50 protein-coding genes (1 of these 50 cut by a window edge) are annotated in these 56,746 nt (G+C 60.5%); 28 read left to right on the top strand and 22 right to left on the bottom strand.

What is annotated here, in order from left to right; all coding sequences use genetic code 11:
• The 7 genes from H9C73_RS12940 to spoT form a co-directional block, all read left to right on the top strand.
• Positions 1–381, top strand: the end of a protein-coding gene (locus H9C73_RS12940; RefSeq protein WP_209288318.1) for a TRAP transporter substrate-binding protein. It extends 639 nt beyond the left edge of the window; only the last 381 of its 1,020 coding nucleotides appear in the window; its start codon lies off the left edge, out of view; its stop codon occupies positions 379–381.
• 50 nt (positions 382–431) lie between these two features.
• Positions 432–1,007: a TRAP transporter small permease gene (locus tag H9C73_RS12935; RefSeq protein WP_209288317.1), complete on the top strand. Its 576-nt coding sequence runs from the start codon at positions 432–434 to the stop codon at positions 1,005–1,007.
• A 30-nt stretch (positions 1,008–1,037) separates the two neighbouring features.
• The gene (locus H9C73_RS12930; protein WP_209288316.1) at positions 1,038–2,321 is read left to right on the top strand and encodes a TRAP transporter large permease; all 1,284 of its coding nucleotides are present in this window, start codon (positions 1,038–1,040) and stop codon (positions 2,319–2,321) included.
• A gap of 29 nt (positions 2,322–2,350) precedes the next feature.
• Positions 2,351–2,791 (top strand): universal stress protein, encoded by a 441-nt coding sequence (locus H9C73_RS12925; RefSeq protein ID WP_209288315.1) that lies wholly within the window; start codon positions 2,351–2,353, stop codon positions 2,789–2,791.
• A gap of 57 nt (positions 2,792–2,848) precedes the next feature.
• Complete coding sequence (gene gmk, locus H9C73_RS12920) at positions 2,849–3,475, top strand: guanylate kinase (RefSeq protein ID WP_209288314.1); 627 nt, start codon at positions 2,849–2,851, stop codon at positions 3,473–3,475.
• A 55-nt stretch (positions 3,476–3,530) separates the two neighbouring features.
• A complete protein-coding gene (rpoZ, locus tag H9C73_RS12915; RefSeq protein WP_209288313.1) occupies positions 3,531–3,743 on the top strand; it encodes a DNA-directed RNA polymerase subunit omega in 213 nt (70 codons plus the stop codon).
• Positions 3,744–3,825: 82 nt separating this feature from the next.
• Positions 3,826–5,949 carry a bifunctional GTP diphosphokinase/guanosine-3',5'-bis pyrophosphate 3'-pyrophosphohydrolase gene (spoT, locus tag H9C73_RS12910; RefSeq protein ID WP_209288312.1) on the top strand — a complete coding sequence of 708 codons (2,124 nt, stop codon included), beginning with the start codon at positions 3,826–3,828 and terminating at the stop codon, positions 5,947–5,949.
• A gap of 4 nt (positions 5,950–5,953) precedes the next feature.
• On the opposite strand, the gene ggt is transcribed toward spoT, so the two are convergent.
• Complete coding sequence (ggt, locus tag H9C73_RS12905) at positions 5,954–7,699, bottom strand: gamma-glutamyltransferase (RefSeq protein WP_209288311.1); 1,746 nt, start codon at positions 7,697–7,699, stop codon at positions 5,954–5,956.
• Between the two features lie 248 nt (positions 7,700–7,947).
• On the opposite strand from ggt, the gene H9C73_RS12900 reads away from it, so the two are divergent.
• Positions 7,948–9,264 (top strand): HDOD domain-containing protein, encoded by a 1,317-nt coding sequence (locus tag H9C73_RS12900; protein WP_236014271.1) that lies wholly within the window; start codon positions 7,948–7,950, stop codon positions 9,262–9,264.
• A gap of 2 nt (positions 9,265–9,266) precedes the next feature.
• Here H9C73_RS12900 and H9C73_RS12895 read toward each other — a convergent pair whose 3' ends face one another.
• A complete protein-coding gene (locus H9C73_RS12895) occupies positions 9,267–11,192 on the bottom strand; it encodes an ATP-binding cassette domain-containing protein (protein WP_209288310.1) in 1,926 nt (641 codons plus the stop codon).
• Between the two features lie 19 nt (positions 11,193–11,211).
• On the opposite strand from H9C73_RS12895, the gene H9C73_RS12890 reads away from it, so the two are divergent.
• Together H9C73_RS12890 and H9C73_RS12885 are read left to right on the top strand one after the other, a co-directional pair.
• Positions 11,212–11,709 carry a TIGR02444 family protein gene (locus tag H9C73_RS12890; RefSeq protein WP_209288309.1) on the top strand — a complete coding sequence of 166 codons (498 nt, stop codon included), beginning with the start codon at positions 11,212–11,214 and terminating at the stop codon, positions 11,707–11,709.
• 70 nt (positions 11,710–11,779) lie between these two features.
• Complete coding sequence (locus H9C73_RS12885) at positions 11,780–12,490, top strand: FKBP-type peptidyl-prolyl cis-trans isomerase (RefSeq protein WP_209288322.1); 711 nt, start codon at positions 11,780–11,782, stop codon at positions 12,488–12,490.
• Positions 12,491–12,539: 49 nt separating this feature from the next.
• On the opposite strand, the gene H9C73_RS12880 is transcribed toward H9C73_RS12885, so the two are convergent.
• Positions 12,540–13,520, bottom strand: a complete 981-nt coding sequence (locus tag H9C73_RS12880) for a WD40 repeat domain-containing protein (protein WP_236014270.1) — start codon at positions 13,518–13,520, stop codon at positions 12,540–12,542.
• 2 nt (positions 13,521–13,522) lie between these two features.
• Positions 13,523–13,996, bottom strand: a complete 474-nt coding sequence (gene rsd / locus H9C73_RS12875) for a sigma D regulator (protein ID WP_209288307.1) — start codon at positions 13,994–13,996, stop codon at positions 13,523–13,525.
• Positions 13,997–14,129: 133 nt separating this feature from the next.
• On the opposite strand from rsd, the gene H9C73_RS12870 reads away from it, so the two are divergent.
• Positions 14,130–14,531, top strand: coding sequence for a flagellar basal body-associated FliL family protein (locus tag H9C73_RS12870; protein ID WP_209288306.1), 402 nt, complete (start codon positions 14,130–14,132; stop codon positions 14,529–14,531).
• Positions 14,532–14,534: 3 nt separating this feature from the next.
• On the opposite strand, the gene gshA is transcribed toward H9C73_RS12870, so the two are convergent.
• The 3 genes from gshA to pyk all read right to left on the bottom strand — a co-directional run bounded on the left by gshA (position 14,535) and on the right by pyk (position 19,894).
• Positions 14,535–16,097, bottom strand: a complete 1,563-nt coding sequence (gshA, locus tag H9C73_RS12865) for a glutamate--cysteine ligase (protein ID WP_209288305.1) — start codon at positions 16,095–16,097, stop codon at positions 14,535–14,537.
• 70 nt (positions 16,098–16,167) lie between these two features.
• On the bottom strand, positions 16,168–18,441 hold the full coding sequence (locus H9C73_RS12860) for a Tex family protein (protein ID WP_209288304.1): 2,274 nt from the start codon (positions 18,439–18,441) through the stop codon (positions 16,168–16,170).
• 16 nt (positions 18,442–18,457) lie between these two features.
• Positions 18,458–19,894, bottom strand: coding sequence for a pyruvate kinase (gene pyk / locus H9C73_RS12855; protein WP_209288303.1), 1,437 nt, complete (start codon positions 19,892–19,894; stop codon positions 18,458–18,460).
• A gap of 104 nt (positions 19,895–19,998) precedes the next feature.
• Here pyk and H9C73_RS12850 point away from each other — a divergent pair, with 104 nt between their 5' ends.
• Positions 19,999–22,248 (top strand): ATP-binding protein, encoded by a 2,250-nt coding sequence (locus H9C73_RS12850; RefSeq protein ID WP_209288302.1) that lies wholly within the window; start codon positions 19,999–20,001, stop codon positions 22,246–22,248.
• Complete coding sequence (locus tag H9C73_RS12845) at positions 22,245–23,612, top strand: sigma-54-dependent transcriptional regulator (protein WP_209288301.1); 1,368 nt, start codon at positions 22,245–22,247, stop codon at positions 23,610–23,612. The genes H9C73_RS12850 and H9C73_RS12845 overlap by 4 nt, the downstream gene beginning before the upstream one ends.
• A gap of 73 nt (positions 23,613–23,685) precedes the next feature.
• Here H9C73_RS12845 and H9C73_RS12840 read toward each other — a convergent pair whose 3' ends face one another.
• A complete protein-coding gene (locus H9C73_RS12840) occupies positions 23,686–25,293 on the bottom strand; it encodes a methyl-accepting chemotaxis protein (RefSeq protein WP_209288300.1) in 1,608 nt (535 codons plus the stop codon).
• A 383-nt stretch (positions 25,294–25,676) separates the two neighbouring features.
• Here H9C73_RS12840 and H9C73_RS12835 point away from each other — a divergent pair, with 383 nt between their 5' ends.
• From H9C73_RS12835 to H9C73_RS12820, 4 genes are all read left to right on the top strand, one after another.
• Positions 25,677–26,660 (top strand): TRAP transporter substrate-binding protein, encoded by a 984-nt coding sequence (locus H9C73_RS12835; protein WP_209288299.1) that lies wholly within the window; start codon positions 25,677–25,679, stop codon positions 26,658–26,660.
• A gap of 92 nt (positions 26,661–26,752) precedes the next feature.
• Complete coding sequence (locus H9C73_RS12830; RefSeq protein WP_209288298.1) at positions 26,753–27,307, top strand: TRAP transporter small permease; 555 nt, start codon at positions 26,753–26,755, stop codon at positions 27,305–27,307.
• Entirely contained in the window at positions 27,304–28,701 is a 1,398-nt protein-coding gene (locus H9C73_RS12825) for a TRAP transporter large permease (RefSeq protein WP_209288297.1), read from the top strand. The genes H9C73_RS12830 and H9C73_RS12825 overlap by 4 nt, the downstream gene beginning before the upstream one ends.
• A 137-nt stretch (positions 28,702–28,838) precedes the next feature.
• Positions 28,839–29,351 (top strand): hypothetical protein, encoded by a 513-nt coding sequence (locus H9C73_RS12820; protein ID WP_209288296.1) that lies wholly within the window; start codon positions 28,839–28,841, stop codon positions 29,349–29,351.
• 51 nt (positions 29,352–29,402) lie between these two features.
• Here the strand turns inward: H9C73_RS12820 and ilvA are convergent, their stop codons facing one another.
• Positions 29,403–30,920, bottom strand: a complete 1,518-nt coding sequence (gene ilvA, locus H9C73_RS12815) for a threonine ammonia-lyase, biosynthetic (RefSeq protein ID WP_209288295.1) — start codon at positions 30,918–30,920, stop codon at positions 29,403–29,405.
• Positions 30,921–31,061: 141 nt separating this feature from the next.
• On the opposite strand from ilvA, the gene rpiA reads away from it, so the two are divergent.
• The gene (rpiA, locus tag H9C73_RS12810; protein WP_209288294.1) at positions 31,062–31,736 is read left to right on the top strand and encodes a ribose-5-phosphate isomerase RpiA; all 675 of its coding nucleotides are present in this window, start codon (positions 31,062–31,064) and stop codon (positions 31,734–31,736) included.
• A gap of 239 nt (positions 31,737–31,975) precedes the next feature.
• On the opposite strand, the gene H9C73_RS16280 is transcribed toward rpiA, so the two are convergent.
• The 3 genes from H9C73_RS16280 to H9C73_RS12800 all read right to left on the bottom strand — a co-directional run bounded on the left by H9C73_RS16280 (position 31,976) and on the right by H9C73_RS12800 (position 35,382).
• Positions 31,976–32,101, bottom strand: coding sequence for a hypothetical protein (locus H9C73_RS16280; protein WP_268927244.1), 126 nt, complete (start codon positions 32,099–32,101; stop codon positions 31,976–31,978).
• Positions 32,102–32,227: 126 nt separating this feature from the next.
• Positions 32,228–34,690, bottom strand: coding sequence for an ABC transporter permease (locus tag H9C73_RS12805; protein WP_209288293.1), 2,463 nt, complete (start codon positions 34,688–34,690; stop codon positions 32,228–32,230).
• Positions 34,687–35,382 carry an ABC transporter ATP-binding protein gene (locus tag H9C73_RS12800; RefSeq protein ID WP_236014269.1) on the bottom strand — a complete coding sequence of 232 codons (696 nt, stop codon included), beginning with the start codon at positions 35,380–35,382 and terminating at the stop codon, positions 34,687–34,689. The genes H9C73_RS12805 and H9C73_RS12800 overlap by 4 nt, the downstream gene beginning before the upstream one ends.
• Between H9C73_RS12800 and H9C73_RS12795 the strand changes: the two genes are divergently transcribed.
• Complete coding sequence (locus H9C73_RS12795) at positions 35,381–35,998, top strand: arylesterase (RefSeq protein ID WP_209288291.1); 618 nt, start codon at positions 35,381–35,383, stop codon at positions 35,996–35,998. The genes H9C73_RS12800 and H9C73_RS12795 overlap by 2 nt on opposite strands.
• On the opposite strand, the gene H9C73_RS12790 is transcribed toward H9C73_RS12795, so the two are convergent.
• From H9C73_RS12790 to nudE, 3 genes are all read right to left on the bottom strand, one after another.
• Positions 35,895–37,649: an ATP-binding protein gene (locus tag H9C73_RS12790; protein ID WP_209288290.1), complete on the bottom strand. Its 1,755-nt coding sequence runs from the start codon at positions 37,647–37,649 to the stop codon at positions 35,895–35,897. The genes H9C73_RS12795 and H9C73_RS12790 overlap by 104 nt on opposite strands.
• Positions 37,650–37,736: 87 nt before the next feature.
• Entirely contained in the window at positions 37,737–38,321 is a 585-nt protein-coding gene (locus tag H9C73_RS12785) for a superoxide dismutase (RefSeq protein WP_209288273.1), read from the bottom strand.
• 193 nt (positions 38,322–38,514) lie between these two features.
• Complete coding sequence (gene nudE / locus H9C73_RS12780) at positions 38,515–39,063, bottom strand: ADP compounds hydrolase NudE (RefSeq protein ID WP_209288271.1); 549 nt, start codon at positions 39,061–39,063, stop codon at positions 38,515–38,517.
• Between the two features lie 48 nt (positions 39,064–39,111).
• On the opposite strand from nudE, the gene yrfG reads away from it, so the two are divergent.
• Together yrfG and hslR are read left to right on the top strand one after the other, a co-directional pair.
• Positions 39,112–39,768 (top strand): GMP/IMP nucleotidase, encoded by a 657-nt coding sequence (yrfG, locus tag H9C73_RS12775; protein WP_209288269.1) that lies wholly within the window; start codon positions 39,112–39,114, stop codon positions 39,766–39,768.
• The gene (gene hslR / locus H9C73_RS12770) at positions 39,765–40,178 is read left to right on the top strand and encodes a ribosome-associated heat shock protein Hsp15 (RefSeq protein WP_209288267.1); all 414 of its coding nucleotides are present in this window, start codon (positions 39,765–39,767) and stop codon (positions 40,176–40,178) included. Before yrfG ends, hslR begins: the two co-directional genes overlap by 4 nt.
• 4 nt (positions 40,179–40,182) lie before the next feature.
• Here the strand turns inward: hslR and H9C73_RS12765 are convergent, their stop codons facing one another.
• Complete coding sequence (locus tag H9C73_RS12765; RefSeq protein ID WP_209288265.1) at positions 40,183–40,968, bottom strand: phosphatase PAP2 family protein; 786 nt, start codon at positions 40,966–40,968, stop codon at positions 40,183–40,185.
• Positions 40,969–41,065: 97 nt separating this feature from the next.
• Between H9C73_RS12765 and hslO the strand changes: the two genes are divergently transcribed.
• Together hslO and H9C73_RS12755 are read left to right on the top strand one after the other, a co-directional pair.
• Positions 41,066–41,941 (top strand): Hsp33 family molecular chaperone HslO, encoded by an 876-nt coding sequence (gene hslO / locus H9C73_RS12760; protein WP_209288263.1) that lies wholly within the window; start codon positions 41,066–41,068, stop codon positions 41,939–41,941.
• 192 nt (positions 41,942–42,133) lie between these two features.
• Positions 42,134–43,681, top strand: a complete 1,548-nt coding sequence (locus tag H9C73_RS12755; RefSeq protein ID WP_209288261.1) for a phosphoenolpyruvate carboxykinase — start codon at positions 42,134–42,136, stop codon at positions 43,679–43,681.
• A gap of 59 nt (positions 43,682–43,740) precedes the next feature.
• Here the strand turns inward: H9C73_RS12755 and H9C73_RS12750 are convergent, their stop codons facing one another.
• Together H9C73_RS12750 and ppx are read right to left on the bottom strand one after the other, a co-directional pair.
• Positions 43,741–44,706, bottom strand: a complete 966-nt coding sequence (locus H9C73_RS12750; RefSeq protein WP_209288259.1) for a hypothetical protein — start codon at positions 44,704–44,706, stop codon at positions 43,741–43,743.
• Positions 44,706–46,226 (bottom strand): exopolyphosphatase, encoded by a 1,521-nt coding sequence (gene ppx, locus H9C73_RS12745; RefSeq protein ID WP_209288257.1) that lies wholly within the window; start codon positions 46,224–46,226, stop codon positions 44,706–44,708. Before ppx ends, H9C73_RS12750 begins: the two co-directional genes overlap by 1 nt.
• Positions 46,227–46,418: 192 nt before the next feature.
• On the opposite strand from ppx, the gene trxA reads away from it, so the two are divergent.
• The 4 genes from trxA (at position 46,419) to H9C73_RS12725 (ending at position 50,688) form a co-directional block, all read left to right on the top strand.
• Entirely contained in the window at positions 46,419–46,745 is a 327-nt protein-coding gene (gene trxA / locus H9C73_RS12740) for a thioredoxin TrxA (protein ID WP_010321553.1), read from the top strand.
• 215 nt (positions 46,746–46,960) lie between these two features.
• On the top strand, positions 46,961–48,220 hold the full coding sequence (rho, locus tag H9C73_RS12735; RefSeq protein WP_209288256.1) for a transcription termination factor Rho: 1,260 nt from the start codon (positions 46,961–46,963) through the stop codon (positions 48,218–48,220).
• Between the two features lie 186 nt (positions 48,221–48,406).
• A complete protein-coding gene (gene ubiD / locus H9C73_RS12730) occupies positions 48,407–49,882 on the top strand; it encodes a 4-hydroxy-3-polyprenylbenzoate decarboxylase (RefSeq protein ID WP_209288254.1) in 1,476 nt (491 codons plus the stop codon).
• A 47-nt stretch (positions 49,883–49,929) separates the two neighbouring features.
• Positions 49,930–50,688 carry an NAD(P)H-flavin reductase gene (locus H9C73_RS12725; RefSeq protein WP_328797979.1) on the top strand — a complete coding sequence of 253 codons (759 nt, stop codon included), beginning with the start codon at positions 49,930–49,932 and terminating at the stop codon, positions 50,686–50,688.
• A 57-nt stretch (positions 50,689–50,745) separates the two neighbouring features.
• On the opposite strand, the gene H9C73_RS12720 is transcribed toward H9C73_RS12725, so the two are convergent.
• Genes H9C73_RS12720 through hemC form a run of 4 tightly spaced genes read right to left on the bottom strand, consistent with a single transcriptional unit; the run spans position 50,746 to position 55,037 of the window.
• Complete coding sequence (locus tag H9C73_RS12720; RefSeq protein WP_209288252.1) at positions 50,746–52,020, bottom strand: heme biosynthesis HemY N-terminal domain-containing protein; 1,275 nt, start codon at positions 52,018–52,020, stop codon at positions 50,746–50,748.
• A gap of 4 nt (positions 52,021–52,024) precedes the next feature.
• A complete protein-coding gene (locus tag H9C73_RS12715) occupies positions 52,025–53,314 on the bottom strand; it encodes a uroporphyrinogen-III C-methyltransferase (RefSeq protein ID WP_209288249.1) in 1,290 nt (429 codons plus the stop codon).
• Positions 53,315–53,329: 15 nt separating this feature from the next.
• On the bottom strand, positions 53,330–54,106 hold the full coding sequence (locus H9C73_RS12710; RefSeq protein WP_209288247.1) for a uroporphyrinogen-III synthase: 777 nt from the start codon (positions 54,104–54,106) through the stop codon (positions 53,330–53,332).
• Positions 54,099–55,037 carry a hydroxymethylbilane synthase gene (gene hemC, locus H9C73_RS12705; protein WP_209288245.1) on the bottom strand — a complete coding sequence of 313 codons (939 nt, stop codon included), beginning with the start codon at positions 55,035–55,037 and terminating at the stop codon, positions 54,099–54,101. The genes H9C73_RS12710 and hemC overlap by 8 nt, the downstream gene beginning before the upstream one ends.
• A 178-nt stretch (positions 55,038–55,215) precedes the next feature.
• On the opposite strand from hemC, the gene argH reads away from it, so the two are divergent.
• A complete protein-coding gene (gene argH, locus H9C73_RS12700; protein WP_209288243.1) occupies positions 55,216–56,613 on the top strand; it encodes an argininosuccinate lyase in 1,398 nt (465 codons plus the stop codon).
• Positions 56,614–56,746 lie beyond the last annotated feature (133 nt).

Genomic DNA, 56,746 nt, shown 5'->3' with positions numbered 1-56,746 from the left:
TGGGTTGAGTCAGCCAAGATGTATGAGGTGACCGACGTCATCACATTCACCGGCCACAACAACTTCACTACAGCCGTCATGGCGAACAAGAACTTCTATGATGGCCTGCCGGCAGAAGATCAGAAGCTGGTGCAGGACGCGATGGATAGCGCCTTCAACTACATCATGGAATACCAGAAAGGTCTGGGTGAACGCTCGCTGGAGAAAATCCTGGAGCAGAAGCCTGAAATGGAAGTCGTACGCTTGACTGAAGAGCAGCGTCAGCCGTTCCGTGATGCTGCACAGGAAGTTGAGAAGAAGTTTATCGAAATGACCGGCGACAGCGGCCAGGCGCTGCTGGAGCAGTTCAAGAAGGACCTCAAAGCCGCTCAGGCTCAGTAATGCTGCTCCGAGGGCTGGCATGATGCCGGCCCTCGTACAAGGTGACATTCATGTCCGATAACCAATCGATGAGGCATGAGTCGACATTGCCCGGCCCCCTGGGCTGGATCGATGCCTGGCTCGGACGTGCCGAAGCGCTGATGCTGGGGGCGGGTGTGCTCCTGATGGCGTTTAACACAGTGGCCAACGTGGTAGGTCGCTTCGTGTTCCAGAACAGCCTTTTCTTTACCGAAGAGGTCAACCGAATTCTGATCGTTATGATCACCTTTGCCGGCATAGGATATGCGGCCCGTCATGGCCGGCACATTCGCATGTCTGCCATTTTTGATGCCCTGCCTACCTCTGCCCGCAAATGGATGATGGTGTTTATCGCCTTCGTCACGGCGATGGTGATGTTTGCACTGACCTTTTTCTCAGTGCGCTATATCGGCAGCGTTGCAGATTCGGGGCGAATCCTGCCGTCGCTGCAAATTCCCGTCTGGTGGATTTTCCTCTGGGTGCCGCTCGGGTTGGCGGTTACGGGCATCCAGTACCTGTTGACGGCCCTGAAGAACCTGGTGTCACGAGATGTGTACCTCTCGACCCAGGTCCTGGACGGGTATGATGATGATGAAACCGAGGTCTGAGCCCGGCCTCGGCTGTACAGGAGTACGCACATGACAGCCATTATGGTCAGCACAATGATAGTGCTGTTGCTTCTGGGCTTTCCAATGATGATTCCGCTGATCGTGGCGGCCTTCATTGGTTTCTACTCGATGTTCGGCGGTTTTGATCAGATGAACTTCATGATTCAACAGTTCATGGCGGGCATCCGGCCTGCTTCGCTGATCGCCGTGCCCATGTTCATTCTGGCTGCCGATATCATGACGCGAGGCCACTCCGCCGACCGGCTGATCGAAATGGTGATGAAGTTCATTGGCCATGTAAAAGGGGGCCTCGCCATCAGTACGGCCACGGCCTGTACCCTGTTTGGTGCAGTTTCCGGCTCTACTCAGGCAACGGTTGTGGCTGTCGGCTCGCCACTGCGCCCCAAAATGCTCAAGGCGGGCTACAAGGACAACTTCGTCCTGGCGTTGATCATCAACTCCAGTGACATTGCCTTCCTGATTCCGCCCAGTATCGGCATGATCATTTACGGGGTGGTTTCAAATACCTCCATTTCCGAACTGTTCATTGCCGGTATCGGGCCGGGCCTGCTTATTCTGGGCATGTTCGCCCTCTACAGCTATATCTACGCCACCATCCACAAGGTCCCGACGGAAGAGAAAGCCACCTGGAGCGAGCGCTGGGCCTCAGTGCGCAACGCCATCTGGCCGCTGGGTTTCCCCGTGATCATCGTGGGCGGTATCTATGGCGGCATCTTCAGCCCGACGGAGGCTGCCGCCGTCTGTGTGCTCTATGCCGTGATCCTCGAGTTTATCGTCTTCCGTGCGCTCAAGCCGGTTGAACTGTACAAGATTGCCAAATCGACAGGGCTGATTACCGCGGTTGTATTCATTCTGGTGGCAGCGGGTGCCTCGTTCTCCTGGATCATCTCCTTTGCCCAGATTCCGCAAACCATTCTGGGATCCATTGGGTTGGCCGAGGCCAGTCCCACCGGTGTACTGATCGCGATTTCAATTGCGTTCTTTATCGGCTGCATGTTCGTGGACCCGATTGTTGTCATTCTGGTGCTGGTGCCGATTTTTGCTCCGGTGGTGGAGTCGGCCGGTCTGGATCCGGTCCTGGTCGGGGTCTTGATCACCCTTCAGGTGGCCATTGGGTCTGCCACGCCGCCATTCGGCTGTGACATCTTTACGGCGATCGCGATCTTCAAGCGGCCCTACATGGAAGTGATTCGGGGGACTCCGCCTTTTGTGTTCATGCTGGTACTGGCAGCAGCGATGTTGATCATGTTCCCGCAGATTGCACTTTTCCTGCGTGACCTGGCCTTCAAGTAAGGCCGGTCACGCGCGACCATGGAGAGACTATGTTCAAGCGAATCCTGGTGCCGGTCGACGGTTCCGTGAAAGCGCTGGAGGCGCTGGATAAAGCGGTTGAGCTGCAGAAGCTGACCCACGCCGAAATCATGCTGCTCTGTGTGTTCAAGCACCACAGTCTGTTTGAAGCCTCGCTGACCACGTTGCGTCCCGAGGACATGCAGATTCCGGATGATGCGCTGCGCCAATATGCGCGTGAGGTCGTGGATCATGCACGTGAGCATGCTTCGAAGCACCATGCCGAGCGCTTGCGCGGCTTTGTCAAAGCCGGTCGTCCTTCGCGCACCATCATTCACTTCGCCCGGGAGAAAGATGTGGATCTGATCGTCATGGGCAGCCGTGGTACCTCGGGTGATGTGGATGGCATGTTGATGGGGAGCGTCTCCCAGCGCGTGGCCGGCCATGCTCACTGTCCGGTGCTGGTGGTTTGATCACACTCAGCCCTCGGGCTATAGTGCGCGCTTTGGCTGACAGCTTCGGAAAGATCGATGACTCAACTCGCCGGTACCCTTTATATTCTCTCTGCACCTTCCGGTGCGGGTAAAACCAGCCTGGTAAAAGCCCTGTTGCAGCAGGATCAGCAGGTCGTAGTTTCCGTCTCCCATACCACGCGCGCCATGCGGCCGGGTGAGCAGGACGGCGTGGACTACAACTTTGTCACCATGGACGCCTTCAATGCCCTGATCGAAGAAGGGCAGTTTCTGGAATATGCAGAGGTCTTCGGCAACAAGTACGGCACCTCCCAGCAGTGGGTCCGTGACCAGCTTCGGGCCGGTCTGGACGTGATCCTGGAGATCGACTGGCAGGGAGCCGAGCAGGTGCGCCACCTGATGCCTGAAGCGGTCACCGTCTTTATTCTGCCACCCAGTCGTGCGGCACTGCGGGAACGTTTGAACGCACGTGGCCAGGACAGCGAAGAGGTGATCGCGGGCCGCATGGCCGAGGCGACCAGTGAAATGAGCCACTACCCCGAATATGACTACCTCCTGATCAATGACGACTTTGAGCAGGCGCTGGATCAATTGGCGAGCTTGTTCAAGGCACGTCGCTTGCGCCAGCAGGTTCAGCAGCAAAAGCAGGCCGACCTGCTGGCCGAGCTATTGTCTGAGGGCTGAAACCCCCGTAAACTATCCTGTCATTTTATTGGTACCAACCCTGTTCGAGGTCGCAATGGCACGAGTAACCGTTGAAGATTGTCTGGAAAACGTTGATAACCGCTTTGAGCTGGTGATGGTTGCGTCCAAGCGTGCGCGCCAGATCGCCGTAGGTGGCCAGGACCCGAAGGTCGAGTGGGAAAACGACAAGCCGACCGTGGTCGCACTGCGTGAAATCGCAGAAAATCTGGTCGACCAGACCGCTATGGACGATCAGGAACAGGCCTGATCTTTTCCTGAAGCCCGCAATACGGCATCATCAGGGGTGAACGGTCGGCGCGTGCCGACCCTTGATCCCAAGCGGAGACGTGATGCCGACGATAGACGCCCTTTCACATCGCCTTGAGCACTATCTGAACAATGATCAGATAGCGCGCGTACGGCGTGCCTACTTTTATGCCGAGCAGGCGCACGACGGCCAGCGGCGTAAGAGTGGTGAACCCTATGTGACCCACCCTCTGGCGGTCGCCAATGTGCTGGCCGGCATGCACATGGACCATCAAAGCCTGATGGCGGCCATGCTGCACGACGTGATTGAAGATACCGAAATCGACTATGGCGGTATTGAGAGCCAGTTCGGTACGACCGTTGCCGATATCGTGGATGGCGTCTCCAAGCTGACCCACCTGGAATTTGAAACCAAGGCCGAGGCACAGGCGGAAAACTTCCAGAAAATGGTGCTGGCGATGGCGGAGGATATCCGCGTCATTCTGGTCAAGCTGGCAGACCGGCTGCACAACATGCGTACGCTGGGGGCCATGCGCCCGGACAAGCAGCGCCGCATTGCCCGCGAAACGCTGGATATCTACTCACCGATCGCGGCACGTCTTGGGATGCGTGACCTGCAGGTTGAGCTTGAGGATCTGGCTTTCCAGTCCTACTACCCCATGCGGGCCAAACGTATCCGCCGAGCGGTGGTCCACGCCCGTGGCCAGCGCAAGGACATCATCGAGCAGGTCCGTGAGACCATGCAGGCCCGGCTCAATCAGGAAGGCCTGAGCGGCGAGGTGAGCGGTCGAGAGAAACACCTGTACAGCATCTATCGCAAGATGAAGGTCCAGCGCAAGGCCTTTGCCGACATCATGGACGTGTTTGCGTTCAGGGTCGTGACCGACTCGGTCGATGACTGCTATCGCATTCTGGGGGCCGTGCATAACCTCTACAAGCCGGTCCCGGGCGGGTTCAAGGACTATATCGCCATTCCCAAGGCGAACGGTTACCAGTCGCTGCATACCGTGCTGTTTGGCGCGCGCGGCATGACCATTGAGGTACAGATCCGCACCCGTGACATGGATGCGGTGGCCAGTCAGGGCATTGCCGAGCACAGCCACTACAAGGTGAAGGGCAGCACTGAAACGGCACTGGGATCCTACAACCGGGCGCGGAAATGGGTACAGGGGCTGCTGGAGATGCAGCAGAACGCCGGTGACTCCATGGAGTTCATCGAGAACGTGAAGAAAGACCTGTTCCCGGACGAAGTGTATATCTTCACCCCCAAGGGACGCATACTCGAGCTGCCCCGTGGGGCGACGCCGGTGGATTTCGCGTACGCGGTCCATACGGATATCGGCAACTCCTGTGTCTCCTGTCGTATCAATCGACGCCTGGCACCGCTCTCGGAGCCGCTGCAAAGTGGTCAGACGGTAGAAATCATCACCACACCCAGAGCCCAGCCCAACATGGCCTGGCTGAATTTCGTGGTGACCGGCAAGGCGCGCAGCAGTATCCGTCATTTCCTGAAAAGCCAGCAGCGAAACGAATCGATCGAGCTGGGACGCCGCCTGCTGACCCAGTTCCTGGGCAACTATAGTGCTACGCTGGACGATGTTGATCAGGAGGCGCTGCAGCAGTTGCTGCATGAAGCGGACTTCGCTTCGCTGGATGATCTGCTGGAAGATATCGGCATGGGCAACCGCATGGCCTACGTGGTCGCACGCCGGTTGCGGCCCGAGTCCAGCGAGGATGAGGCACTGGATACGGAAGGGCCCGGACGCCCGCTCGCCATTCGTGGCACCGAAGGCATGGTGATGCAATACGCCCGCTGCTGTCACCCGATTCCGGGCGACGCCATTATCGGCCATATCAGCAGTGGACGTGGGCTGGTGGTACACCGTACCGAGTGCCGCAATATCGGCTACCTGCGCGATAACCCCGAAAAGACCATCTATCTGGAGTGGTCCGACCCGGAAAACAACGACGAGGAGTTTGTGGTGGGACTCTTGCTGGAAGTGGAGTCGCAGCGCGGCATCATCGCCAATCTGGCAACCGAGGCGGCCAATATGGGCGCCAACCTGCTGAAGATCGACAGTGGTGAACGTGATGGCCAGCTATGCAGCGTGCAGATGGAGCTGACCGTCTTCAACCGTGTGCATCTGGCGCGAGTGATTCGCAAGCTGCGCAACCTGAGCACCGTTAATCATATCCACCGGCAATAGGGGATTATTCCCCCATTGCCTGACCTTCCCGCCGGGGGTCCACACCGGACTCCCAGCGCCCATCCGGCTGCCTGCGTATGACATGCAGCCCTGAGTTCAGGTCACGTACCCGAATCTGATGCCCGCGTGCTTCCAGTGCGCTGCGCAGCTGTTCGGCGCTGGTGCCTGCTTCCAGCTCGGTTTGGCCGTTGCGGTTACTCACATGCCCCTGTGCCAGCAGTGTCTGCAGGGACTGGTCGCTGTGCAGCATGCGCAGCAGTGTCTCGGCTACATAGTTGATAATCCGACTGCCACCGGGTGAACCCAGCGCGGCGACCGGCTCCCCTTCCGTATTGAGCACGATAACCGGCGCCATGGAACTGCGCGGACGCTTGCCGGGCTGAACCCGGTTTGCCACCGGCCGTCCTTCCTGTTCCGGTACAAAGGAGAAGTCGGTCAGCTGATTATTGAGCAGGAAGCCGCCGGCCATCAGGGTCGAACCAAAGGCCATTTCGATACTGGTGGTCATGGATACCAGGTTGCCGTTCCGGTCGCGGACCACGAAGTGGCTGGTGGACGGCAACTCAGGGGACTGGTCATCGGCTCGTTCCAGCGGTTCAGGGGTGCCGGCAACGGCTTCACCCATATCGGTTTGCGGCTGGATCAGGCGTGCCCGCTGGCCGAGATAGTCATCCGACAGCAGGCCCTCAACCGGCACGTCCACGAAGTCACTGTCGGCCAGATAACGGGCCCGATCGGCATAGGCCAGTCGGCTGGCCTGGGTGAACAGGTGACTGAAGTCGGCGGGTTTGGACAGGGGAGCGAGCTCAAAGCCTTCCAGCAATCCCAGTATCTGCAGCAGCGTGACACCGCCTGAAGTCGGGGGCGGGAAGCCACAGACCTGCCACTGGTGGTAGGGGCGGCAGAGCGGCTCACGTTCACGTGGCTGGTACTCTGCCAGGTCCCGTGCCTGCAGGGTGCCCGGATTGTCATCTGCCTGTTTGAGAGCCCCCAGAATCTGCTCCACAAGAGGGCCCTGATAGAACGCATCAGCGCCCTGCTCGGCAATCAGCTCCAGAGAGTCGGCCAGCGCCGGGTTGCGGCGCAGGTAACCAACCGGAAGTGGGTTGCCTTCAGGGGTAAAAAAGTAGTCACGTGCGCCCGCATAGCGCCCCAGCCCCGGGTTGATCTCACTGGCGATCAATCGGTGCAGGCGCGGACCAACCCGGAAGCCGTCTCTGGCCTGCTGAATCGCCGGCTGCAGAGGCTGCGACCAGGGCAGGCGACCGTGTTGTGCATGAACCTGCTCCAGCATGCGCAGTACGCCCGGGGTACCCACCGAGCGCGCGCCAACCAGTGCTTCATGCCAACGCATGGGGGTGCCGTCAGGGGACAGAAACAGGTCTTGCCCTGCAGCCGCGGGGGCGGTTTCGCGGCCATCAAACGCCTGCAGGCGGCGGGCTTGAGCATCCCAGTAGAGCATGAAGGCGCCACCGCCGATACCGGAAGACTGAGGTTCCACCAGTGTCAGCATGGCCTGAATGGCCAGAGCAGCATCCGCAGCACTGCCGCCGGATTCCAGAACCTGATAACCGGCTTCAGTCGCCAGAGGGTGGGCCGTGACCACCAGCTGGTGTTGAGCCATCACCGATGCCGGTTGCTGCCATCCGGTCGCATGTTCGGGAGCCAGATTCTCGTTGACGGCGGCGGCCGGCATGCTGGCCAGCAGCAGGCTAAAGGCCAGCCCTGTCAGCAGGGGAGGTATACGCATCAATCTTTCTCCTGTGTCGATTCACCACCCGGCGTCTGGTCATCATGGCCGGCTCGAAATGCGTTCATGTCACTATAGACGCTTGTGATATCAACCGCTGCGGCGAGCGGGCGCCCTGTTAATCGGGGCTGTCGGAATCTTGATCTGTGTGAATGTATCCGGCCCCTGTTGTGCGTAGGCTAAAGTGCAGTAGTATCCTGCATACAGGCCACGAAGCCTAACCCAGTCCCGCAAGCGGAGAGAAGACCTTGTCTGTTGGAGTATCAGTTCAGCCCCTGATTGAAATGGCCGACGCCGGAATCCGGATAGTGCTGCTGCATGATCGTGCCGGTAAGCTGCTGGCGCTCCTGCCCGGACGGAAGATGCTGGATCTGTCCCGTTTGTGTCAGTTGACCGGTCGTGAACTGCAGCCGGTCAAGGGAGAGGATGCGCGCCGCTTCTTCAACCAGCCGGGTCTTCAGAGTGAAACCGGCCTGACGCAGCTGCTGTCGCTGCCGCTGGCGATTGACAGCGGCTATGCCGAGGCGGAGGTAAAGGGCTACGAGCCGCACACGGGCTGGTGCTTCAGCCTACCGCACCTGCCCCGGCATGAGCAGGCGGTACGCGGCGACTTTGCGGTGCTGCCTCAGGAGCCCCGTGAAGCGGCGGCCGGTGCGGATGATGCGGCCGTGATCACCCGTGCCGTGGAGCGATTTACCAGCCTGCGGGTCCAGCAGCGCCTTGAAGATACTCTGGGTCTGCCGGGCCTGTCGGAAACCATGCAGCTGATCGTGAAGCTGCGCTCCGACGCCGGGGCCGGGGTGGATGACCTGGTACCGGTCGTGAAGCGGGATCCGAGCCTGTCGGCTCAGGTGATGGGCTGGGCCTCTTCTCCCTACTATGCTGCTCCCGGCAAGGTACGCTCCATCGAAGACGCCATTATCCGTGTGCTGGGGTTTGATCTGGTGATCAATCTGGCGCTGGGTGTGGCCATGGGGCAGGTTCTGAAGCTGCCCGAGGATACGCCCCGGGGCTCGGTCTCCTATTGGGATCAGGCCGTGTATACCGCCACACTGTGCGAGCAGCTGGCGCGTCATGCCAAGGTGGAGCCCAAGCCGCGTCCGGGGCTGGCGTATCTGGGCGGCTTGTTGCACAACTTCGGCTATCTGGTGCTGGGACACCTGTTTCCACCGCATTTCTCGCGCTTGTCGCGCTATATCGAGGCAAACCCTCATCTGGAACAGCGGCTGGTAGAACAGGCCGTGTTGCATGTCACCCGCGAGCAGATTGGGGGCTGGCTGCTGGACAGCTGGAAGCTGCCATCTGAAGTCTGTGCTGCGGTGCGCTTTCAACAGGAACCGGAGCATGCAGATGAGGATGAGCGTATCTATGCACAGCTGATCTACCTGTCCAGCCGTTTGCTGCGCTCACGGGGGTTGAGTGATGGTCCGCATACGGCCTGCCCGCAGGGTTGGCCCGAAGCTCTGGGGCTGGATGAAGCTCAGGTAAATGCCTGTCTGGACGACCTGTGCAGCAGTGCCGACAGCCTGGCGGAGCTGTCCGGCATGTTCAAGAAGCGCGGCTGAGATCAGCCCGCTTCCAGTGACTGCTCCAGCGTTTCCAGTGCTTCCTGCTGTTCCAGCCAGTCTGCTTCGACAGCGTCCAGATCCCGGCTGACCTCGGCCTGACGCTGCAGCCACTGCTTGAGCTCGTCCTTGCGACTGTCATCGTACAGCTCGGTATCGGCCAGTGCCGTCTCGATCTCGGACTGTTGTGACTGCAGCTTTTCCATCTGCTTTTCCAGCTTCTCAACCGCCTGTCGCAGAGGACGCAGACGTGCACGCTGTTCCGCCTGTTGCCGTTTTTGCTCCTTGCGCTCGGCCGCGCTCAGAGAGCGTGCTGCGTCATCACGAACCACCGGCTTCTCCCGGGCCTGGTCATCCCGGCGCTGCTGTGCCAGCCAGCGATGGTAGTCCTCCAGATCACCCTTGAACTCTTCAATCTGTCCATCGTGTACCAGCAGGAACTGGTCCACGGTGTTTCTCAGCAGGTGTCGGTCGTGTGAGACCAGAATAAGCGCGCCTTCAAAACCCTGCAGCGCCAGCGTCAACGCATGGCGAACTTCCAGATCCAGGTGGTTGGTCGGCTCGTCCAGCAGCAACAGATTGGGCTTCTGCCAGGCGATCAGCGCCAGAGCCACCCGTGCCTTTTCGCCGCCCGAAAAACGCCCTACGGGGTCCAGTGCGTCATCACCGTTGAAGCCGAAACTGCCCAGAAAATTGCGCAGTTCCTGATCGGTTGCGTCAGGGCTGATGCGCTGCAGGTGGGTAAAGGGGGACGCTTTCATATCCAGCGCCTCCAGCTGGTGCTGGGCAAAGTAGCCAATGCGCAGGTGCTCGCCTTCCTGGCGCTGACCCGTCAGCAGCGGCAGGTCTCCCACCAGGGTTTTGATCAGAGTGGATTTGCCGGCGCCATTGGCACCGAGCAGGCCGATCCGGGTGCCCGGCAGCAGCGTCAGGGCCTGCTGCTTGAGAATGGTGCGTTCAGGGTAGCCCAGGTCCGCCTCGTTCAGGCTGAGCAGGGGCGAGGACAGCTTCTCACTGGTATCGAAGCGAAAGCTGAACGGTGAATCCACGTGGGCCGGCGCAATCTGTTCCATGCGCTCCAGCTCTTTCAGGCGGCTCTGGGCCTGCTTGGCCTTGGTAGCCTTGGCCCGAAAGCGGCGCACGAACTGCTCGATCTGCTCGACCCGGGCCTGCTGCTTCTCGAAGGCAGCCTGTTGCTGCGACAGCTTCTCGGCGCGCAGGCGCTCGAATGCAGTGTAGTTGCCCTTGTAGAGGGTCAGGCTGCGGTGTGCCTGATGCACGATATACGCGGCCACGTTGTCGAGGAAATCCCGGTCATGCGAGATCAGCAGCAGCGTGCCGGGGTACTGGCGCAGCCACTGCTCCAGCCAGATGGTCGCATCCAGATCCAGGTGGTTGGTGGGCTCGTCGAGCAGCAGCAGGTCAGACGGGCACATCAGTGCCTTGGCCAGATTCAGGCGGATGCGCCAGCCGCCGGAAAAGCTGCTGACGGGACGTTCGGCATCCCCGGGCACAAATCCCAGCCCGGCCAGCAACTGCTGAGCGCGTGCCTCGGCGCTGTAGCCGTCCAGTGCATCCAGCGCCGCATGCAACTCGCCGATGCGTTCGGCTTCGTGGCGTGCTTCCGCGTCTGCCAGTTGCGCCTGTACGGATCGCAGTTGATGGTCGCCGTCAATAACGTAGTCCAGCGCCGTCCGGTCCGTATGGCCGACCTCCTGCGCCATGTGTGCAATGCGCAGGTTGGACGGCAGCTTGAGCTCACCGGCATCGGCCTGCAGCTCACCCAGCAGCAGCTTGAACAGGGATGATTTGCCCACGCCATTGGCCCCCACAATGCCGACTTTCCAGCCGGCGTGAAGGGTCAGTGTGGTCTGCTCTAGCAACGCCTGGGCGCCGCGATGTAGGCTAAGATCTTGTATCTGAATCATGGCGGGAGATAGTACCAGTATGACACCGGAAAATCCCCTGTGGCGCTATGCACTTGAGCTGTATGCCGCACCCGATATCGAGTCGGTGTGTCTGCAGCTGCAGGCACAGGGCGCGGGGGTCAACGCGCTGCTGCTGGCGTGCTGGGCAGGTCGGCAGGGCGTGAGGCTGGGGACCGAGCAGTGGAGTCAGCTGCTGGCAGATCCCTGGCGTGAACAGGTTCTGTCTCCGCTGCGCCGGCTGCGCTACCGAGTGCGTGAACGGCGGGAACAGGACCCGGCGCTGGATGCCAGTTATCAGGCCCTGAAACAGGCCGAGCTGGCCTGTGAGCAGGCAGAGCTGATGCTGCTTCATGATCGCGTCAGCAAAATATCGCAACCAATGACCGGCCAGGAGCCGGTTGCAACACTGATGGGTGACAATCTGGCTGCCTATTGCGACCATGAGGGGGTTGCACCCGATGCAGAGTTGTTGGACGCTCTGGTCCGGGCCGCATTGCATATGCCCGAGACGGGCTGAACTTTCGACCCGACGGGTGTACTAACGCCTTGAGATGCACGCACATACACGTGAGATAAGGATAAACATGATGAGAAAAAGCATGCTGGCCATCGCCCTGGGCGGTGCTCTGATGACTGCACCGGTTGTTCAGGCCGATACGCTGGAAACCGATCAGCAGAAACTGAGCTACAGCCTGGGTCTGATTCTGGGTGAGCGACTTCAGGCTGATGTGGATGATCTGGATATCGACGCCTTTACTCAGGGTGTGGAAGCGATCTACAACGAAGAGACACCCCTGCTGGATCAGGAACAGATGGCCGCCGTAATGCAGGCATTCCAGGCGCGCAAGATGGAAGAGCAGCGTCAGGCCATGGCCGAACTGGCACAGGCCAACCTGGACAAGGGCAAGGCCTATCAGGATGACAACGCCAAGCGCGATGGCGTACAGGTGACGGATTCCGGCCTGCAGTATGAAGAGCTTGAAGCCGGTGAAGGCGCCAGTCCCAAGGCCAGTGATACGGTTAAGGTACACTACCGTGGTGAGCTGATCGACGGCACCCAGTTCGACAGCTCCTATGCCCGCAATGAGCCGGTATCCTTCCCGCTGGATGGTGTTATCCCGGGCTGGACCGAAGGCCTTCAGCTGATGAAGGAAGGTGGCAAGAGCCGTCTGGTGATTCCGGCGGAACTGGCGTACGGACCGGGTGGCATGGGCAATGCCATCGGACCCAACGAAACGCTGGTGTTCGAAGTTGAGCTGCTGGAAGTCAATCCCGAAGACGAGGCGGCAGCCGAGTAAGTCACGTTCGGGGCTGCCGAAAACCGGTTTCGGTAGCCCTGCGTTCCCCTCAGCGTAACCAGTTCACCAGGCCGTTGGTGCCAACCGCCAGCCAGCTGGCACCATCCCCGCCAAACTGCACGGCAATGACACTGGTACTGGTAGGGCCGTAGGATGCCCGCTTTTCAACCTTCCAGCGCTTCACCACTGCCTGTCGATTCAGATCCCAGAGTTCAACGGTGCCATCGGCGCGGCCGGTCAGCAGCTGGTCACTGTTGGTCGAAAAACGGGCGCTGGTATAGCTGACCCGTTTGGGAAAGAAGCTTTCATCACCGCTCAGATGAAACACGGGTTCACCGGTCTCAACGTTCCACACCAGTGCCTGGTCCAGACTGCCGGAGCTGAACGCCAGACGTCCGTTGGGTGCCAGAGCGACGGTATCGACCGTGTTGCCCAGCGTGATGCTTTGCAGTTGAACGCCGGACTCCAGATCCCAGAGGCGGGCGACATAATCATCAGCACCGGTCAGTGCGGTGCGTTCGTCACTGCTCAGGGCCACGCTGCGAATGCGGGCCGGGTGGCGCAGGCTGGAACGAATACCGCCCCGTCGAACATCGAAATAGACCGCTTCATGGTTGGCCAGCCCCAGCAGCGCATAATTGCCATCGCGTGACAGCTCTGCATCCAGAATTTCACCGGGGGAGCTCCAGAAGCCTTCTGCCGCGCCCGTAGTGACATTCCACAGCACCAGGTCCTGCGGATTGGCAGTCAGGGCGAAACGCCCACTGGGGGAGAAATCGACAGCGGGCAGCACCGTGAAGATGCCCGCCTGATGGTTCCAGTCGAACTGGCGAGCCTGCTGATCCAGATCCCAGAGGCTGCCGCCATGATTGACGGAGCCGACGACCGCGTGGGTGCCGTTCGGGGTCAGGTCGGCGGAGTAGGCCCCGCCCATTTCGGTCACTTCCAGTGTGTCCGAGGCGGAATCGGCACCCAGACCACAGCCGGTCAGCAGGCCTGCAGAGAGGATGCCCAGAAGGCAGGTGCGCATGATCACGAAGCTTCGACCAGATCCTTGTGGGCGTTGTGCAGCGTCTCGATCAGCTGATCTTCCAGCGCGAAGCGCTCTTCCAGCACTTCACCCAGTTCGGACAGATCCAGTGACAGCTGGTAGAGCTGGCGCAGCGTCGGCGCCTGCAGCTGACCATAGTTGTCGTTGAAGTCCAGCGCCTTGTCGGTGGAGGGCTGAATGCGAGGGAAGATTTCCTGCGCCTGCTCCAGGCTGCCATCGTCAAACTCGCTGCCTTCGCGCAGCAGCTGTTCGTACACTTCAAAGTGTCCGGAGGAAAGGTAATCCATCAGCAGGTCGCAGAACTCGGTCAGCGAGCTGTTCAGGGCTGCGCCGGCTTCCTGCCCCGGGATGGCCACGAACACTGAAATCAGCTGTTGGCGCTCTTCCAGCCAGTGGTCGATGATGGTGCTGACGCCGCCCCAGCGTTCTTTGGCGTTGCGACATTTCTCGAGCATGGCCTCTCCTCCTCGTTGATTGAGAACCATACTACTGCCAGCCTGACAGGGGTGCAATATGCGCCGCCGGCATGGCAGGGGGCAGGGGATGACAGGTATACTCAAGCTATTCTGAGAGAACGGGAGTAGAGCCATGGCGCGTCGCATCGCACTGATTCTGGCAATGCTGGCCAGCCTGCTGTTTCAGCCGGCACTGGCGGAAGAGGAAACGAAAGAAGATTACATCAATTACATTGAGCTCAAGCCGTTTGTCACCAACTTTGGTGGCCCGGGGCCGATCCGCTTCCTGAAAGCCGAAGTGACCATTCAGGTTGAAGACCCGGCCGCCCATCATGCCGTCAATGCGCACAAGGCCCACATCCGCAATGATCTGGTGTTCCTGTTTTCAGGGGTAATGGAAGAGGATATCGGCTCTGTGGCGGCACAGCAGGTGCTGGCCGAGCGTGCGCTGCATGCGGTACAACAGTTGCTGAAAGAAGAGACCGGTGACACCCATGTGTCCGATCTCTTCTTCACCAGTTTTGTGACTCAGTAGCCCTCAGCTGGCGACGTAGTCGGCCAGGAATTTCTCAAAGGCGGGCTGCTCGGCCTGTTCCAGTTCAAGCTGGGCCTTTAACGAGTCGGCTGCCGCCCGGGTAAAGGTATCCCGTGCCTGAGCCGTGAGCTGAGGCTGCAGTGTACGGCGGTGTTCCCGGCTCAGCGCCAGCACCCACTCACTGTGGCTCAGGCCGGAGTCGCGCAGCTGCGTCAGTACCTGTGCCGAGGGTGTCAGCTCGACCGCTTCCACTTTCTCCCGCTGTATCTCAACCGCCCGTTTGAAGGCATTGCCGCCTTCGGCCTCGTCCATCAGCTCGGCGGTGCGAGCAACCTGATCCAGAATACGATGCGCCAGCGTTTCGCGACTCTGCTCGCCTTCGCAGCTGTGCAGCTTGAGGCCCGGCTCGCGGCCACGGTTGACGATGCGTGCATGGTTCTCACCGACCCGCTGACACTCGTTATCGTCCAGGTCATCGGCACGCCCCAGCTGGCAGCTGATCAGAAAGGCGTTGATGAAGCGGGACTGCTCTTCGTCAATGCCCAGGGGCAGCAGCGGATTGATGTCGGTGTTGCGCACTTCAACGTACTCGACCCCACGGTTCATCAGCGCGTGGACCGGTTTTTCGCCGGAGGCGGTCACCCGTTTGGGGCGCACGTCACTGTAGTACTCGTTTTCAATCTGCAGCACGTTGGTGTTGAGCTGGCGGTAATGCCCATCCACGTTCACCCCGATCGTTTCATACGCCGGGTGTGAGGTGTGGATGGCGCGGTGCAGGGAGTCCGCGTAGGTATCCAGATGGTTGAAACAGATCTGCAGATCGGCCTGTGCCTTGTTGGAGTAGCCCAGATCGCTCATGCGCAGCGATGTGGCATAGGGCAGATACAGAGTGTCGCTGTTGAGCTGTTCCAGGCTGTGCGACCGTCCACCCATGAAAGAGGTGGACAGCGCCGGTGAGGCACCAAACAGGTACAACAGCAGCCAGCCGTAGCGGCGGAAGTTGCGGATCAGGCGGAAGTAGCCGGCTGACTGGAACGCCTGCAGGCTGCCCCGGTCGCCCTCCAGTGTCTGCCAGGCGGGCCAGAAGGCGTCCGGCAGGGAGAAGTTGTAGTGGATACCGGCGATGGTCTGCATCATCTTGCCGTAGCGGTATTTCAGACCCTGGCGATAGACGTGCTTGAGGCGGCCCACGTTGGAGCTGCCGTACTCGGCGATCGGAATGGCGTCTTCCGACGGAATCTCACAGGGCATGCTGGCGCACCAGAGTTCCTCATCACCCAGCTGCTCGAAGCTGAAGGCGTGTAGCTGGGTCAGGAATGCCAGTGCCTCGGCCGGTGTTTTCTGGACCGGCGTGATGAACTCCAGCAGTGCCTCTGAGTAGTCAGTGGTGATGAAGTCATGCGTCAGCGTCGATCCCAGGCCGCGAGGGTGCGGGGTCTGGGCAATTACTGCATCGGCAGTGACCCGCAGGCCTTCCTTCTCAATGCCCTGACGGGTTTGAGTCAGCAGGTCGGCATGGCCCGCGCGGGCCAGGCGATCGAGTTGGTGTTCGAGAGTTGCCAGCACCGTGTAGATTCCTGTGGTTGAGCCTGTAGGGGGCGCATTATACGTCTACGCCTCGACAAAATGCATCCGCTCAGCGTTTCCCTTTAACGCCGGCGGCCATCAGCTTGTCGGCCAATGAGCCTTTGACGGGCGCACCCTTGTCTGCTGAGGCGCGGGCTTTCGCGGGTGCGCTGCGATCCGGCTGGGCTTTGGGCCGGACCGGGGCGTCGCCTGATTTCATGGTCAGGGAGATGCGCTTGCGGGCTTCATCCACTTCCAGCACCCGTACCTTGACGATCTGGCCACTGCTCACCAGCGTGTGCGGATCGCTGACGAAGCGATCGGCCAGCTGTGAAATGTGCACCAGCCCATCCTGATGGACACCAATATCCACGAAGGCGCCAAAGTGGGTCACATTGGTCACCACGCCTTCCAGCGTCATGCCGGGTTGCAGATCCTTCAGTGTTTCCACACCCTCGGCGTAGTGCACGGAACGAAATTCGGGACGGGGGTCGCGGCCCGGCTTTTCCAGCTCGCTGATCACATCGCGCACGGTGTAGCGGCCATATCCTTGAGCTTCCAGCTGGGCCGGGTCCACCTGCTTGAGTCTTTCCGGCTGCTTGAGCAACGCTTCCAGCGATAAACCGCAGCTGGCGGCGATCGCCTGTGCCAGCGGGTAGCTTTCCGGGTGGACCGCCGAGTTGTCCAGGGGTTCCTCACCGTCGCGGATGCGCAAGAAGCCGGCACACTGTTCATAGGCCTTGGGCCCGAGGCGGGGCACCTTGAGCAGTTGGCGGCGGTTGCGCAGCGCCCCCTGCTCATCGCGCCAGGCGACGATATTGTCAGCCGTGGTGCGGTTGAGCCCCGCCACGTGGCTGAGCAATGCCGCAGAAGCGGTGTTGACGTCCACGCCCACGTGGTTGACGCAGTGCTCAATTACGCTATCCAGTGCTTCGCCGAGGCGCTTCTGATCCACATCGTGCTGGTACTGGCCCACGCCGATCGATTTGGGGTCGATCTTGACCAGCTCCGCCAGCGGATCCTGCAGGCGGCGGGCGATGGAAACAGCCCCGCGGATGGTGACATCCAGATCTGGAAATTCGGCTGCCGCCAGTGCCGAGGCGGAGTAGATCGACGCACCCGCCTCATTCACCAGCACGGCTTGAATGGCATGGGGGACGGCCTTGCAGACCGCCTGTGCCAACTGTTCGGTTTCACGAGACGCCGTGCCGTTCCCTACGGCGATCAGCTCTGCAGCGTGCTTTTTCGCCAGTGTGGTCAGGGTGTGCAGAGACCTGTCCCACTGTTTTTGCGGCGCGTGCGGATAGATGGTGGTGTGGTCCACCAGCTTGCCGGTGGCATCAATCACCGCTACCTTCACGCCGGTGCGCAGGCCTGGGTCGAGCCCGATCGTGGCTTTGGCACCGGCGGGTGCGGCCAGCAGCAGATCCTTCAGGTTGCGGGCGAACACGTCGATGGCCGACTGGTCGGCCTGCTCACGCAGTTGCTTGATCAGCTCGGTTTCCAGTGACGGGCGCAGCTTCTTGCTCCATGCCTGCTGCAGGGTCTGCTGCATCCAGTCATCCAGCTGAGCGCTGCGCAGCTGATGCCGCCGGGCCATCTGCTCTTCGGGCCAGCCATCGAGGCTTTCCGGCAGTTGCAGACTGGTCTTGAGGACGCTTTCGTTGACGCCTCGCAACACGGCCAGGGCCCGGTGTGAGGGGATGCGGGCAATGGGTTCGGCGTAGTCGAAGTAGTCGCGGAACTTGCTGTCCGGGTCGGCCTTGCCTTTGGCCGCGCGCACCTGAAGCTCACCCTGTTGCCAAAGGCGCTGGCGCAGGCTGCCGATCAGTTCGGCATCCTCGCTCAGGGTTTCCAGCAGGATCTGACGCACGCCTTCAGCCACCGCATCCGGATCTGCAAAACCGGCGTCCGGGTTCAGGTGCTGCCCCAGCTGGTTCCGGGGCAGTGTCCCGCTTTTCAGGGCCTGTTGTGCCAGCGGTTCCAGCCCGGCTTCCCGGGCTTCCTGCGCCTTGTTGCGGCGTTTTGGGCGGTAGGGCAGGTAGAGGTCTTCCAGCCGGGCGCGACTGTCGGCGGCGTTCAGGGCCTGCTCCAGTTCCGGCGTGAGCTGGTTCTGCTCGCGCAGACGGTCCAGAATCGATGTGCGGCGGCTTTCCAGATCGCGCAGCTGGCCCAGACGCTCATGCAACTGCCGCAGCTGGGTATCGTCCAGTGCGCCGGTCTGCTCCTTGCGGTAGCGCGCGATAAAGGGAAGGGTGGCACCCTGGTCCAGCAGGGTCAGGGTGGCGGCGACCTGAGCCGGCTTGATGCTCAGCTCGGTCGCCAGTTGCTGTTCAATCGACATGGCGGCTCGTATCGGTTCAGGGCACCTGCAGGATTTGCAGGGAGTTGGTGCCGCCATGCTCGCCGATGCTGGCCCCGCGGGTCAAGATAACCCGATCGCCGCTCTGCAGCAGGTCACGTGCCTGCAGCCCGGCCAGTACTTCATCGTTCAGGCGAGCCTCGTCCACGGCCGTGGCATCGAAGAACATCGGCATGACACCCCGGTAGAGTGCCATCCGGCGCAGGGTGCGGTCGTTGCGGGTCAGGGCGAAGATCGGCAGGCCGGAGCGAATACGGGACATCCACAGGGGCGTGGAGCCGGACTCGGTGAGGCAGATAATCGCTCTCACGCTTTCCAGACCGTTGGCCGTGTACATGGCCGCCCGTGCAATGGCTTCGTCGGTGCGGGTACACAGGTGATCCGGCGCCACCGGTGCCGGACGCGACAGCTGATGTTTCTCGGCGCCCTGACAGATGCGGGTCATCGCTTCCACGACTTCAACCGGGTAGTTGCCGGCGGCGGTCTCGGCCGACAGCATGACCGCATCGGTGCCGTCCAGAATGGCGTTGGCCACATCGAACACCTCGGCTCGGGTCGGCATCGGGTTCAGGATCATGGTTTCCATCATCTGGGTGGCGGTGATCACCACGCGATTGAGCTGACGCGCGCGCTTGATGATGTGTTTCTGTACGCCGATCAGCTCGGCGTCACCGATCTCGACCCCCAGATCGCCACGGGCCACCATGACGCCGTCACAGGCGTTGATGATCTCGTCCAGCGCCTCAGGTGTGGCTACGGTTTCGGCCCGCTCCACCTTGGCGATGATCTCGGCGCGGCTGCCGGCCGCTTCCAGCAGTTCGCGAGCCGTGTTCAGATCAGCGGCGGTGCGCGGAAAGGACACCGCCACGTAATCCAGTTCCAGCTCGGCGGCGACCTTGATATCGTGCTTGTCCTTGTCGGTCAGTGCCGCGGCACTCAGGCCGCCCCCCTGACGGTTGATCCCCTTGTTGTTGGACAGGGGACCGCCCACGGTGACCTCGGTTTCGATGCGGCTGCCACTGATGTTCAGGACCTTGAGCTGTACACGGCCATCATCCAGCAACAGGATATCGCCCGGTGTGCAGTCCTCGGGCAGCGCCTTGTAGTCCACGCTGACCGCATGCTGGTCACCCGCGCTTTCATCCATGGCGGCATCCAGCACAAACTGATCACCGATGGCCAGTTGAATCGGCCCTTCACGAAAGCGGGAAATGCGAATTTTGGGGCCCTGAAGGTCACCCAGCAGCGCAACGGCTTCGCCGGTGCGGCGACAGGCTTCACGTACCGCTTCAACCCTGCGGCGGTGGTCCGACGAGCTGCCGTGGGAGAAATTGAGCCGCACGGTATTCACACCGGCACGGATCAGATCGTCCAGACGGCCGGGTGCGTCAGTGGATGGACCCAGAGTGGCCACAATTTTGGTACGCTTAAGCATTGATTCCGTCTCTTGTCAGTGGAGGGTCGATTATCTCGACTAAAGTATGACCGCGGACACTTTTTTTCAAGCATCCCGCCCGACCGGCCCGGCGGCCTGCCCCCATGCGTGCTAGTCGCTTCCAGCGCTACCGGCCGCTATCGCTGCTGTTTACCATCATCCTGTTTCTGCTGGTGATGATGGAGGTGGCCTATCTCAGCCGACAGCAGGGGCTGGAAGAGCTGCAGCAGAGTGCCGTTGCCAACATGGGGCGCTACGTTCTCAGCGTGCAGCAGAAGCTGGACCGCTACAAGGACCTGCCGCAGGTGATGGCCAGCCACTCACGGTTGCGTGAGGCGCTGGCACATCCGAACGACCCGGCGCGTATCGATCAGGCCAACCGGTATCTGGAGCAGGTTACGGAAGTCGTGGGGGCGTCCGACAGCTATTTGATGGGGGCTGATGGCATCACCCTGGCCTCCAGCAACTGGAACCGTGAAAAGAGCTTTGTCGGGCTGAATTTCAGTTTCCGGCCCTATTTCCAGGACGCCATGGCGGGCAAGGCGGGACGCTATTTCGCCCTGGGAACCACCTCGCGCAAGCGTGGCTACTATTTTTCCTGGCCGGTACGTCAGGGCGAGCAGATTATCGGGGTCACCGTCGTCAAGATCGACCTGCATGAGATCGAGCAGGACTGGAATGACCCTCTGCAGGATATAGCCGTGACCGACGAGGACGGCATTATCGTGATTGCAACGCGGCCGGACTGGAAGTTTCACGCGCTGCACCGCCTGTCGCGTTCGGACCTTGAGCGCATTGTCGACAGCCTGCGCTACCTCGACCACCCGCTGTCGGCGCTGGAAGTGGTCAGGCGCGAACAGCTGGAGCAGGGGGCCGAGCTGATCACCCTGCTGGAAGGGGATCGCATTCGAGGCAATGCGCTGGACGGACTCCAGACCACGGAGTATCTGCTGGTACAGCGCCCGGTACCCGGCACCGGGCTGAATGTGTCCATCCTGGCGCGGCTCACACCGGTCAACGAAACGGTGATACAGGCGCTGGTGCTGGCGGCCTTTGTGTATATCGCGCTGGTGCTGCTGGTGCTCTTTCTGCAGGCGCGCTGGCGCATCGGTCGTGAGCGCCGTGCGTTCCAGCGGCGCGAGCTGCGTGCACTGGAGGAGCGGGAGCGGCAGGTCAGTGCGATCATCAATAACACCCGGGCCGGTCTGATCACGCTGGACAGCGGCGGGCGGGTCGAGTCGTTCAACCCCACCGCCGAGAAACTGTTCGGCTATCAGGCCGGGACCATTCGGGGGCAGGCCTTTACCGACCTCATTCAGTCCGAGGAGCATGCTGCCTGCCAGCGTCTGATTGGTGCAGGCTCCTGCCGTGAGATCCCGGAGCTGACCCTGGAGTCCGCAGGCATACGCCGGGATGGCAGCCGCTTCCCGATCGAACTGACCATCGGCTGTATGGCGCTGGATGGTGACCGGCACTTCATCGTCACGGTCCATGACATGACCGAGCGCAAGGAGTACGAAGCACAGCTGCAGCGGGCGCGAGATGCGCTGGAAACGCGGGTCGAAGAGCGAACGTCTGATCTGCGCCGCACCAATGCGCGCCTGCTGGAAGAGATGCAGCAGCACCGCAGTACCCAGAACGAGCTGATCCAGACCGCAAAACTGGCCGTGTTGGGGCAGCTGGCAGCCGGTATCAACCACGAGCTGAACCAGCCGCTCACGGCTATTCGCAACTATGCCGATAATGCGGCCTCGTTTCTCAAGCTGGGCAAGTCCGAGCGAGTGGAGGTGAATCTGCAGGAGATCGCCGGTCTCACCGATCGCATGGCCAAGATCATTCACCCGCTGAAGGAGTTTGCCCGTCAGAGCAGTGACCAGACCGGCCCCACCTCGCTGCAGGCGGTGCGGGACGGAGCCATGTCGATCATGTACGGGCGTCTGGACAAGTCCGGTGTTGAGCTGAACTGGCCCGATCTGAGCGATGTCTATGTGCGGGGGGATACCCTGCGTCTGGAACAGGTGCTGGTCAACCTGTTGTCCAATGCCATGCAGGCGATGGAATCCAGTCCGGTCAAGCGCATCGACGTGAGCCTGGAGCGCCGACAGGGGGTTGTCCGCCTGTCGTTGCATGATTCCGGGCCCGGCATTGCTGCCGAGGACACCCAGCGGGTGTTTGAGCCCTTCTATACCACCAAGCAGCGCGGCAAGGGGCTGGGGCTGGGCCTGTCCATCTCGCACCGGATCATGGAGAATCTCGGTGGTCGCCTTAGCGCTGAAAATCACCCCGCGGGAGGCGCGGTCTTCATTATGGAGCTGCCTGCCACCGATGCACAGGAAACAGAGGAAACGCCATGAGCCAGAGCCAGCCGCTGCCCGTGATCCTGATTGATGATGAGCACCACATTCGTATGGCCGCCGGCCAGACGCTGGAGCTGGCCGGGTATGAGCTGAGCACGCTGGAGCGGGCCGAGCCTGCGCTGGAGCTGCTGGGCGAGGACTGGCCCGGCATCGTCGTCACCGATATCAACCTGCCGGGAATTGATGGTCTGGAGCTGATGCGACGGGTACAGGGGATCGACCCGGACCTGCCGGTGATTCTGATTACCGGGCATGGTGACATTTCCATGGCCGTGGGCGCCATTCGTGACGGTGCCTATGACTTTATCGAAAAGCCCTTTGCCTCGGAGCTGTTGCTGGACGTGGTACGGCGGGCGCTCGACAAGCGCAGCCTGACGCTGGAGAACCGGCGCCTGAAAGACGAGCTGGAAGCCCAGGATGCGCCGGGCCCTCGTATCATCGGCAAGACCCCGGCCATCCGTGCCCTGCGCCAGCTCAGTCGCTCGGTGGCGGGCATGCCGGCCGATATCCTGATCCAGGCCGAAACCGGCTGTGGCAAGGACCTGCTGGCGCGCTACCTGCACGAACACGGCAGCCGCCGAGAGCATAATTTCGTGGCGATCAACTGTGGTGCGGTGCCGGATAACCTGATCGAGAGTGAGCTGTTTGGTCACGAGGCCGGTGCGTTCACCGATGCCAAGACCCAGCGCATTGGCAAGTTCGAGCATGCGAACGGGGGCACCCTGTTTCTGGATGAAATCGAAAGCATGCCGATGGCGCTGCAGATCAAGCTGCTGCGCGTGCTGGAGGAGCGGGCCATCGAACGGCTGGGTTCCAACGACGTGATCCCGCTGGACCTGCGCGTGATCGCCGCCACCAAGGTGGACCTCAAGGCCGAGGCAGAGGCGGGCCGTTTCCGGGAAGACCTCTATTACCGTCTGAATGTGGTGCGGCTGGATATTCCTCCCTTGCGTGAGCGGCGTGAGGATATTCCGCTGCTGTTTCAACATTTCGTACTGGTGGCGTCATCCCTGTATGGGCGGGAAATCCCCCAGTTGTCGGCCGAGCGCATGCACAGTCTGATGACCCATGACTGGCCCGGTAACGTCCGTGAGCTGCGTAATCTGGCCGAGCGTTACGTGCTGCTGGGCGAAGGGTGTACCTTCGACTTCGACAACCGCCCGATCACCGCTGATGATGCGGCGGATGGCATGACCCTGCCGGAGCAGGTGGAGCGGTTCGAGAAGATGCTGATTCACACGGAACTGGGCCGCCATGGCGGCTCGATCAAGGATACCCTGGCCAGCCTGGGCGTGCCGCGCAAGACGCTGTACGACAAGATGAAGAAGTACGGTCTGGATAAAAACGACTACAAACAGTGACCGGATCCGGCGCTGTTCACACAACAAAACGGCCGCCCGAGGGCGGCCGTTTCAGTCAGGGCTTCACGCCTGGTTAGAGCTTGAAGCGGTTCAGCATATCTTCGAGCTGGTGCGAAAGCTGTTCCAGCTCGTCGGATACCCGGTTCAGGTGCTCCGAACGCTCTGCGGTTTCTTCCGCGCTGCGGCTGATTTCCGTGATGCTGCGCTCCACGCTGCTCGCCATGTCACTCTGCTCACGCACGGCGCTGGCGACCTGGTGGTTGAGGTCGTTGATCACGCGGACCTCTTCATTGATGTTGGTGAGCGTGGTGTTGCTCTGACGCACCTGATCGACCCCGTTACCGGCCGCTTCCAGAGCTTCCTGCATCACGCCGACCGCTTCCTTGGCATCGTTCTGCAGTGCCGCGATGATCTGGTTGATCTCTTCGGTGGAGTTGTGGGTACGGCTGGCCAGCGTACGCACTTCATCCGCTACAACCGCGAAGCCTCGGCCCTGCTCACCGGCACGGGCAGCCTCGATCGCTGCGTTCAGGGCCAGCAGGTTGGTTTGCTCGGCGATCTTCTGAATCACTTCCAGCACGGTGCCCACGTTCTGGCTCTGGCCATCCAGTTTCTGGATTACGTCGGTCGCGCGTTCGATATTCTGTTGCAGGCGCTCGATGGCGATAATCGCCTGCTCGGTAATACGCGCACCGTCATTGCTTTCCTGCAGCGCCATATCCGAGGCTGAGACGGTATTCTCGGCACTGGCGGCAACACTGCGGGTTGCGGCTTCCATCTGTTCCATGGAGGAGGCCACCGAGCTGGTTTGCATCTGCTGGTGGTTCACGGCAGCGGCAGAGTCGGTGGCGACCTTGCTGATGCGGCTGCCGGATTCAGCCAGTTGATTGACGGTATCCCGGACATGCTTCATGCCGTCGTGGATGGTGCCCATCATGGAGTTGAACGCGTTGGACATCTGGCCTATTTCGTCACCGCTGGTGACCGGCATGCGCATATTCAGATCGTTGTCACGCTCGATGGTATGGATGGTGTCAGCCAGATTGTTGATCGGCTTCACCACGATACGGCGCAGCAGCAGGCTGATCAGGATGATCCCGGCGACGAAGAGGCCCAGCTCAATCAGGGCCACGCTGATCAGGTTCTGATTGATCTGTTTGTCCAGCGCGTCATAAGAGTAGGTCACGCGCACGGCACCGATCACCTCACCCTCTTCAACCTGGTGGCAGAGCAGGCAGTTGGTGCCCTTGTAGTCGGACAGGGCTTTCATGGGCGTAACAACCGTGAGGCGGTGGCCCTGCTCATCGTCCAGTTCGGCGATCACGTGCTCGCCTTTCATGGCACGGCGGTCGAAGTCATCCACCGGTTTGGAGTCCTCAGAACCCGGCCCGTAGACGGCCGAGATCTGCTTGCCGCGAATGATGCGGGCCTCGGTAATCGCTTCGTTGGAGAGCATTTTCTGCTGCAGAGTGGCGCGGTTGGCCATGGCACCACTGAGCATCAGGATGTTGATACTGTCAAAATAGGAGTCGGCGGCGTCCAGCGTTGATTTGGTGACGACCTGATCGACCAGCGAGGTCTCGCTGCGGTAAATGGTAGTCAACGAGCTGATGAAAATGATCAGGAATACCACAACCAGTGACAGGTTAACCTTGTTCTGAATCGAAATGGAGCTTTTCACGTTATTCCATCCTGATCTTTATAGTTCTTCTGCTGGGAGGCAGCCGGTATAAAAATTGTCGGTGCCAGTATACAGATCCTATTCAAAAAAAAGCTGATCTGCCACAACTGTTTGTTTTTCATTCATTTGGGTGGAAATCCGCCTATCGCGACCAGGGCTTTGGGTCAGATACCGCTCAAAAAGACTGCTTTGTGCACCTCCGGCTCTGTTCGGATTTCCATTACAACCCTTTGATATTAAATATTTATTGCAGCGGGTGTGGCGGTTTTTACAAAACTGGCACCTGCCTTGCAAAGAGGACTCCTGTGTTGCGAATCGACCGGCTTCCAACAACAAACAGCCGGCATGCAAACACCAACAACAGAAATAACAGGAGAAACCTCATGCGTTTACTGACTGCTGCCGTAACTTCCATCGCTCTGACGCTGGGTGCCCAGGCCGTTTCCGCCGCACCGATCGAGCTGAAGTTTTCCCATGTAGTGGCTGAAAATACCCCGAAAGGCCAGATGGCTATCAAATTCCGTGACCTGGTTGCCGAGCGTATGGGCGACAAGGTTGAAGTGAAGGTGTTCCCGAACTCCCAGCTGTTTGGTGACAACAAGGTACTGGAAGCGATGCTGCTGGGTGACGTACAGATGGCGGCACCGTCTCTGTCCAAGTTCCAGAAATACACCAAGTCCCTGCAGATCTTTGACCTGCCGTTCCTGTTCAAGGACATGGACGCGGTTGAGCGCTTCCAGCAGAGCGAACAGGGTCAGGAACTGCTGAACTCGCTGCGCAAGCGCGGCCTGGTCGGTCTGGGTTACCTGCATAACGGCATGAAGCAGCTGTCTGCCAGTGAACCTCTGCGTGTACCTTCTGATGCCTCCGGCAAGAAGTTCCGCATCATGACCTCCGATGTACTTCAGGCACAGTTCGAAGCGGTTGATGCCGTACCGCTGAAAAAGCCGTTCTCTGAAGTGTTCACTCTGCTGCAGACCAAGGCCATCGACGGTCAGGAAAACACCTGGTCCAACATCTATTCCAAGAAGTTCCACGAGGTTCAGCCCTACATCACCGAATCCAACCACGGTGTGCTGGACTACCTGGTCGTGACTTCTGCCGAATTCTGGAGCGGTCTGGATGAGGATGTGCGTGCCGAGCTTAAACAGGCGCTGGATGAAGCCATTGCGTACGGCAACAAGATCTCTGATGACAAGGCTGCCGAAGACCGCCAGGCGATCATCGACTCCGGTCGCAGTGAAGTGATCGAAATCTCCGATGCCGAGCGTCAGCAGTGGGTTGATGCAATGAAGCCGGTCTGGAAGCAGTTTGAAGATGAGATCGGTGCAGACCTGATCGAAGCGGCTGCCCAGTCCAACCAGTAATACCTTGCTGAACGCGAGATCCACAGGGGTGGCACACGCCACCCCACCGATCGCCCTCAGGGGTGGGGGCGGTCCGAAATCGGGGAAGAATTATGTCTGTACGTAATCTGGTAACGCATATCGAAGAGGCGATACTGTCGCTGCTTCTGCTGGCCATGACGCTGTTGGTCTTCGCAGAAGTGGTTGCCCGCTTCGGTTTCAATGCCGGCATCCACTGGGCACAGGAAGTCACCCTGTTGCTGTCCGCATGGTTTGTGCTCTTTGGCGCATCTTACGGTGTGAAAGTGGGTGCCCACATTGGCGTCGATGTTTTCGTCAAGATGCTGCCGGCCGGGGTGCACCGTGGCGTGACACTGATTGCGATAGCGCTCTGTCTGTTTTATTGCGGCCTCTTTTTATACGGCTCCTGGATCTACCTGGCCAAGATGAAAATGATTGGCATTGAACTGGAAGACCTGCCCATTCCCAAGTGGACGGTCATGACCATTCTGGTGATCGGCTTTGCCCTGCTGGCGCTGCGATTTGTGCAGCTGGGCTGGAAGGTGCTCAAGGGTGAAGCGGACGGTTTCCACTTTGCCGACGAAGCCGAAGAAAGTATGGAAATTGCCCGTGACCTCAAGGGCAACGACGGGGAGGCACGCCAATGACTACGGCCATGCTGTTTATCATTCTCTTCGGCTGCATGCTGATGGGAATGCCGATCGCGATTGCGCTGGGCCTGTCCAGTGTGACCACGATCCTGATCTTTTCCAATGACTCGCTGGCGTCCGTAGCGCTGAAACTGTTCGAGGCGACCTCTGAACACTACACCTTGCTGGCGATTCCGTTCTTTATTCTGTCATCCGCGTTTCTGTCCACCGGCGGGGTGGCCAAGCGCCTGATCAACTTTGCCATGGATGCCATCGGCCATGTCCGGGGCGGTCTGGCGATGGCATCGGTGATGGCCTGTATGCTGTTTGCGGCCGTATCCGGCTCCTCACCGGCCACGGTAGCGGCGATCGGTACCATCGTGATTGCCGGTATGGTGCGTTCCGGTTACCCGGAATCCTTCGCTGCCGGCGTCATTGCGAACGCGGGTACGCTGGGCATTCTGATTCCGCCCTCCATCGTCATGCTGGTCTATGCCGCGGCGACCGAGGTATCGGCGTCTCGCATGTTCATGGCCGGCTTCATCCCCGGCCTGATGATGGGCCTGCTGCTGATGGTGGCCATCTACATCGCCGCGCGCGTGAAGAAGCTGCCGTCACAGCCGTTCCCGGGCTTTGCTCAGCTGTTCCGCTCCGGTGGTATCGCCATGGGCGGCCTGATGCTGATCATCATCGTACTGGGCTCCATCTATGGCGGGATCGCTTCACCGACCGAAGCGGCTGCCGTGGCTGCCGTCTATGCGTACATGATTGCCGTGATGGGCTACCGTGATATCGGTCCGCTGAAAGGCGTCGCCTGGCGTAACGAAGGTGAGTCCATGGGCAGTGCCGTGGTGCGTAACCTGTTCCAGGTGCTGATGTCGATCCCGCGCTCCGTTTCCCACCCGGAAGTGCGCAAGGTGTTTGTGGATGCGTCCAAAGTGTCCATGATGCTGCTGTTCATCATCGCCAACGCGATGCTGTTCGCGCACGTACTGACCACCGAGCGTATCCCGCATACCATTGCGGAAGTGATCATCGAGTGGGGGCTGCCGGCCTGGGGCTTCCTGATCGTGGTGAACATTCTGCTGCTGATCGCCGGCAACTTCATGGAGCCCTCGGCCATTCTGCTGATCATGGCGCCGATCCTGTTCCCGATCGCGACTCAGCTGGGGATTGATCCGATCCACCTGGGCATCATCATGGTGGTGAACATGGAGATCGGCATGCTGACACCGCCGGTGGGCCTGAACCTGTTCGTGACAGCGGGCATCACCGGGCGGAATATGATCTGGGTGATCAAGGCGTGCCTGCCCTGGCTCGGCCTGCTGCTGTTCTTCCTGATTTTGATCACCTATATCCCGCAGATATCGCTGTTCCTGCCGGAATATATCGACCAGTTGAAAGGGTACTGATCCAAAACGGGAGATTCTGCCTATAGCATCAGAATGATGACATGGGTTTTGACCGCTGCCTTCGGGTGGCGGTTTTTTTATGTCCGGCGATTGGCGCTATAATGCGCGCTCTTTGTGTAACCCGATTGAGAATTATTATGCTCGGAGTCATTGCCGCCCTCTGGGGGTTCATTGGCATTTGCCTGCTGTTTTCCAGTGCCATTTACCGTCTGGGCAGCATGGCACTGGAGATGCCGTTGGGCAGTTTTGAGTGGTATCACTGGCTGGCGCTGGCAGCCTGTCTGGGGTTCATGGGGTTTGCGGAAGGCTATCGCGGGTTTCAGCAGAACTTTTCGCCCCGGGTGGCGGCGCGTATCCGTTACCTGAAACAGAATGTCACGCCCTTGCGGGCACTGCTGGCACCGGTGTTCTGCATGGGCTTTTTCCATGCGCAAAAGCGGCGTCAGATCGTCACCATCTGCCTGACACTGGGGATTGTGGGACTGGTCTTGCTGGTGCGACTGCTGGAGCAGCCCTGGCGCGGCATTGTGGATGCCGGGGTCGTGCTGGGCCTGAGCTGGGGGATCATCTCGCTGGCTCTGTTTACGCTGCAGGCGCTGACACGGGCCGATTTTCAGTATTCACCCGAGACGCCGGACAGTCCGCGCTGAGCCTGATCAGGGCCACCCACAGGGTGGCCCTTTTCGTTTCGGCAGGGGCGCTTAGCCCAGAAACAGCTTGTAGGCAGGGTTGTCGGTTTCTTCGTAATAGGTGTAACCGATCTCTTCCAGGAACTGGATGACCTGGCTGCGCTCGTCTTCCGGCACCTGCATGCCGACCAGCACGCGCCCGTAGGCGGCACCGTGGTTACGGTAGTGGAACATGGAGATGTTCCAGCGCCCGCCCAGTCGGTTCAGGAACTTCATCAGGGCCCCCGGACGCTCCGGGAACTCGAAGCGGTAGACCACCTCGTTGTCGACGCTGGCCGGTGCGTGACCGCCCACCATATAGCGCACGTGCAGCTTGGCCGTTTCGTCATTGGTCAGATCGACCACCTCATCCAGGTGCTCGTGCAGCTCGGACAACAGCTCCTCGCGGCCACCGTTGTTGGGGCGGATCTGAACGCCGGCGAACACGATCGCCTGGTCATCGTCACTGTAGCGGTAGTTGAACTCGGTGATGTTGCGCTTGCCCAGCACCTTGCAGAACTGCTTGAAGCTGCCCGGTTTTTCCGGAATCTTGGCCGCGATGATCGCTTCACGCTGCTCGCCCAGCTCGGAACGCTCGGCAATATGGCGCAGGCGGTCGAAGTTGACATTGGCGCCGGAATTGATGGCGATCAGGGTCTGGTCGCTGCAGCCTTCGCGGGCAACGTATTTTTTCAGACCGGCCACGGCCAGTGCACCGGCCGGCTCGGTGACGGAGCGGGTATCATCAAAGATGTCCTTGATGGCGGCGCAGATCTCGTCGGTGGAGACGGTGATCACTTCGTCCACGAAATCCTTGCAGATCTCCCAGGTGTTCTCGCCGATCTGTGCCACGGCAACCCCATCGGCAAAGAGGCCGACCTGGTCCAGTACGGCCCGGTAGCCCTCCTGCTTTGCCAGTGCGAGGCAGGCCGAGTCGGCATATTCCACACCGATCACTTTGGTTTCCGGACGCAGGTATTTCACGTAAGCCGCGACACCGGCGATCAAACCACCGCCGCCAACCGGGACGAAAATGGCGTCGATGTGACCGCTTTCCTGGCGCAGGATCTCCATGCCGATGGTGCCCTGGCCGGCGATGACGTCCGGGTCGTCATAAGGGTGGACGTAGACCATCCCCTTTTCCTGCATCAGCTTTTCCGAATGGCGGCGGGCATCGTCAAAGGCGTCGCCGATCAGCACGGCCTTGCCGCCCAGACGCTTGACGTTGTTGACCTTCACGTCCGGCGTGGTTTTCGGCATCACGATGGTGGCCTTGATGCCCAGCAGGCGGGCCGACAGGGCAACGCCCTGAGCGTGGTTGCCGGCCGAGGCGGTAATCACGCCGCGCGCTTTTTCTTCTTCCGTCAGCTGTGCAATCTTGTTGTAGGCACCGCGGACCTTGAAGGAGTAGACCGGCTGCTCGTCTTCGCGCTTGAGCAGTACGCGGTTGCCCAGTCGCTCGGTCAGGCCGCGGGCCTCGTCCAGCGGGGTTTCGACAGCGGCGTCGTAGACCCGCGCTTCCAGGATCTTTTTGATGTATCGATGTGGCATAGGACAGGTATCTGACTCTTGGTAGGGTCATGGTGACCAAAGTATCGGCAAATGGTATCGGCTCGACCTGTCAGCGTCTACAAGGGCAACGGCGGGTTGCGTATAATTGCCGTACAGTTTGAATCAGTAACGGGCACAACCATGACACAAGACGAGATGAAACAGGCGGTTGCACAGGCTGCCGTCGACCATATTCAGGGCCGCCTCGAAGACGACAGCATTATCGGCGTCGGCACCGGCTCGACCGCCAACTGTTTTATCGATGCGCTGGCGAAGATCAAACATCGCTTTGCCGGTGCAGTCGCCAGCTCCGAAGCTACGGCACAGCGCCTGCGTGATCATGGTATCGAGGTGTATGATCTCAATTCGGTCAGCCAGATGGAGTTCTATATCGACGGGGCCGACGAGTTTGACCCGTACCTGAATCTGGTCAAGGGCGGGGGCGGCGCGCTCACCCGTGAGAAGATCGTGGCAGCCGTGGCGAAAGAGTTCGTCTGCATCGTGGACCAGTCCAAGCAGGTAGACCTGCTGGGCGCCTTTCCGCTGCCGGTGGAGGTGATTCCGATGGCGCGATCTTACGTGGGCCGTCAGCTGGCGGCACTGGGCGGTCAGCCGCAGTACCGTGAAGGGTTCGTGACCGATAACGGCAACATCATTCTGGACCTGCACGATCTGGAAGTGCTGGATCCCAAGGCGCTGGAAGCTCAGTTGAACAATATTGTCGGGGTGGTCACCAACGGACTTTTTGCCCGTCGCGGTGCGGATATCATTCTGATGGGTACGCCGGAAGGGGTGCAAACCATCCGTCACGCCTGAGTATCGGATGTCTCGCCGTCAGCTGTCGATGTGTCGGCGGTGGCGGCCAGTCCATGCACCTGACAGGCGCCAGTGGCAGCTGATCTGCCGTTTTCGAGGTTGATATGGCAGCCGGCGGGAGTGTGGGGGCTCAGGCCTCTGCGCGTGCCTCAAACCATTGGTGTAGCGCTGAGGCCTGTTTGGTGTGCCTGTTCATCCGCTGTACGCCGTGAACGGGTGACACCGGGATCCGCATCGGTTTACCACTGGACCACTTTGGTCAGTGCAATGCTGACCGGCATGGTGATCCACAGCAGCGCTGCCAGATTGATGATAATCCAGCCAAAGCCTGCAGGATCGCGGAAGTTTTCGTCATGATGAGCCATTTTTCACCCTCGCATATAGAACTGTCTAGTTGTTAATCAGCATAGCGGCGGGCGATTATAGCTAAAAGGCTGGTGTTTTTATAGCCAGACGTAATAAACACGTACTTTTTATAAGGTTATGCGCGCCTAGCCGGCGCGCAACAACCGATAACACTGCTCCAGACGCAAAGGGCGCCGAATCAGCCAGCCGATCAGCAGGAAGATGAGCGCGGCGGTCGGCGGCAGTACCAGCCAGAGCGTCAGATGCAGGCGTGGCGGGATATCAAGCAGCCACTGGTGCAGCATGGCCAGCACGCTCTCGGCACCGGCACTCGCCAGCACACCACAGACCAGACCGATCAGCAGAAACTCCAGCAAATCCAGCCGGCGTGCCTGATCGGCTGTCACCCCGAGCGTTTGCAACAGGGCGCTTTCAAATCGCCGCTGCTCCAGTGCCTGCAGCAGGGTCACGCTGAGCAGCATCAGCCCACAGCCCAGGCTCAGGGCCAGAATCAGGGCGGAGCTGTCGCCCAGGCGCTGCAGCCAGCCTGCCAGCTGGGTCAGAATCTGGTCGATGTCGATCAGCGTCAGTGACGGGAACTGCTGCAGCAGCTCGCGGCTCAGGCTGCGCTGCTCCGGTGTCAGGTAGAAGCTGGTAATCCAGGTCGCCGGGGCATTCTGCAGTGCTTCCGGGCTGAAGATGATGTAGAAGTTGGGCCGGAAAGAGGTCCAGACCACTTCGCGGATGTTGCGGATCTCACCTTCAACCTGCACCCCGCCCACGTCGAATCCCAGACGGTCCCCCATGGCCAGCCCCAGCTCTTGGGCCATCTCCTGTTCGATGGAGATGGCGCTGGTATCACCGGGTTGCCACCACTCGCCTGCAACCAGCGGGTTATGCGCCGGTTGCTCGGCACGCCAGCTCAGGTTGAGCTCACGCCTGAGGGTGTTGTGGTCCTGCTGCTCAGGTGACAGCTGAGGTTTGATCGGATCACCGTTGAGGCGGGTCAGGCGCCCTCGGATCATGGGGTAGAGTTCGGTATCCAGATTACGCTCGGCAAAGAACTGGTCCACATCCTGTTTCTGCCAGGGCTGTATATTGATCAGGAAATAGTTGGGCGTGTCACTGGGGAACTGCGCCTGCCACTGTTCGATCAGGTCGGATCGGCTGATCCAGACCACGCTCAGCAGGGTGAGCAGCATCACCACTACGGCGGCCTGCAGCCGGTGCCACTGGCGCTGCTGGCGCAGCCGCATCAGCAGCAGACGCCCCAGCAGAAGGCGCCGGGCGAGCGGGCGGGCACAGAGCTGCAGGCCGGCCTGGGCCAGCCAGCCGAACAGGGCGCCTCCCAGCAGCAGGAAGGCCAGCAGCCCCAGTGCCGCCAGCGGTGCCTGCAGAAACGCCAGCAGGGTGGCTGCCAGCAGGATCAGTGAACAGCCCTGCAGCAGCATGGCAGTGCGGTCTCGTGGCGGGGCGTCGCCACGCAGCAGGTGTGCAACGGGAATACGGGCCAGTTGCAGAATGGGGGGCAGACCCAGCAGCATCAACAGTGCCAGCCCCAGTGCAGGGCCGCTGAACCAGCGTGCCCAGTGGGCCGGGGGCAGAGCCTGGGGCAGCAGCTCGGACAGCCACTGGTAGACGGCGGTTTCCAGTGCCAAACCGGTCAACAGGCCCGCCGAGGCCGTGAGCAGCCAGGCCAGCAACAGCTGGTAGAGATAGACACGCACCAGCTGGCCGGGCCTTAACCCCAGATTCAGCAGCAGCGCACTACGTGTGTGCTGGCCCAGACTGAAACGGCGCAGGGCCAGCACGATGGTCAGGGCTGACAGCAGCAGCGCGATGAGGGCACTGAGCTTGAGGTAGCTCAGCGCATTGCCCAGCGCGTTGCCGGTCAGAGGCTGGTCCTTGCTGAGCGCATGGATGCGTTCATGGTCAGCCAGTGTCGGACGCAGGGCCTGATCCAGTTGTGTAATGGCTTCGGCAGGCCCGGAAAGCAGGATACGGTAATTGGCGCGGCTGCCGGGGGTGAGCACGCCGCTGGCCTCAAGATCTTCGGCGTTGACCAGAATGTGCGGGCTGAAGCTGCGGAAGCCGGTGCCGCGATCCGGCGATGCCAGCAGTTCGCGGCTCAGAGTGAGCGGCTGATAGCCGAACTCGAGGCTATCCCCGAGGCTCAACTCCAGTTGCGTCAGAACCCGGGGCTCGGCCCAGACTTCACCGGGAGTGGGGATGCCTTCGCCGGGAGGCTCGGTGACCAGCTCACCTCGCAGCGGGTAGGGCGATTGCAGAACGCGGACCGACACCAGCATCAGGTTGTCGCCCTGACCGACCATGCTGGGGAACTGAATTACACGGGTATGCCGTATCTGCTCCAGCGGCAGTGACGCCAGCCGATCCGCCGGCAGCGGACGGCTGCTGCTGAGGACCAGATCGGCTCCCAGCAGCGCCGCGCTTTCGCGCAACAGACCCCGCTCCATGCGGTCACCCAGTACCGCCAGCAGGGTGGTCAGCGCAATGGCGATCCAGCTGGCCAGAAGCAGGGCGCGCCATTCGGTCGTTCGCAGCTGTGCCCACAGCTGCCGGGCGGCCAGACGGGTCAGTAACGTCATGCCGCAACCTCCTCCAGCCGCCCGTTATGCAGGTGCAGTCGGCGCGCACAGCGTGCCGCCAGGTCGCTGTCATGGGTAATCAGTACCAGCGTGGTGTCGGCCTCGGCGTTGAGGCGAAACAGCTGTTCAATAATCTGATGCCCGGTGTCGTCATCCAGGTTTCCCGTCGGCTCGTCGGCAAACAGCACCTTGGGTTCGGTGGCGAAGGCGCGGGCGATGGCCACGCGCTGCTGCTCGCCGCCGGAGAGCTGGGCCGGGTAGTGGTCCAGCCGGTCGCCCAGTCCCACCTGTTCAAGCCAGTGGCGTGCCTGTTGGTCGGCATCCTGGCGGCCCTGAATCTCCAGCGGCAGCCGCACATTGTCCAGTGCGTTCAGCTCGGGCAGCAGATGAAAGGACTGGAAGATAAAGCTGATCTGCTTCAGGCGCAGGTCGGCACGGGCCGCGTCATCCAGTGCGTCCAGAGACTGGCCGTCAAACAGTATGCGGCCGTCGGTTGGGGTATCCAGTCCGGCCAGCAGGCTCAGCAGTGTTGACTTGCCGGCTCCGGAGCGGCCGATGATCGCCAGACTCTCGCCACGCTCTATCCGGAGGTCGAGATCACGAAAGAGTTGTACCTGGCCCGCTTGTGTCCGGAAACTTTTTGCGACATCTTGGGCCTCAATAAGCGACGTTTCATGGTTGAGGTGTGACATGCGATCCCTGATTTCCATTCTGTTCGTGTTGGTGGCCTGGGTCTCTCCGCTGCAGGCAAAAACCCTCCTGGTGCTGGGTGACAGCCTGTCTGCGGCCTATGGTATTCCCGCTGAACAGGGGTGGGTCAGCCTGATGGAGCAGGAACTCAAGCAGCGTGACTGGGCCAACCGGGTCATCAATGCCAGTATCAGTGGCGAGACCAGCAGTGGTGGGCTCCAGCGTCTCCCGCGCCTGCTCAATGACTACCAGCCCGATCTGGTCGTGCTGGAGCTGGGGGCCAATGATGGCCTGAGGGGCACGCCCTTGAGCATCATGCGCCAGAATCTGAGCCAGATGGTCGAACTCAGCCGTCAGTCCGGTGCCGAGGTACTTCTTGTTGGCGTACGTATCCCTCCCAATTATGGACCGCAATATACGGAAAGGTTCTATTCGATCTACACCGATCTGTCGCAACAGTATCGTCTGCCACTGGTCCCGTTCCTGCTGGAGCGGGTGGCCATGAAGCCGGCCTTCATGCAGGCTGACGGACTGCATCCGACAGCGGAGGCACAGCCGATCCTGTTGCAGACGGTCTGGCCTCACCTCGCACCTCTGCTGCAACCAGAGGCATCCTGATCTTCAGCCGGGTCCCTTCGCCGGGCCGGCTGGTCAGGTCGAAGCTGCCACTCAGAGCACGCACCCGTGCCTGCATGCCGAGCAGCCCGAAGCGCCGGCTGTGGCTTGGATCTTCCGGGTCAAATCCGCAACCATCATCCTCAATGTCCAGTTCGATGCGGTCATTCAGGCTGTCGGCGCCCAGTCGGTACAGCCGGATGCGCACCTGTCGGCCGTCGGCATGGCGCATGATATTGGTCAGGGCCTCCTGAATCAGCCGGTACAGGGTGATGTTGTAGCGCTCTTCCATGTCGTTCAGCGGGCCCTTGAGCGCCAGCTCAACTGTCAGGCCGAGTCGCTCGATCTGTCCGCTGCCTGCCAGCTCACGCAGGGCGTCCACCAGCCCCAGATCGTCCAGCAGGGTCGGACGCAGGGCGCGCATCAGGTCATAGGTGACGTCATAAATGTGACCGGCGATGCTGTCGATGTTCTCGGCGTGCTGATGGGCGGCGCTGTCCCTGTCCGGGTAATCCTGCATCAGCATGCCGGCATCGGTTCGAATGGCGGTCAGACACTGTCCCAGCTCGTCATGCAGCTCCTGAGCAAGATGGCGTCGTTCACGCTCCTGAATGTCCAGAATACGGTGGGTCAGGTGCTGGTTTTCGCGCAGCTGGTACTGCAGTTCTTCCGTGCGCTTGTGCAGGTGCTGCTGCAGCTCTGTGACATCCCGGCTCTCTTGCCGGTAGCGTCGAGTATCGGCCTGCTGTTTGATCCAGGCGAAGAACAGCAGGCTGCCCAGCGTATTAAGCCCCAGTGCCAGCAGCAGCGCTCCCCAGCTGAGCTGTTGCCAACCGAAGGGCTGTTCCAGCGTGAGCACCCAGTCATGCGTGCCCACTTCGATATCGAGTGACTGGCTGAACGGGTAGCCCGTCGCTGTCTCGGCTGCGTCCAGCAGCGGCAGGCTGATCTCATTGCCGCTGAGGGTCAGTCGGGCGTTATCCGGCAGGTCTTGAATGCCGGCAAGTTTAGACAGCGTCAACTCGAATGCCAGCAATCGGGCGGGAGGCTCCGGTGCAAGGCCATAGAGCCCGACCCGGACCGGTCCGCTCTCGAGCTGATAGGGGGGTGACAGGTGATGTCCGGGCTGATGGTGACTGGCCTGAATGGCACTGCGATGAACGGGGCTCAGGCTCAGGTCCAGGCCCACGGGCAGCCGTGCCGGTGCCTGCTGCGGCAGTGACAGGATAATGGGGTAGTAGATCGGGTTGCCGCTGTCCCGGGTGCGTGTCGGCGGTGTCATCGGGCTCAGGCCCTGTAGCTGGAAATCGGGTATCCGTTGCCGCATCTGCCGTTCAAACGAGCCGAGGTTCTGCTCCGTGACCGGTTGCAGCAGGTACAGGGAGTCGAGCGCCGGAGATAACGGGGGCAATGTGGACAGGTGTTGTTCCAGCAGGTCCGGTTGGGCGCGGTACTCACGCGTCAGCATCAGGCCATGGTCCAGCAGGCGGTAGGCCTGTGACAGGTTGGTCGATAACTGTTGTTCCAGTGTGCTCAGCAGACTCTGCTGCTGCCGGGAAAACGCGGTGAAGTCCAGCCGTGTGATCAGGCCGGTTGATATTATGCCCAGTGCAATCCAGAGCAGCAGGGCCTTGAAAAGGGGGGAGTTGAGCATCCGTCAGGGGTATCCTTGCCCGCTTAGATAGGCTCATTTAAACACAAAAGGCGCCCTCAGGCGCCTTTGTGGAATCACTCAACGCAATCAGGCGTTGTAGTTTTCGTTTACGAAGTCCCAGTTTACCAGGGCCCAGAAGCCTTTCAGGTAGTCAGGACGAACGTTGCGGTAGTCGATGTAGTACGCGTGCTCCCACAGGTCAACCGTCAGCAGTGCGGTCTGACCTTCGGTCATCGGAGTACCGGCATTGCTGGTGTTAACGATGTCCAGAGTGCCATCGGCGTTCTTGACCAGCCAGGTCCAGCTGGAGCCGAAGTTGTTCACGGCCTTGTCGTTGAACGCTTCCTGGAACTTCTCGAAAGAGCCCCACTTGGCTGCGATCGCGTCAGCGATTGCACCGGTCGGTGCACCACCACCGTTCGGAGACAGGCAGTGCCAGTAGAAAGTGTGGTTCCAGACCTGAGCGGCGTTGTTGAAGATGCCACCTGCCGGAGCGGATTTGATGATCTCTTCCAGAGACTTGCCTTCAAACTCGGTTCCCGGTACCAGGCCGTTCAGCTTGACCACGTAGGTGTTGTGGTGTTTGCCGTGGTGGTATTCCAGAGTCTCCTGAGAGATGTGCGGTTCCAGTGCATCTTTTGCGTACGGCAGTGCCGGCAGTTCGAAGCTCATAGTAATCCCCTATATGTCTGACAGGTTCAGCATAAAACTGTTTTTGTGCGAGGTATTCCCTCGATCTGCCTCGATGATAGCACCCTTAAGCGGCATTATCATGACACAGTTTGTAAGGTAATACGGGACACTCGGGTTGATGCACGAGTGTCTCAGTATCCCTTTATGGGGTTGCTGTTTGAAAAAACAAGGCCTAGCGACCGGAACGCAGGCGGTGCTCGACCAGACACAGCGCGGCAATGGCACGACCTTCCGAAAACTCGGGCAACTCAAACAGCTCGTGCAGCTGGTTCATGGGCCAGGTCACCAGCTCAAGCGGTTCGGGCTCATCGCCTTCCAGCTTGTTGGCGAAGAGGTCACGTGCCAGCATCACCTCCAGTCGATGACCCATGTAGTTGGGCGCGGCCGTTAACTGGCGGACGTGCTCGATTTGGCGGGCACCAAAGCCGGCCTCTTCCTGCAGCTCTCGGTTGGCGGCGGTGGCGGCATCCTCGCCCGGGTCGATGAGGCCCTTGGGCAGGGTCAGTACATACTCTTCCAGCCCGGCGGCATACTCTCGGACCAGCAGGACTTCATCCCGGTCGTTGATGGCCACGATCATTACGGCGCCATTGCCGCCCGTGCGCAGCCGTTCGTAGCAGCGCTCGACGCCGTTACTGAAACGCAGCTCCATGGATTCGATGTGAAACAGCCTGCTGCTGGCCACCTTGGTCAACTTCAAAATCTCGGGCTTGGCGGTCATACTGGTATATCCGGAAACTGTAATTACCTGTCAGAGTGTTCACTGAATATGCTGGATTGGCAAGCCATAGATACCGTTCTGCTGGATATGGACGGCACCTTGCTCGACCTCCACTTCGATTCCCATTTCTGGCTGGAGCTGTTGCCCGAGCGTTACGCGCAGCACCACAGCCTTGAGCTGGAAGCCGCGCGCGACTGGCTGCATGCGCGTATCCGTGAAGAGCAGGGCGCGTTGAGCTGGTACTGTCTGGATTACTGGACGGAGCAGCTTGGGTTGCCGATCGCCCAGCTCAAACGCGAGATCATGGACCGGATCGGGTTTCGTCCCGGTGCCCGTGAATTTCTGCATGCCCTGCGTGCCAGTGGCCGGCGTACGGTCATCGCCACCAACGCCCACCGTGACAGTCTGGCCCTGAAGGTTGAAGTGACTGCCATTGATACCTATGTGGATGTGGTGATCTGCTCGCACGATTTCGGCTACCCGAAGGAGGAACAGGCGTTCTGGCAGTCCCTGCAGGCGGTCGAGCCGTTTGACCCGGCCCGCACGCTGCTGGTCGATGACAGTCTGCCGGTGCTGGCATCGGCTGAGCGCTACGGCATTGCCCACCTTTTGTCGATCACGCAGCCCGACTCGACGCAGCCGGAGCGCCAGATCGAACGTTTCCCCGCCACCAATGATTTCAGTGAGGTCATCAGAGCGCTATGAGCCACGCACACAAGCATTCGGAACCCCAGCACGGCAAGCCGTCCGTTCGGCTGGACAAGTGGCTGTGGGCGGCGCGCTTCTACAAGACGCGGGCATTGGCCAAGCAGATGATCGAGGGGGGCAAGGTGCACTACGAGGGCCAGCGCACCAAGTGCAGCAAGGCGGTTGAAGTGGGGGCGCTGATTCGTCTGCGACAGGGATACGAGGAAAAAACGGTCGAGGTACTGGCGCTGTCGGATCAGCGTCGGGGAGCGGCTGAGGCGCAGCAGCTATACCGCGAAACGGAAGAGAGTATTCGCGCCCGGGAGGCGCGTGCGCTGGCGCGGAAAACCCAGGGCAGCGCCCCTGATCATCGGCCGGACAAGAAAAGCCGGCGTGAACTGTTGCGGATCAAGGGCAGCTGGGACTGAGGGGCTAGCCCCTGAAGAAGGGCAGTCGACCCAGCAGCGGAATGCGACCCGCCAGTCGATAGAGCGGCCCCAGTATCCGCATCAAACCGCGATTGAGCCAGCCGGGCACGGGGGAAGCAAACGCCCAGGCCAGTGTCACCAGTGCCAGACTCAGGCCGCCCACCGCCGCATCGGTGAACCAGTGGGCACCGCCGAACAGGCGCGGCAGCATCAGAAATACGGCTACCAGTGTGGCGGCCAGCGTCCCCCATGAGCGGCGGTTGAACAGCAGGAACCCGAGCCAGACCATCAGCACGCTGGCATGGTCTCCGGGGAAACTGGTGGACGCACTGTCCTTGGCCGGGATCTCGGGCAGCTCGGTGCTGAAGCGGTAGGCCGGTTCGAGCTGAAGCGAGGGGCTGGGCCCGCTCAGGCCGGTTTCGACAGCATAGTCTGACAACAGCTCCCGCATCGGCAGCATGATGATCATCAACAGCAGAAAACCGGTAAAACCGGCCTGCAGCTGCTCACGTTTGAGCCCGAAGCCGGGGAAGGTCAGGAACAGCAGCATCACGACCGCTGACACCGCATCCAGTTCGCGGGTATTCATCCAGGCCCAGAACCGGGCCCAGATTTCGTGCGTAAACAGGGAACCGTTCAGGGCATAAAACACCAGGGTGTCCAGCGTGCGCCAGATGGCACGGCCCGTCTCGCTGACAAAACTGAACAACAGAATGGCGGCAAAGAGATGCATGGCGATCAGAACGGCTGGACGCCAGCGAGTGGAAAACACGGGCTCTGGGGTGATCATTACAGACTCGTTGGGCTAGAATTAGGGTTTGTCTATTCTAGCAACACTGCCTGGCCGACTCACCTGGCTGGGCCAGAAAACTCCGGGATACCCTTGCATGAGCAACCCTGATCAGATTCAACGCATACTTTTCGAGGATATCGATGTCCGCGGCATGGTCGCCGGGCTGGATGCCAGCTATCGAGAGGTATTGGCCCGTCACGATTATCCGCCCGTGCTGCAGCGTTTGCTGGGCGAAATGCTGGCGGCGGTTGCCATGCTCAGTTCCACGCTCAAGTTTGAAGGGCGTCTGCTGCTGCAGGCGCAGGGCGAAGGCAACGTAAAGCTGCTGATGGCCGAGTGTAATCACCACCATGGCCTGCGCGCGATCGCGCGCTATGAAGGCGAGGTCGCCGATGATCTCCAGTTCAACGAACTGCTGGAGAAAGGACGTATCGCGCTGACCATCGAGCCGCAAAACGGTCAGCGTTACCAGGGGGTAGTGCCGCTGGAGCACGCCACGCTGGGCGAGTGTCTGCAGGCCTACTTTGAACAGTCCGAACAGCTGGGCACTTCCATTCAGCTGGCGGCGGATGGACAGCGGGCCGCCGGGCTCATGCTGCAGGTCCTGCCGGCGGAAGGCACCGGAGAAGAAGACTGGTCCCGTGTCAGCATGCTGGCGTCTACACTGAGCGATGAAGAGCTGCTTTCGCTGGATAACGAGGCTCTGCTTTACCGTCTGTTCCATGAGGAAACCTGTCGACTCTATGAGCCGCAGGCGGTGGCGTTTGAATGTGACTGTTCACGTGAGCGCAGTGCCGAAGCCCTCAAGTTCATGAGCGAAAACGAATTAATGGCGATACTGGCGGAACAGAACGGCTCCATTGATGTGGGCTGTCAGTTCTGCAATCAGCAGTATCATTTCGATGAAACCGATATCCGGGCCCTGTTTCGTGCCCCGGGCTACCTTGATGAAGAAGGTCGAATGCATTGAGGAATCAGAAGGTTAGCAACGCCTGACCTGAGAATAATTCCTGTTTTGATTCGGATGGGGCCATACGGTCCCATTACGGCCCGTTTTGTGCAATAATGCGCCCCCAAAATTGACCCGAACTGCGTTGACCCGAACGCAGGTGCCTTTTTGCTTTCAGGTAATAGTTTGGCGAACAGCCAAGGGAATCCAGTAATGACCAAAGAAACCGTCAATAGCGTACACGTGAACCTCACTCCGGCCGAACTGGTTGAGCGTGCGGTTCAGCGTAACGAAGGTGTTCTGGCTGACACCGGAGCACTGGTTGTCACCACCGGGCAGCGCACTGGCCGCTCGCCGATGGACCGATTCATCGTGGAAGAGCCGAGCACGGCTGATGCCATCGAGTGGGGCAACATCAACCGTCCGTTTGACGCAGACAAGTTTGATGCGCTTTGGGCGCGGGTGGAAGAGTACCTGGCGGACAAGGAACACTATGTTTCCAGCGTTCATGTGGGATCTGACCACAACCACTACCTGCCGGTACAGATGACCACCGAAACCGCGTGGCAGAACCTCTTTGGTCTGAACCTGTTCATCCGTCCGCACGAGTACAACCCCAAGGGCAAGGAAGAGTGGCAGATCCTGAACGTAGCCGGCTTCCAGTGTGAACCCGAGCGTGACGGCACCAACTCCGACGGCTGTGTCATCCTGAACTTCGCCAAGCGCAAGGTGCTGATCGCCGGCATGCGCTACGCGGGTGAAATGAAGAAAGCAATGTTCTCCGTGCAGAACTTCCTGCTGCCGGAGAAAGACGTACTGCCGATGCACTGCTCTGCCAACATCGGTGAAGACGGCTCTACTACCCTGTTCTTCGGCCTGTCCGGCACCGGCAAGACAACCCTGTCCGCCGACCCTGAGCGTTACCTGATTGGTGACGACGAGCATGGCTGGGGCAAGGGCGTCGTGTTCAATATTGAAGGTGGCTGCTACGCCAAGACCATCAACCTGAGCAAGAAGAACGAGCCGATCATCTGGGATGCCATCCGTTTCGGTGCCATCGTGGAAAACGTAGTACTGGATGACGCTCGCAAGGCCGACTACAACGATGTATCCCTGACTGAAAACGGTCGTTGTGCCTATCCGCTGGATCACGTCAAGAAGCGCTCTGCCACCAATATGGGTGACGAGCCGGACTCCATCGTATTCCTGACCTGCGACCTGACCGGTGTTCTGCCGCCGGTATCCGTACTGAGCAAGGAAGCGGCGGCCTACCACTTCCTGTCCGGTTACACCGCGCTGGTCGGCTCTACCGAAATGGGCTCCGGTGGTGGTATCAAGTCCACCTTCTCCACCTGCTTCGGTGCGCCTTTCTTCCCGCGCCCGGCACACGTGTATGCCGAGCTGCTGATGAAGCGCATTGAAGAGTACGGCTCCCGTGTCTACCTGGTGAACACCGGTTGGACCGGCGGTTCCTACGGTGTGGGCGAGCGCTTCAGCATCCCGACCACCCGTGCCATCATCAGCGCCATTCAGAGCGGGTCACTGAAAGACTGCGATACCGTTCAGCTGGACGGCATCAACCTGGCGGTACCGACCGAAGTACCGGGTGTGGACACCGGTCTGCTGAACCCGCGTGACACCTGGGCGGACAAGGCTGCCTACGATGCGGCAGCGGCTGATCTGGCGAAGCAGTTCGTGGACAACTTCACCAAGTTCGACGGTGTCTCCGAAGAGATCGTTGCAGCAGGCCCGAAAGCCTGAGTGTGAGTCCGAACGCTTGATAAAACGCCCTGCATTGCAGGGCGTTTTTGTTTCCGGGCTCAGGGTCTGGCCGCAACGGAGCGAACCAGCCAGCGTTGATGGTTCAGTCGTTTCATAAGCCGGCTGATCACGCCGATCAGGAGCAGCGCAAAGGCGATGCGCGCCCATAGAATACCGCTCAGGTCGGCCCCGATCAGCATGACCAGCAGAGTATCCTCAATCAGGCTGTGGCAGATTCCCAGCAGACTGATGGACGCAAAGATGTCGGCCGGCTCGATATCGCCGCGCTCGGCTTCACGGATCAGCAGACCGCCGCCATAGGCAAGGCCAAGCGTCATGCCGATCAGTGTGATGGAGAGGGCACCCGGTGCGATGCCGATCAGCTTCAGCAGCGGGCGCAACATCCACTCCAGCAGGCGCTCAATCCCCAGCAGCCGCAGCAGTCGCAGTGCGGTCATCAACAGCACAATCACCAGCGCGGTCCACGCCAGTGTTTCAAGCTGAGCCAGCCCCCAGCTGAGCCAGTCATCCTGTTGCGCCTCGGGGCTCCAGGGCAGCGGCGCGACCTGTTGCAGCGAATCGGTCAGCCGATAGCTGTGGTGCAGCAGGACACCCAGCAGCAGCCCGCTGCCGATGCGCAGTACCAGTTGCGGCAGCAGTCGACAGCCCGCCTTCTGGGCTACCCTCAGTTCCACCGGCAGATTATGTGCGCTCAGCAGGAGTGTGCCGAGTATGGTTACCTGGGCCAGCGTCCACTGGTCGGTCCCTGTGGTTGAAAAGAAAATGACCACTCCGGTATAGATGTTGGTCAGCATGGCGCTGGCCCAGATCAGACCGGCTTCAGGCGGCAGCCCCATCCAGCTCATGACCGGCGCAAAGGCCGCGCCCAGCAGCTCGGCGGCCCCCAGTTCGGTCAGGATTTTGACGATCAGAATGGCCGGCACCATGATCTTGAACAGGGTGATGATCACCTTCCAGCTGTCGGCGAGAATCTCGCCACAGCCGCGACGCAGCCGCTCCAGCATCACTGGAACTTGAGCTTGAAGTCGATGTTGCGCAGGTAACCGGCTTCCTGCTCCAGATCGGCGCGGGTCAGCGGATGGTGCATCAGCCAGCCGGGCGGGAAGGTGAGGTCCAGCTTGTTGCCGTCCACCTTCAGTGTGAAGGCGGGCAGGCGGGCCTTGCTGCGGCTGCGATGCATGATAACGGCGAGCCGCAGCAGCAGACACAGGTAGCGATAGGGCTGGCGCAGAGCAGACGGGAGCTGGCGGTAATCGTCCTTGGGAAACTTGCGTCGATGTCCTCGTACCAGAAAGGCCAGCAGTTGCTGTTCAAGCTGGGTAAAACCGGGCAGGTCGGAGTGGTGCAGCAGGTAGGCGCTGTGCTTGTGGAACTGGCTGTGGGCGACGGCCAGGCCGATTTCATGGCTGCGGGCTGCCCAACTGAGCATCTCATGGTAATCGCTGCTGTCCAGACCCCAGTCATCTTTCACCTGTGCCAGTGCAATCAGGGCCGTGGCCTCGACCCTTGAGGCCTGTTTGCGGTCTACGTGGTAGCGACGTGCCAGCGCCGTGATGGTGCGCTCACGCACATCTTCGTGGCGCAGGCGTCCAGCCATGTCGTAGAGCACGCCTTCACGCAGGGCACCGTCCGAAAAGCTCATGCTGTCGATGCTCAGGGATTCAAACAGGGCGATCAGGATGGCAACACCGGCCGGGAGAACGGCACAGCGCTCGGGCTTCACCCCGTCGATCTCGATCTTGTCCGTGCGGCCCTGTTCGATCAGATAGGCGCACAGCTTTTCCAGCGCCTCTCGCGTAAGCAGTTCCGTGCTGTACCCCAGCGACAAACAGGCCTGACGCGCGGCTTTCACGGTACCGGAGGCGCCGACACTGCTGTCCCAGCCCAGTTTGCGATAATCACGGCGGATCGACAGCAGCTCCTGCAGCGCCGCGGTACGCGCCTTCTGCATGGCGCTTTCGGTAATGGCACCATCGGCAAAAAACAGGTCGGTATAGCTGACACAGCCCATATGCAGGCTCTCACAGACACGAGGCTCAAAGCGTTCGCCAATAATGCATTCGGTACTGCCGCCACCGATGTCCACCACCAGACGGCGGCCGGTATCATCGGCCTGAGTATGCGCCACGCCCAGATAGATCAGGCGTGCCTCTTCGCGTCCGGCAATCACCTCAACCCGGGTGTTCAGCAGTGCCTCGGCTCGCTCGATGAAAAGATCCCGGTTGGCGGCACGGCGCAGGGCATTGGTGCCCACTACACGAATGGACTGTCGCGGCAAGTCCTGCACTCGCTGGGCAAAGCGGCTGAGACATTCAAGACCCCGCGCCATGGCCTCCTCGGTGAGGCAGTCCTGCTCATCCAGACCGGCCGCGAGCTGCACTTTCTCGGACAATACATCCAGCGTGTTCAGCTCCCCGGCAAACAGACGTGAAACAATAATGTGGAAGCTGTTCGACCCCAGATCGATGGCGGCAAGCAGAGAAGCCTCCGAGGCGGGGGTGCTGGTTGGATCTTGGGCGTGCATCAAGCGGTGTCCTCATCTGGCGAATGCGGTCTGACCCCACAAAATACCGCTAAGGGGGGCGGCCGCGCTACCCCCTTTTCGTGACATCGAAGGCCTGTAGGGGGATCCGTCCTCGAATCTGGCAGTCATGTGTAGCAGGTGTTATCATCGTGCACTGTTTCTAACGCACCTAGTGCACTGGAGAATCTATTCATGAGTGAAAATATCGTCAATGTAACTGACGCCTCCTTTGAGGATGACGTGCTCAAGGCCGATGGCGCCGTACTGGTAGACTACTGGGCCGAGTGGTGCGGACCTTGCAAGATGATCGCCCCGGTGCTGGAAGAGATTGCCAAGGAATACGATGGCAAGCTCAAGGTCTGCAAGCTGAATATCGACGAGAACAACGAAACACCGCCGAAATTCGGTATCCGTGGCATTCCCACGCTGATGCTGTTCAAGGGCGGCAACGTGGAAGCCACCAAAGTCGGTGCGCTGTCCAAGTCTCAGCTGGCCGCTTTCATCGACGCTAACCTCTAAGTGTCGACCCGATGTAAAAACGCAGCCCTGATGGCTGCGTTTTTCGTTTGGGTGCTGGACAGTCTCGAGCTTACCTTTTATAGTAGCTCTACTTATCGGCCCGGCGTGCCATTGCCAAGGCCTCAATAGCTGTACCTTAATCAATTACATATTCTTCCGACTAACCGTCCGGTTACCATCCGTAACCAGCCAGTTGTGGCTGCTTCCTGAAAACTATGAATCTTACCGAACTGAAACTGAAAAGCGTTCCGGAACTCCTGGAAATCGCGACCGAAATGGGCCTCGACAACATGGCCCGATCCCGCAAGCAGGATGTCATCTTCGCGATACTGAAGCGACATGCCAAAAGCGGTGAGGACATCTACGGCAACGGCGTATTGGAAATTCTGCAGGACGGCTTCGGCTTTCTGCGTTCCGCCGATTCATCCTACCTGGCCGGCCCGGACGACATCTATGTGTCCCCCAGTCAGATTCGTCGCTTCAATCTGCGCACCGGTGACACCATTGCCGGTAAGATTCGCCCCCCCAAGGATGGCGAGCGCTACTTCGCACTGCTGAAGGTCAACGAGATCAACTATGACCGCCCGGAGAATGCGAAGAACAAGATTCTGTTCGAGAACCTGACACCGCTGTTCGCGCAGGAACGTCTGCGCATGGAGATCGGTAACGGCAGTACCGAAGACCTGACAGCCCGCGTGATCGATCTGGTCTGCCCGATGGGCAAGGGTCAGCGTGCACTGATCGTGTCACCGCCCAAGGCGGGTAAGACGCTGATGCTGCAGAACATCGCCAACAGCATCACGCGCAACAACCCCGAGTGCTACCTGATCGTCCTGCTGATCGACGAGCGTCCCGAGGAAGTGACCGAGATGCAGCGCACCGTGCGCGGCGAAGTGGTTGCGTCCACCTTTGACGAGCCGCCGTCTCGCCACGTGCAGGTTGCCGAAATGGTGCTGGAGAAGGCCAAGCGCCTGACCGAGCACAAGAAGGACGTGGTGATTCTGCTCGACTCCATCACCCGTCTGGCGCGTGCCTACAACACCGTGATTCCGTCCTCCGGCAAGGTCCTGACCGGTGGTGTGGACGCGCATGCACTGGAGCGTCCCAAGCGTTTCTTCGGTGCGGCCCGTAACATCGAGGAAGGCGGCAGCCTGACCATCATCGCGACCGCGCTGGTTGATACCGGTTCCAAGATGGACGAAGTGATCTTCGAGGAGTTCAAGGGCACCGGTAACTCCGAGGTGCATCTGGATCGCAAGGTGGCCGAGAAGCGTGTCTTCCCGGCGATCAACATCCGTCGTTCCGGCACCCGTCGTGAAGACCTGCTCACCTCCGAGGAGGAGCTGCAGCGCATGTGGATTCTGCGCAAGCTGCTGGATCCGATGGAAGATGCGGCAGCCACCGAATTCGTGATCGACAAGCTGAAGGACTTCAAGACCAACGACGAGTTCTTCCTCTCGATGAAGCGCAAGTAAGCGTCTGCATCGCTCGGTGTGAACCGAACGGATCGAAAAAGGGTAAGCTGAGTCTTACCCTTTTTTATATCAAAAGGGCGTGTATACCGGACGGCCTGTGCGGTACGCTTTCAGGCCGCCATTCAGGCCTGGCGCGGAAGGCGCCGTGTTCAGCCGCAACGGCGGCACAGAGGAAAGAGCCAACTGATGTCGACACCCAAATACAAGGATCTGCGCGACTTCATCCAGATGCTGGAGGCGCGTGGAGAGCTGAAGCGGATCAGCATGCCGGTTGATCCGGTATTGGAAATGACCGAAATCTGTGACCGGACGCTCCGGGCAGGCGGGCCCGCACTGCTGTTCGAGAACCCCAAAGGCTATGACATGCCGGTGCTGGGCAACCTGTTCGGCACCCCTGAGCGGGTGGCGCTGGGCATGGGCGAAGAGTCCGTACATGCGCTGCGTGACGTCGGCAAACTGCTGGCACAGCTGAAAGAGCCGGAGCCGCCGCGCGGCATGAAGGATGCCTGGGACAAGCTGCCGTTGTACCGACAGGTGCTCAACATGGGCCCGAAAAGGGTGCGGCGCGCACCCTGCCAGGACGTGGTGCTGGAAGGGGACGATGTGGACCTGTACCAGATTCCCATCCAGACCTGCTGGCCCGGTGATGCCGGTCCGCTGGTGACCTGGCCCCTGGTGATTACCCGCGGACCGGACAAGCCGCGCCAGAACCTGGGGATCTACCGACAGCAGCTGATCGGGCGCAACAAGCTGATCATGCGCTGGCTGGCGCATCGGGGCGGTGCGCTGGACTTCCGTGAGTGGAAACAGGCACATCCGGGCGAAAAATTCCCGGTGGCGGTGGCACTGGGGGCCGACCCGGCCACCATTCTGGGCGCGGTCACCCCGGTGCCGGATACCCTTTCCGAGTACGCCTTTGCAGGCCTCCTGCGTGGCGGCAAAACGGAGGTGACCCAGTGTATCGGCAGCGACCTTCAGGTGCCTGCCAGCGCGGAAATTATCCTGGAAGGCTACATCGATCCGGATGAAATGGCCGATGAAGGCCCCTTCGGTGACCATACCGGCTACTACAACGAGGTGGATCGTTTCCCGGTGTTTACGGTGGAACGCATTACCCGCCGCAAGGATGCGATCTATCACAGCACCTACACCGGACGGCCGCCGGATGAGCCCGCCGTGCTGGGTGTGGCGCTGAACGAAGTGTTCGTGCCCATTCTGCAGAAGCAGTTCCCCGAGATCGTTGATTTTTATCTGCCGCCCGAAGGCTGTTCCTACCGCATGGCGGTGGTCACCATGAAAAAGCAGTACCCCGGTCATGCCAAGCGCGTGATGCTGGGGGTCTGGTCGTTCCTGCGTCAGTTCATGTACACCAAGTTCGTCATCGTCTGTGATGACGATGTCAACGCCCGCGATTGGCAGGATGTTATATGGGCGATCACCACACGTATGGACCCGAAACGGGACACGGTGATGATCGACAATACCCCGATCGACTACCTGGACTTCGCTTCGCCGGTCTCGGGCCTGGGCTCCAAGATGGGGCTGGATGCCACCAACAAGTGGCAGGGTGAAACCGACCGTGAGTGGGGCGAGCCGATTCAGATGGATGCGGATGTGAAGCAGCGCATCGACGACATTTGGGACCAATTGGATATTTGTTGAACCCAACCAGCCGGGGGCAAGCTGCAACCCGGCCAGGGAGTAAAAACGTGTTCCCCGTAGACAAGAAACATTGTGACATTACCGGATTCGAAGCGCTGAACCATGATGTGTACCGGGTGCGCCTGCGCCTGGAGACCAGCGACAAGGACAACATGCACTTTTGTGCCGGCCAGTATCTGGACCTCTGCCTGCCAGAGGGCAAGAAGGCGTCGTTCTCCATCGCATCCGCACCGGATCAGGGGCGTGATCTGGAGCTGCACATCCGTGAAGTGCCGGGCAGCGAGTTCAATGCCATGATTCTCAACCACCTGCGCACGGAAACGGCGGTGAATGTGGAGCTGCCCAAGGGTGACTCCTGGCTGAGCATGAAAACCCTGTCGCCCGAGACACGGCTGATATTCGCTGCGGCCAGCACCGGCTTTGCCCAGATCAAGAGCATGGTTGAGCATCTGCTGGCCAATCAGGCGTCCAACCCCATCGACATTTACTGGGGCGCGCGCGTGGAAGCGGATATCTATCTGGAGAAGCTGCCGCAGCAATGGGCGCACGAGCATGCCAATGTGCGCTTCGTGCCGGTAGTGAGTGAGCCGGAAAACAGCCCGGGCTGGGAAGGTCTGACCGGCCTGATGCCCAATGTGCTGGCGGATCAGCTGGAAACGGTCGATGAAAATCTGGCGGTCTATGCCTGTGGCTCACCCGGCATGGTGCATGCGCTGGTGGATCGGTTGGAAGAGAAGGGTGTGAGCGAAGCGCAAATTCATTCGGATGTCTTTGCCTGGGCGCCGCGTCCCAAAAAAGAGGCCTGATCTACAGACAGGATTCGGCAATAAAAAAACGGGCAGCTCAGGCTGCCCGTTTTGGTATCAGTGGGATGCCGTTTCGGCCGCCGTATCGGCGGCTTCCGGCGAGGGCAGCGGCAGCGCCGGCAAGGCGCCGTTGTCGCGGATCAGCTGACTTTTCATCAACTGCTGCAGGCGCTCATGCTCGCCCAGATGCAGCAAGAGGCGCTTCAGCTCTTCAGCCGCTTCGGTACTCGGCTCGAGTTCTAGGCTGCGCTCGAAGTGTGTGATCGCCTTGCCCCAGCACTCGACGCGCATGTTGAGCCGACCCAGCGTCAGTTCCAGCTCAGCCGATTCAGGGTTACGCTTCAGCCAGCGCTGTGCCTGCTCCAGCTGCTTGTGCGGGTCCTGACCCTGCACCAGTCCGTAGAGGCGAACCAGCGCCGCATCCCAGCGTCGCTTGATCAGATCCAGCAGCACCGTTTCGGCTTCGCTCTCGGCACCGATCTGCCGCATCAGCTGGACATACTCGGCGGCCAGTTCAGGGTTACGCTGCAGTGCCTGCGGCACGGCCTGCCAGCTGCGGCTGAGCGTACGCAGTTGTTCCTGAGCGTCTGCACTCTCGGGCAGTGTCTGCAGGCACTGGTGCAGGCGGTTGCGGTGACAGAGCAGTTCAAGCTCTGCCAGGCTGTCCGCATCGGCAACCTGTTGCTTTTTCAGCTCCGGCAGCAGCTGGATCAGTGCCATCCAGTCTTCCAGCCGCAAATAGGTTTCTTTCAGCAGACGCAGCAGCTGAGTGTTGCGCGGTGCCTGACGGCGCAGGTTCAGCAGGTTGGCCAGGCTGGGTTCCAGCTGGCCACGTTCCAGCTGCAGCTCGGCCTGTGTCAGGCCAACGGCCACCAGGGTTTTCGGGCTGCTTTCACGGGCCTTGGCCAGCAGGGCATCGGAACCCTTGATATCACCCTGCTCGTGCGCGGCACGGGCGGCAGCCAGATAGTTGACCACGGGCAGGTCTGAACGCTCGGCGGCCTGGCTCAGGTAGCGCTGGGCTTTCCACCAGCTGCCTTCTGACAGGGCTGCCAGCCCTTTGAGAGTCTTGTTATGTGCCACACGGCGGTTACGGTTGCTGCGCCAGTGGCGAACCCGGTCGGTGGGCAGTCGCGCACTGCTGATCAGGTTCAGCAGCCAGTGGATCAGGGCAAAGCCGACAATCACCAGCAGCAACAGAACCCAGAGGCTTGTTTCTACTGTGGTCTGCTTGTAGGCCAGCAGCACGTAGCCCGGGTCCTGCACCATCATCTGGCCCAGCCAGGCCCCTGCAACCAGGAAAATCAGCAGGAAAATAAACAGCTTTTTCATGCCGTTAGCCCTCCTTCTCGCGCAGTGCCTGCATCTCCTGCAGGTATCCCTTGAGCGCGGTCAGTGAGCCGGAGATATCCGGCAATTCGGGCGCCACGTTAATCCCCTGGAGTTCATTCAGGCCGCGCAGCATGGCCTGGGTCGCCGCATCTTCGGGGTTGAAGTGGGTACCAATCCAGTCATGTGCCTTTTCCAGACTGGCGTTGTAGGCCTGCTGCTTGCGCTGCAGCAACGCCATCTGGGCCTGCTCCAGCATGAGGTGCAGGTTCTGTTGCAGGAAGAACGTCTGCTCCGGCGACATGAGCGGTTTGACCGGCTCATCATGGTGCTGAATCACGATCAGCTGCTCGAACTTGTTCATCGCCTGGTTCCAGCTGGCTTTCAGCCCTTCGCCCCAGGACTCCTCTACGCTTTCGGGGGTCAGTTCTTCCAGCAGTGACGGCAGCTGACGCTTGTCGGTGACTGGTGTGACGCGCAGTTCGCTGACCTGGCGGTTCAGAGCAGAGAGCTTGAGGAACATCCCTTCCGTATCCAGCCTGGGCACGGCCTCGAGGGCTGCAATATCGTCTGCCAGTGCCTTGCGGACGTCATACAGGGTGACATCATCCGTTTCACGCAGGATTTCGTCAGCGGACTTCAGCAGGTTGAGAGCACCGGAAGCGGTCTGCTCCATCAAAACGCGCTGGTTGGCCAGGCGCAGCAGGTATTCCACTTCTGCCAGCAGCCAGTCCTTGCGGCTGACTTCGGCGGTCGCGGTCACCTGTTGAATGCTGCGGGTGAGGCGGTCCTGAAGTTGGTCGATATTGGCCTTGTCCGCTTCTGCGCGGGCCTGAAGCTGTCCCAGTTCGCGGCTGACACCGGCGATGGCCTCGGCGGTTTCGGCACGTCCGTTGGCGATGGCGGTTTCGACCTGCTGGTTGATACGGGTCTGTTGCTGACTGTTAACTTGCTTCAGTTGCCAGCCTTCCCAGAACAGATAGGCGCCACCGCCCAGTGCGATGAGGGACAGTGCCAGCGCCAGTTTGCCGGGCCAGGTTGCGCCCTGACGGGGGGCGTCAGCTTGCTCCTGAGCAGGTGGCGTGGAGGTCGGGGGAACAGTTGCGCCGGCAGATGCCTGCTCGGAGGCATCCTGGGGAGCAGCCGTTGACTTGTCGTCTGCCTGCTCGGCGGCACCGGAGCTGTCCTGCTCCTGAGCCTGCTCGGGCTTCTGCTCGGCGTTGGTTTCAGTGCCGGCGTCATCGGGCAGCGAAGTCGAGTTGTCCTTGTCCTGTTGATCGTTGCGCTTGTCTTTCATGCCGTATTCCGGTTGTCATGCGGGTAGCAGGGCGTCAATCATGGACCGGTCGTCCGGTCCCTGGGCCACCCGGATTCGATTGAATCCCAGCGAACGGGCCAGCTCGGCAAGGCGGGCACTGGGAACGATGATCCTGATGTCGGTCGGGCGGGTATTGATGGATGCACAGAGCTCAATCAGGTTGTGCAACGCCTGACCACTGGTAATCAGCATAGCCGATAAGGGCTGTGCATAAATAGTACTTTGGATAAGCGCGGGCGGATGTGCCGGACAGGCGCGGCGATAAATATGGGCCAGATCGACCCGGGCACCGCGTTCGCGCAGGGTCTCGGCCAGCAGCGTTCGGCCCCCTTCGGCGCGCATGATCAGGACACGTGTGTCCGCCATGGACTGCATGGAAGGGTCAGCCAGCAGGGCTTCGGAGTCAAATCCGCCCTCGGCATGCCAGGCGGGCAGCCCAAGCGCGTTCAGGGTATCCGCCGTTTGCTGGCCGATGCCGACCCAGCGCACACCCAGTGGCAGTTGAGGCCAATAGGTATCGATCCAGTCAGCTCCGATGCGGGCGGCGTTAGGGCTGACAAAGATCACATCCCGGTAGAGGTCCAGATCCAGAATGCATTGCTTGCATTGCTGGTAATCGGCCGCGTCATCCTCGGTTGTGGGCCGAATGGTAAGCAGAGGCAGCGCGACGGGCTCGGCACCCAGGCGGCGCAGGGCATCTATCTGTCCCTGGGCCTGGTGCACGGGGCGCGTGACCAGTATGCGCTGGCCTGTCAGCGGCAGATCAGCCACGCTCCTGATAGACCTCGCGCAGGATCACGTCGGCGCCGGCGGCCAGCAGGCGGTCGGCCAGCGCGATGCCCATGGCTTCTGCATTGGCGCGCGGGCCACGGATCTCGTCGCGCAGTACACGTGTGCCGTCAGGACGGCCGACCAGCCCTCGCAGGTACAGCTCTTCCCCGGCGTCATCCAGTACGGCGTAGCAGCCGATCGGGACCTGACATCCACCTTCCAGGCGGCGGTTGAGGGCGCGTTCAGCCAGTACGCGGCAGGCCGTGTCCTCGTGATGCAGCGGCTTGAGCAGCTCAATCAGTTCCTGATCGTCGTTGCGGCATTCAATGCCGACGGCACCCTGTCCACCGGCGGGCAGGCTCTCTTCGGGCGTGATCTCTCGGCGGATGCGCTCATTCAGCTCAAGACGCATCAGGCCAGCGGTAGCCAGGATGATGGCATCGTACTGACCCTCATCCAGCTTGCGCAGCCGGGTTTGTACATTGCCGCGCAGGAACTTCACCTGCAGGTCGGGGCGGCGCTCACGAATCTGTACTTCGCGGCGCAGGGAGGAGGTACCGACGATGGCACCTTCGGGCAGCTCATCCAGGTCGTTGTACCGGTTGCTGACAAAGGCGTCGGTAGGGCGCTCACGTTCGCAGATTACCGGCAGCCCAAGCCCCTGCGGGAACTCCATGGGCACGTCTTTCATCGAGTGCACGGCAATATCGGCGCTGCCGTCGAGCAGGGCGTTTTCCAGTTCCTTGACGAACAGTCCCTTGCCGCCGATCTTGGCCAGCGGGGTGTCCAGAATCTTGTCGCCGCGTGATTCGATCTTGAGCAGCTCGACCTGAATGCCCGGATGGTGCCGTTCCAGCTCTGCCTTGACGTATTCGGCCTGCCAGAGTGCGAGCAGACTTCGACGGGTGGCAATGCGGATGGTTCGGGACATGAGCTTCTCCTCGTGCAGGCATAAGCCGCTGAAATGAAATAAAGCCGATTGTAACAGAAGGCCGCCAACAACGGCCAAATGCGCCAGAAGCAAGACTGATGTGGGGCAGGGTTGTTATAATCGAGCGCAAACAGACAGGGCCGCCAGATGGCCGCATCAGTAGCAGGAGATTCCCGGCATGAGCCAGAAGACCAATCAGCAGTGGGGTGGCCGTTTCAACGAGCCCACCGATGCCTTTGTTGCCCGTTTCACCGCGTCCGTCGATTTCGACCAGCGCCTGTACAAGCAGGACATTCAGGGCTCGGTGGCACATGCGCGCATGCTGGCCAAGGTCGGCGTGCTGACGGAAGACGAGCGTGATGCGATTATCCGTGGACTGGGCGAGATCCGTGTCGAAATCGAGCGCGGTGAATTCGAGTGGTCGGTGGAGCTGGAAGATGTACACATGAACATCGAGGCGGCGCTGACCAAAAAGATCGGCATTACCGGCAAGAAGCTGCACACCGGCCGTTCGCGCAACGACCAGGTCGCGACCGATATTCGCCTGTACATGCGTGACGAGATCGATCTGATCCTGGCGGAACTCAGCCGTCTGCAACAGGGCCTGCTGGATCTGGCCGAGCAGGAAGCCGATACCATCATGCCCGGCTTTACCCACCTGCAGACTGCACAGCCGGTGACCTTTGGTCACCATCTGCTGGCCTGGTTCGAAATGCTGAGCCGCGACTACGAGCGCTTCGCCGACTGCCGCAAGCGTGTCAACGTGATGCCGCTGGGTGCCGCCGCGCTGGCCGGAACCACCTACCCGATCGACCGCGCCTACACGGCCGAGCTGCTGCAGTTTGATGCGCCGGCGGGGAACTCGCTGGATGCCGTCTCCGATCGTGACTTCGGTATCGAGTTCTGTGCCGCGGCCAGCCTGCTGCTGATGCACATGACCCGCATGTCCGAAGAGCTGGTGCTCTGGACTTCGGCTCAGTTCAACTTTATCAATCTGCCGGACCGCTTCTGTACCGGTTCCTCCATCATGCCGCAGAAGAAGAACCCGGATGTACCCGAGCTGGTGCGCGGCAAGAGCGGTCGTGTCTACGGTCACCTGATGTCGCTGCTGACCCTGATGAAGTCCCAGCCGCTGGCCTACAACAAGGACAACCAGGAAGACAAGGAGCCGCTGTTTGACGCCGTGGATACGGTGAAGGGCTGCCTGCGTGCCTTTGGTGACATGGTGCCGGCGATCGAATCCCGCAAGGACGAGATGCGTGAAGCAGCGCTGCGCGGCTTTTCGACCGCGACCGATCTGGCGGACTATCTGGTACGCAAGGGCGTGGCCTTCCGTGATGCCCATGAAATCGTGGGACAGTCGGTGGCTTACGGACTGAAAACCGGCAAGGATCTGGGTGAAATGACGCTGGACGAGCTGCGCCAGTTCTCCGATACCATCGAACAGGATGTGTTCGAGGTGCTGACACTGGAAGGATCGGTTGCGGCACGTAACCATATCGGGGGAACTGCGCCGGACCAGGTGCGTGCCGCCGTGATTCGCGGGCGTGACCTGCTGGCCGCACGGGCCGACTGATCAGTCGAGCAGGATGCAAAGTACGGGTGCACCCCGGATCTGAAAAAGCCGCCCAGGGGCCACTGCTGTCCCATAAATGGCAGCAAATGAGAAAGCCTGAATCCAAGTGAGTAAAATGAGAGTGCGACCAAAC

This window comes from Marinobacterium alkalitolerans, from assembly GCF_017776525.1.
Taxonomy (GTDB): Bacteria; Pseudomonadota; Gammaproteobacteria; order Pseudomonadales; family Balneatricaceae; genus Marinobacterium; species Marinobacterium alkalitolerans.
Note: the sequence above shows the minus strand (reverse complement) of the source record. Positions and strands in the feature narration are given on the sequence as shown.

What these genes read in the sequence shown, in the direction of transcription:
- H9C73_RS12935 (WP_209288317.1), top strand. Translation starts at nt 432, where the DNA reads ATGTCCGATAACCAATCGATGAGGCATGAGTCGACATTGCCCGGCCCC.
- H9C73_RS12930 (WP_209288316.1), top strand. Translation starts at nt 1,038, where the DNA reads ATGACAGCCATTATGGTCAGCACAATGATAGTGCTGTTGCTTCTGGGC.
- H9C73_RS12925 (WP_209288315.1), top strand. Translation starts at nt 2,351, where the DNA reads ATGTTCAAGCGAATCCTGGTGCCGGTCGACGGTTCCGTGAAAGCGCTG.
- gmk (WP_209288314.1), top strand. Translation starts at nt 2,849, where the DNA reads ATGACTCAACTCGCCGGTACCCTTTATATTCTCTCTGCACCTTCCGGT.
- rpoZ (WP_209288313.1), top strand. Translation starts at nt 3,531, where the DNA reads ATGGCACGAGTAACCGTTGAAGATTGTCTGGAAAACGTTGATAACCGC.
- spoT (WP_209288312.1), top strand. Translation starts at nt 3,826, where the DNA reads ATGCCGACGATAGACGCCCTTTCACATCGCCTTGAGCACTATCTGAAC.
- ggt (WP_209288311.1), bottom strand. Translation starts at nt 7,699, where the DNA reads ATGCGTATACCTCCCCTGCTGACAGGGCTGGCCTTTAGCCTGCTGCTG.
- H9C73_RS12895 (WP_209288310.1), bottom strand. Translation starts at nt 11,192, where the DNA reads ATGATTCAGATACAAGATCTTAGCCTACATCGCGGCGCCCAGGCGTTG.
- H9C73_RS12890 (WP_209288309.1), top strand. Translation starts at nt 11,212, where the DNA reads ATGACACCGGAAAATCCCCTGTGGCGCTATGCACTTGAGCTGTATGCC.
- H9C73_RS12885 (WP_209288322.1), top strand. Translation starts at nt 11,780, where the DNA reads ATGAGAAAAAGCATGCTGGCCATCGCCCTGGGCGGTGCTCTGATGACT.
- H9C73_RS12880 (WP_236014270.1), bottom strand. Translation starts at nt 13,520, where the DNA reads ATGCGCACCTGCCTTCTGGGCATCCTCTCTGCAGGCCTGCTGACCGGC.
- rsd (WP_209288307.1), bottom strand. Translation starts at nt 13,996, where the DNA reads ATGCTCGAGAAATGTCGCAACGCCAAAGAACGCTGGGGCGGCGTCAGC.
- H9C73_RS12870 (WP_209288306.1), top strand. Translation starts at nt 14,130, where the DNA reads ATGGCGCGTCGCATCGCACTGATTCTGGCAATGCTGGCCAGCCTGCTG.
- H9C73_RS12860 (WP_209288304.1), bottom strand. Translation starts at nt 18,441, where the DNA reads ATGTCGATTGAACAGCAACTGGCGACCGAGCTGAGCATCAAGCCGGCT.
- pyk (WP_209288303.1), bottom strand. Translation starts at nt 19,894, where the DNA reads ATGCTTAAGCGTACCAAAATTGTGGCCACTCTGGGTCCATCCACTGAC.
- H9C73_RS12850 (WP_209288302.1), top strand. Translation starts at nt 19,999, where the DNA reads ATGCGTGCTAGTCGCTTCCAGCGCTACCGGCCGCTATCGCTGCTGTTT.
- H9C73_RS12845 (WP_209288301.1), top strand. Translation starts at nt 22,245, where the DNA reads ATGAGCCAGAGCCAGCCGCTGCCCGTGATCCTGATTGATGATGAGCAC.
- H9C73_RS12835 (WP_209288299.1), top strand. Translation starts at nt 25,677, where the DNA reads ATGCGTTTACTGACTGCTGCCGTAACTTCCATCGCTCTGACGCTGGGT.
- H9C73_RS12830 (WP_209288298.1), top strand. Translation starts at nt 26,753, where the DNA reads ATGTCTGTACGTAATCTGGTAACGCATATCGAAGAGGCGATACTGTCG.
- H9C73_RS12825 (WP_209288297.1), top strand. Translation starts at nt 27,304, where the DNA reads ATGACTACGGCCATGCTGTTTATCATTCTCTTCGGCTGCATGCTGATG.
- H9C73_RS12820 (WP_209288296.1), top strand. Translation starts at nt 28,839, where the DNA reads ATGCTCGGAGTCATTGCCGCCCTCTGGGGGTTCATTGGCATTTGCCTG.
- ilvA (WP_209288295.1), bottom strand. Translation starts at nt 30,920, where the DNA reads ATGCCACATCGATACATCAAAAAGATCCTGGAAGCGCGGGTCTACGAC.
- rpiA (WP_209288294.1), top strand. Translation starts at nt 31,062, where the DNA reads ATGACACAAGACGAGATGAAACAGGCGGTTGCACAGGCTGCCGTCGAC.
- H9C73_RS16280 (WP_268927244.1), bottom strand. Translation starts at nt 32,101, where the DNA reads ATGGCTCATCATGACGAAAACTTCCGCGATCCTGCAGGCTTTGGCTGG.
- H9C73_RS12805 (WP_209288293.1), bottom strand. Translation starts at nt 34,690, where the DNA reads ATGACGTTACTGACCCGTCTGGCCGCCCGGCAGCTGTGGGCACAGCTG.
- H9C73_RS12795 (WP_209288291.1), top strand. Translation starts at nt 35,381, where the DNA reads ATGCGATCCCTGATTTCCATTCTGTTCGTGTTGGTGGCCTGGGTCTCT.
- H9C73_RS12800 (WP_236014269.1), bottom strand. Translation starts at nt 35,382, where the DNA reads ATGTCACACCTCAACCATGAAACGTCGCTTATTGAGGCCCAAGATGTC.
- H9C73_RS12790 (WP_209288290.1), bottom strand. Translation starts at nt 37,649, where the DNA reads ATGCTCAACTCCCCCCTTTTCAAGGCCCTGCTGCTCTGGATTGCACTG.
- H9C73_RS12785 (WP_209288273.1), bottom strand. Translation starts at nt 38,321, where the DNA reads ATGAGCTTCGAACTGCCGGCACTGCCGTACGCAAAAGATGCACTGGAA.
- nudE (WP_209288271.1), bottom strand. Translation starts at nt 39,063, where the DNA reads ATGACCGCCAAGCCCGAGATTTTGAAGTTGACCAAGGTGGCCAGCAGC.
- yrfG (WP_209288269.1), top strand. Translation starts at nt 39,112, where the DNA reads ATGCTGGATTGGCAAGCCATAGATACCGTTCTGCTGGATATGGACGGC.
- hslR (WP_209288267.1), top strand. Translation starts at nt 39,765, where the DNA reads ATGAGCCACGCACACAAGCATTCGGAACCCCAGCACGGCAAGCCGTCC.
- H9C73_RS12765 (WP_209288265.1), bottom strand. Translation starts at nt 40,968, where the DNA reads ATGATCACCCCAGAGCCCGTGTTTTCCACTCGCTGGCGTCCAGCCGTT.
- hslO (WP_209288263.1), top strand. Translation starts at nt 41,066, where the DNA reads ATGAGCAACCCTGATCAGATTCAACGCATACTTTTCGAGGATATCGAT.
- H9C73_RS12755 (WP_209288261.1), top strand. Translation starts at nt 42,134, where the DNA reads ATGACCAAAGAAACCGTCAATAGCGTACACGTGAACCTCACTCCGGCC.
- H9C73_RS12750 (WP_209288259.1), bottom strand. Translation starts at nt 44,706, where the DNA reads ATGCTGGAGCGGCTGCGTCGCGGCTGTGGCGAGATTCTCGCCGACAGC.
- ppx (WP_209288257.1), bottom strand. Translation starts at nt 46,226, where the DNA reads ATGCACGCCCAAGATCCAACCAGCACCCCCGCCTCGGAGGCTTCTCTG.
- trxA (WP_010321553.1), top strand. Translation starts at nt 46,419, where the DNA reads ATGAGTGAAAATATCGTCAATGTAACTGACGCCTCCTTTGAGGATGAC.
- rho (WP_209288256.1), top strand. Translation starts at nt 46,961, where the DNA reads ATGAATCTTACCGAACTGAAACTGAAAAGCGTTCCGGAACTCCTGGAA.
- ubiD (WP_209288254.1), top strand. Translation starts at nt 48,407, where the DNA reads ATGTCGACACCCAAATACAAGGATCTGCGCGACTTCATCCAGATGCTG.
- H9C73_RS12720 (WP_209288252.1), bottom strand. Translation starts at nt 52,020, where the DNA reads ATGAAAAAGCTGTTTATTTTCCTGCTGATTTTCCTGGTTGCAGGGGCC.
- H9C73_RS12715 (WP_209288249.1), bottom strand. Translation starts at nt 53,314, where the DNA reads ATGAAAGACAAGCGCAACGATCAACAGGACAAGGACAACTCGACTTCG.
- hemC (WP_209288245.1), bottom strand. Translation starts at nt 55,037, where the DNA reads ATGTCCCGAACCATCCGCATTGCCACCCGTCGAAGTCTGCTCGCACTC.
- argH (WP_209288243.1), top strand. Translation starts at nt 55,216, where the DNA reads ATGAGCCAGAAGACCAATCAGCAGTGGGGTGGCCGTTTCAACGAGCCC.